Annotated in this window: 49 protein-coding genes (1 of these 49 running past the window's edge); 23 read left to right on the top strand and 26 right to left on the bottom strand. The window is 42.7% G+C overall.

What is annotated here, in order from left to right; all coding sequences use genetic code 11:
• On the bottom strand, positions 1-1,177 hold the 5' portion of the coding sequence (locus tag CXF81_RS05540) for a cation:proton antiporter (protein ID WP_101180378.1). Its footprint begins 797 nt before the window's first position; 1,177 of the gene's 1,974 nt are visible here — the first part of the coding sequence; it begins with the start codon at positions 1,175-1,177; its stop codon lies off the left edge, out of view.
• 225 nt (positions 1,178-1,402) lie between these two features.
• On the opposite strand from CXF81_RS05540, the gene CXF81_RS05535 reads away from it, so the two are divergent.
• Positions 1,403-2,338 carry a GGDEF domain-containing protein gene (locus CXF81_RS05535; protein ID WP_101180377.1) on the top strand — a complete coding sequence of 312 codons (936 nt, stop codon included), beginning with the start codon at positions 1,403-1,405 and terminating at the stop codon, positions 2,336-2,338.
• A gap of 70 nt (positions 2,339-2,408) precedes the next feature.
• Here CXF81_RS05535 and tilS read toward each other — a convergent pair whose 3' ends face one another.
• From tilS to rpsB, 17 genes are all read right to left on the bottom strand, one after another.
• A complete protein-coding gene (gene tilS / locus CXF81_RS05530; RefSeq protein WP_101180376.1) occupies positions 2,409-3,710 on the bottom strand; it encodes a tRNA lysidine(34) synthetase TilS in 1,302 nt (433 codons plus the stop codon).
• Positions 3,711-3,824: 114 nt separating this feature from the next.
• On the bottom strand, positions 3,825-4,781 hold the full coding sequence (gene accA / locus CXF81_RS05525; RefSeq protein WP_101180375.1) for an acetyl-CoA carboxylase carboxyl transferase subunit alpha: 957 nt from the start codon (positions 4,779-4,781) through the stop codon (positions 3,825-3,827).
• Between the two features lie 43 nt (positions 4,782-4,824).
• Positions 4,825-8,244, bottom strand: coding sequence for a DNA polymerase III subunit alpha (gene dnaE, locus CXF81_RS05520; RefSeq protein WP_232771791.1), 3,420 nt, complete (start codon positions 8,242-8,244; stop codon positions 4,825-4,827).
• Positions 8,245-8,289: 45 nt separating this feature from the next.
• Positions 8,290-8,901, bottom strand: a complete 612-nt coding sequence (gene rnhB / locus CXF81_RS05515) for a ribonuclease HII (protein WP_101180402.1) — start codon at positions 8,899-8,901, stop codon at positions 8,290-8,292.
• Between the two features lie 25 nt (positions 8,902-8,926).
• Positions 8,927-10,117, bottom strand: coding sequence for a lipid-A-disaccharide synthase (gene lpxB, locus CXF81_RS05510; protein ID WP_101180373.1), 1,191 nt, complete (start codon positions 10,115-10,117; stop codon positions 8,927-8,929).
• Positions 10,118-10,122: 5 nt separating this feature from the next.
• Positions 10,123-10,893, bottom strand: a complete 771-nt coding sequence (gene lpxA, locus CXF81_RS05505) for an acyl-ACP--UDP-N-acetylglucosamine O-acyltransferase (protein ID WP_101180372.1) — start codon at positions 10,891-10,893, stop codon at positions 10,123-10,125.
• 1 nt (position 10,894) lies between these two features.
• A complete protein-coding gene (gene fabZ / locus CXF81_RS05500; protein ID WP_006012890.1) occupies positions 10,895-11,341 on the bottom strand; it encodes a 3-hydroxyacyl-ACP dehydratase FabZ in 447 nt (148 codons plus the stop codon).
• A 196-nt stretch (positions 11,342-11,537) separates the two neighbouring features.
• On the bottom strand, positions 11,538-12,056 hold the full coding sequence (locus CXF81_RS05495; RefSeq protein ID WP_101180371.1) for an OmpH family outer membrane protein: 519 nt from the start codon (positions 12,054-12,056) through the stop codon (positions 11,538-11,540).
• Positions 12,057-12,153: 97 nt separating this feature from the next.
• Positions 12,154-14,640, bottom strand: coding sequence for an outer membrane protein assembly factor BamA (gene bamA / locus CXF81_RS05490; protein WP_101180370.1), 2,487 nt, complete (start codon positions 14,638-14,640; stop codon positions 12,154-12,156).
• A gap of 43 nt (positions 14,641-14,683) precedes the next feature.
• Positions 14,684-16,036, bottom strand: a complete 1,353-nt coding sequence (rseP, locus tag CXF81_RS05485; RefSeq protein WP_101180369.1) for a sigma E protease regulator RseP — start codon at positions 16,034-16,036, stop codon at positions 14,684-14,686.
• Positions 16,036-17,217 carry a 1-deoxy-D-xylulose-5-phosphate reductoisomerase gene (ispC, locus tag CXF81_RS05480; protein WP_101180368.1) on the bottom strand — a complete coding sequence of 394 codons (1,182 nt, stop codon included), beginning with the start codon at positions 17,215-17,217 and terminating at the stop codon, positions 16,036-16,038. Before ispC ends, rseP begins: the two co-directional genes overlap by 1 nt.
• 70 nt (positions 17,218-17,287) lie before the next feature.
• The gene (locus tag CXF81_RS05475) at positions 17,288-18,151 is read right to left on the bottom strand and encodes a phosphatidate cytidylyltransferase (RefSeq protein ID WP_101180367.1); all 864 of its coding nucleotides are present in this window, start codon (positions 18,149-18,151) and stop codon (positions 17,288-17,290) included.
• Positions 18,151-18,927 (bottom strand): polyprenyl diphosphate synthase, encoded by a 777-nt coding sequence (gene uppS, locus CXF81_RS05470; protein ID WP_101180366.1) that lies wholly within the window; start codon positions 18,925-18,927, stop codon positions 18,151-18,153. Before uppS ends, CXF81_RS05475 begins: the two co-directional genes overlap by 1 nt.
• A gap of 4 nt (positions 18,928-18,931) precedes the next feature.
• Positions 18,932-19,489 (bottom strand): ribosome recycling factor, encoded by a 558-nt coding sequence (frr, locus tag CXF81_RS05465; protein WP_006012881.1) that lies wholly within the window; start codon positions 19,487-19,489, stop codon positions 18,932-18,934.
• 15 nt (positions 19,490-19,504) lie between these two features.
• Entirely contained in the window at positions 19,505-20,242 is a 738-nt protein-coding gene (pyrH, locus tag CXF81_RS05460) for a UMP kinase (RefSeq protein ID WP_101180365.1), read from the bottom strand.
• 267 nt (positions 20,243-20,509) lie between these two features.
• Positions 20,510-21,382 (bottom strand): translation elongation factor Ts, encoded by an 873-nt coding sequence (gene tsf / locus CXF81_RS05455; protein WP_101180364.1) that lies wholly within the window; start codon positions 21,380-21,382, stop codon positions 20,510-20,512.
• 71 nt (positions 21,383-21,453) lie between these two features.
• On the bottom strand, positions 21,454-22,188 hold the full coding sequence (gene rpsB / locus CXF81_RS05450; protein ID WP_101180363.1) for a 30S ribosomal protein S2: 735 nt from the start codon (positions 22,186-22,188) through the stop codon (positions 21,454-21,456).
• A 280-nt stretch (positions 22,189-22,468) separates the two neighbouring features.
• On the opposite strand from rpsB, the gene CXF81_RS05445 reads away from it, so the two are divergent.
• The 4 genes from CXF81_RS05445 to dapD all read left to right on the top strand — a co-directional run bounded on the left by CXF81_RS05445 (position 22,469) and on the right by dapD (position 28,412).
• Positions 22,469-23,560, top strand: coding sequence for an alkene reductase (locus CXF81_RS05445; RefSeq protein ID WP_101180362.1), 1,092 nt, complete (start codon positions 22,469-22,471; stop codon positions 23,558-23,560).
• 528 nt (positions 23,561-24,088) lie between these two features.
• A complete protein-coding gene (map, locus tag CXF81_RS05440; protein WP_101180361.1) occupies positions 24,089-24,880 on the top strand; it encodes a type I methionyl aminopeptidase in 792 nt (263 codons plus the stop codon).
• A 77-nt stretch (positions 24,881-24,957) separates the two neighbouring features.
• A complete protein-coding gene (glnD, locus tag CXF81_RS05435; protein WP_101180360.1) occupies positions 24,958-27,591 on the top strand; it encodes a [protein-PII] uridylyltransferase in 2,634 nt (877 codons plus the stop codon).
• A complete protein-coding gene (dapD, locus tag CXF81_RS05430; RefSeq protein WP_101180359.1) occupies positions 27,588-28,412 on the top strand; it encodes a 2,3,4,5-tetrahydropyridine-2,6-dicarboxylate N-succinyltransferase in 825 nt (274 codons plus the stop codon). The genes glnD and dapD overlap by 4 nt, the downstream gene beginning before the upstream one ends.
• Before the next feature lie 139 nt (positions 28,413-28,551).
• Here the strand turns inward: dapD and CXF81_RS05425 are convergent, their stop codons facing one another.
• Positions 28,552-29,001, bottom strand: coding sequence for a flavodoxin domain-containing protein (locus CXF81_RS05425; protein WP_101180358.1), 450 nt, complete (start codon positions 28,999-29,001; stop codon positions 28,552-28,554).
• A gap of 365 nt (positions 29,002-29,366) precedes the next feature.
• On the opposite strand from CXF81_RS05425, the gene CXF81_RS05420 reads away from it, so the two are divergent.
• From CXF81_RS05420 to CXF81_RS05375, 10 genes are all read left to right on the top strand, one after another.
• Positions 29,367-29,996, top strand: coding sequence for a sigma-70 family RNA polymerase sigma factor (locus CXF81_RS05420; protein WP_101180357.1), 630 nt, complete (start codon positions 29,367-29,369; stop codon positions 29,994-29,996).
• Positions 29,993-30,370, top strand: a complete 378-nt coding sequence (locus CXF81_RS05415; RefSeq protein WP_101180356.1) for a DUF4880 domain-containing protein — start codon at positions 29,993-29,995, stop codon at positions 30,368-30,370. Before CXF81_RS05420 ends, CXF81_RS05415 begins: the two co-directional genes overlap by 4 nt.
• Before the next feature lie 262 nt (positions 30,371-30,632).
• Entirely contained in the window at positions 30,633-33,632 is a 3,000-nt protein-coding gene (locus CXF81_RS05410) for a TonB-dependent receptor domain-containing protein (protein WP_101180355.1), read from the top strand.
• Between the two features lie 81 nt (positions 33,633-33,713).
• Positions 33,714-35,195, top strand: a complete 1,482-nt coding sequence (locus tag CXF81_RS05405) for a DASS family sodium-coupled anion symporter (protein WP_101180354.1) — start codon at positions 33,714-33,716, stop codon at positions 35,193-35,195.
• 50 nt (positions 35,196-35,245) lie between these two features.
• The gene (locus CXF81_RS05400; RefSeq protein ID WP_101180353.1) at positions 35,246-36,103 is read left to right on the top strand and encodes a hypothetical protein; all 858 of its coding nucleotides are present in this window, start codon (positions 35,246-35,248) and stop codon (positions 36,101-36,103) included.
• Positions 36,104-36,419: 316 nt separating this feature from the next.
• The gene (locus CXF81_RS05395) at positions 36,420-39,416 is read left to right on the top strand and encodes a TonB-dependent receptor domain-containing protein (protein ID WP_101180352.1); all 2,997 of its coding nucleotides are present in this window, start codon (positions 36,420-36,422) and stop codon (positions 39,414-39,416) included.
• 88 nt (positions 39,417-39,504) lie between these two features.
• A complete protein-coding gene (locus tag CXF81_RS05390; RefSeq protein ID WP_101180351.1) occupies positions 39,505-40,986 on the top strand; it encodes a DASS family sodium-coupled anion symporter in 1,482 nt (493 codons plus the stop codon).
• The gene (locus CXF81_RS05385) at positions 40,983-41,837 is read left to right on the top strand and encodes a hypothetical protein (RefSeq protein WP_101180350.1); all 855 of its coding nucleotides are present in this window, start codon (positions 40,983-40,985) and stop codon (positions 41,835-41,837) included. The genes CXF81_RS05390 and CXF81_RS05385 overlap by 4 nt, the downstream gene beginning before the upstream one ends.
• A 7-nt stretch (positions 41,838-41,844) precedes the next feature.
• Positions 41,845-43,086 carry a M14 family metallopeptidase gene (locus tag CXF81_RS05380; RefSeq protein ID WP_101180349.1) on the top strand — a complete coding sequence of 414 codons (1,242 nt, stop codon included), beginning with the start codon at positions 41,845-41,847 and terminating at the stop codon, positions 43,084-43,086.
• Positions 43,087-43,116: 30 nt separating this feature from the next.
• The gene (locus CXF81_RS05375) at positions 43,117-44,610 is read left to right on the top strand and encodes a DASS family sodium-coupled anion symporter (protein WP_101180348.1); all 1,494 of its coding nucleotides are present in this window, start codon (positions 43,117-43,119) and stop codon (positions 44,608-44,610) included.
• Between the two features lie 22 nt (positions 44,611-44,632).
• Here CXF81_RS05375 and CXF81_RS05370 read toward each other — a convergent pair whose 3' ends face one another.
• Positions 44,633-44,926, bottom strand: coding sequence for a putative quinol monooxygenase (locus tag CXF81_RS05370; RefSeq protein WP_157825499.1), 294 nt, complete (start codon positions 44,924-44,926; stop codon positions 44,633-44,635).
• Positions 44,927-45,128: 202 nt separating this feature from the next.
• Positions 45,129-45,845 carry a tRNA pseudouridine(65) synthase TruC gene (truC, locus tag CXF81_RS05365; RefSeq protein WP_101180346.1) on the bottom strand — a complete coding sequence of 239 codons (717 nt, stop codon included), beginning with the start codon at positions 45,843-45,845 and terminating at the stop codon, positions 45,129-45,131.
• A gap of 258 nt (positions 45,846-46,103) precedes the next feature.
• On the opposite strand from truC, the gene CXF81_RS05360 reads away from it, so the two are divergent.
• Together CXF81_RS05360 and CXF81_RS05355 are read left to right on the top strand one after the other, a co-directional pair.
• Positions 46,104-47,150, top strand: coding sequence for a DUF3549 family protein (locus tag CXF81_RS05360; protein ID WP_101180401.1), 1,047 nt, complete (start codon positions 46,104-46,106; stop codon positions 47,148-47,150).
• A complete protein-coding gene (locus tag CXF81_RS05355; RefSeq protein WP_101180345.1) occupies positions 47,150-47,455 on the top strand; it encodes a DUF3301 domain-containing protein in 306 nt (101 codons plus the stop codon). The genes CXF81_RS05360 and CXF81_RS05355 overlap by 1 nt, the downstream gene beginning before the upstream one ends.
• 591 nt (positions 47,456-48,046) lie before the next feature.
• On the opposite strand, the gene CXF81_RS05345 is transcribed toward CXF81_RS05355, so the two are convergent.
• Together CXF81_RS05345 and CXF81_RS05340 are read right to left on the bottom strand one after the other, a co-directional pair.
• Positions 48,047-48,691, bottom strand: coding sequence for a GNAT family N-acetyltransferase (locus tag CXF81_RS05345; protein WP_101180343.1), 645 nt, complete (start codon positions 48,689-48,691; stop codon positions 48,047-48,049).
• Positions 48,692-48,790: 99 nt separating this feature from the next.
• Complete coding sequence (locus tag CXF81_RS05340) at positions 48,791-49,168, bottom strand: DUF3192 domain-containing protein (RefSeq protein ID WP_101180342.1); 378 nt, start codon at positions 49,166-49,168, stop codon at positions 48,791-48,793.
• A 190-nt stretch (positions 49,169-49,358) separates the two neighbouring features.
• On the opposite strand from CXF81_RS05340, the gene CXF81_RS05335 reads away from it, so the two are divergent.
• Positions 49,359-49,670 (top strand): hypothetical protein, encoded by a 312-nt coding sequence (locus tag CXF81_RS05335; RefSeq protein ID WP_101180341.1) that lies wholly within the window; start codon positions 49,359-49,361, stop codon positions 49,668-49,670.
• Here CXF81_RS05335 and syd read toward each other — a convergent pair.
• Positions 49,630-50,211, bottom strand: a complete 582-nt coding sequence (gene syd, locus CXF81_RS05330; RefSeq protein WP_101180340.1) for a SecY-interacting protein — start codon at positions 50,209-50,211, stop codon at positions 49,630-49,632. The genes CXF81_RS05335 and syd overlap by 41 nt on opposite strands.
• A gap of 272 nt (positions 50,212-50,483) precedes the next feature.
• Between syd and queF the strand changes: the two genes are divergently transcribed.
• The 5 genes from queF (at position 50,484) to CXF81_RS05305 (ending at position 56,149) form a co-directional block, all read left to right on the top strand.
• Positions 50,484-51,308 (top strand): NADPH-dependent 7-cyano-7-deazaguanine reductase QueF, encoded by an 825-nt coding sequence (queF, locus tag CXF81_RS05325; protein WP_101180339.1) that lies wholly within the window; start codon positions 50,484-50,486, stop codon positions 51,306-51,308.
• A 10-nt stretch (positions 51,309-51,318) separates the two neighbouring features.
• Positions 51,319-52,836 carry a GGDEF domain-containing protein gene (locus CXF81_RS05320; protein WP_101180338.1) on the top strand — a complete coding sequence of 506 codons (1,518 nt, stop codon included), beginning with the start codon at positions 51,319-51,321 and terminating at the stop codon, positions 52,834-52,836.
• Positions 52,833-54,194, top strand: a complete 1,362-nt coding sequence (gene ppnN, locus CXF81_RS05315; protein WP_101180337.1) for a nucleotide 5'-monophosphate nucleosidase PpnN — start codon at positions 52,833-52,835, stop codon at positions 54,192-54,194. The genes CXF81_RS05320 and ppnN overlap by 4 nt, the downstream gene beginning before the upstream one ends.
• 231 nt (positions 54,195-54,425) lie before the next feature.
• Positions 54,426-55,439, top strand: coding sequence for an isocitrate dehydrogenase (locus CXF81_RS05310; protein WP_101180336.1), 1,014 nt, complete (start codon positions 54,426-54,428; stop codon positions 55,437-55,439).
• A gap of 401 nt (positions 55,440-55,840) precedes the next feature.
• Positions 55,841-56,149: a helix-hairpin-helix domain-containing protein gene (locus CXF81_RS05305; RefSeq protein ID WP_101180335.1), complete on the top strand. Its 309-nt coding sequence runs from the start codon at positions 55,841-55,843 to the stop codon at positions 56,147-56,149.
• 101 nt (positions 56,150-56,250) lie between these two features.
• Here CXF81_RS05305 and galU read toward each other — a convergent pair whose 3' ends face one another.
• Together galU and CXF81_RS05295 are read right to left on the bottom strand one after the other, a co-directional pair.
• Complete coding sequence (gene galU / locus CXF81_RS05300) at positions 56,251-57,138, bottom strand: UTP--glucose-1-phosphate uridylyltransferase GalU (RefSeq protein WP_101180334.1); 888 nt, start codon at positions 57,136-57,138, stop codon at positions 56,251-56,253.
• A gap of 102 nt (positions 57,139-57,240) precedes the next feature.
• On the bottom strand, positions 57,241-57,671 hold a 431-nt coding region (locus CXF81_RS05295; protein ID WP_198556329.1), incomplete at its 5' end, for a UDP binding domain-containing protein.

Raw genomic sequence — 57,671 nt, 5'->3', positions numbered from 1 at the left:
TTGCTTCAATCTCTTTGTTCGGTGCTATCCATTGCGCAAATTTACCACTGACGTTAATAAGCCAAGGCGTCATCACCATGCTCAACAAGCCTATGCTTATTATCATTGACGATTGTTGTGAACTTATCACCTGATTCTGCACAGCCAACGCTGCGATAACGAAGCTAAACTCGCCCATTTGCGCGAGCTTCATGCCAGCAGCCCAAGCGTCCTGTCTATTTTGCCTAAAAATAATCGCACTGATGCCCACCACTAAGGTTTTTAAGACTACCATGACAATCAAGCCTAACATCACCCAATGAAACTCAAAGAACAACACACTGAGTTCCAGTTTCATGCCCACCGTGATGAAAAACAATCCCATTAAGATATCGCGAAATGGGCGAATGTCAGCCTCCAACTGATGCCGATATTGAGATTCGCTTAACATCATGCCGGCTAAGAAAGCACCTAGCGCCATAGATAAGCCAAAAGCGTAGGTAATCCAAGCCGCTAACAACGCAATCAGAATGGTGGTTAGCACAAATAGCTCGTCAGTTCTCGTACGCGCAACTTCATTAAAAATTCGTGGCAATAGCCAGCGTCCAACAGAAAGCAGCAACACCACGACGACAACACCTTTAAGCAGTGCCATAAGCAGCGCAATGCCGACACTCTGCTCAGAGCTCGCGGCTAATAGCGGGATTGCAATAAGAAATGGGACTACCGCTAGGTCTTGAAACAGTAATATGCTCACGGCCATTTGTGAGCGCGGTGTGTTAAGGCGGCCAGCATCCTCAATTTGTTTTATTACAATGGCGGTAGACGACAACGCAACCATACCGCCAATAATAATTGAAGTGCTTATCGATTGACCTAGTAATAAGGCGATACCGGCAAACATCGCTGTTGTTAATAGCATTTGCCCGGCGCCAACCCCAAACACCAAATTGCGCATGGCAATTAGCTTGGGCAGTGAAAACTCAAGCCCTAATGAAAACAGCAGAAATACAATACCGACTTCGGCTAAAAAATGCATTTGTTCTGGGTCAGAATAAAGAGACAGTACTTCAGGACCCGCCATCACACCCGCCAGCAGATAGGCAAGGATTGCAGGTAACCCAGCACGTTTAAAGCACCATACCAAGAAAACAGACAGTGCCATTAAGGCGATAATATTGATAAAAACTTGGTCCAAAACACTCTCCTAATTCGAAAAATAAAAAATAGGCACAAGTATTGCTTATCAATTAAAAGATAGCGGTACAAATAGATAGTACAAGTAAGTATTAACAGCATTAATTGCTATCTACAAGACTTTTAAATCAATCCAAGCGTCAAGAAAGCGTCAGTTTTGCTTATAACGTCCGCATAAATAAAATAAGTGATAAACAGATCACCAGAAATCTATTTGGAGTTAACAGTGGATATCCTTGAAGTAAATAAGGAAAATGAACCTAAGGATTTATCTATGCTTGAGCCTATTGTTGCTCAACCATTTGAATACGATCACACGAAAATGACCACTATGCTATCAAATAGTGAGTCGTCTTGTATCATGCGGCGCATGCTGCAAACCATTGAGTTAGAAGAGTTGGCAAAAACTTATTTTCAGTTGCTTAGTGTTAAACTTCCTTGTACCTCAATAAAAATAAGCTTTGCGGAGCAAAATCTGTTTTTCGGCAGTGTCGTAAAAAACGCTCGCAGTATGAAAATTTCACTCGACTACGGTCACCATTTCGGTGCTCCACAGCATGCTCAATTGGCCTATGTATTTTCTCAAGTTTTGCTGCCCCAGCAGCGCAAATTATTATCTGAAATACACGCAATCTACGCCATGGGATTAAAACATGCTCTGGAATTCTATCGAATTCGTCAGCTTGCAACCAAAGACATGCTGACAGGTTTGTGTAACCGTTCACATTTTAATGACTCACTGCATAAATTAATGAGTATCAGCCTGCGGACCAAGCAAAATTTCGGTTTACTTGTTCTCGACCTAGATAATTTCAAGCAAGTTAATGACCGTCATGGTCACCAGCAAGGTGATGAAGTACTCGTGGAGTTCTCTAATTTATTGACCCGTTCGTTACGCGAATCTGATCACGCTTTTAGATTTGGCGGCGATGAGTTTTGCTGTTTGCTCGTAGACAGTGACCAAGCCGCCAATGAGCGCGTTGCAAGACGGATTCAAAAGACCATTGCAGAACACCCTCTGTTTACACAATATAAGGTATCTACAAGTGTTGGCGCAACGACGTTTCATGATTTTGATACACAAGAGAGCTTGTTTAAACGCGCGGACATGGCCTTGTATCAAGCCAAACACTCTGGTAAAAACCTATTTAAAGCGGCCTAATTGATACGACGACGTTTATTTATCGAGATTATTGATGATGACAAGCAAGGGACAACATGTTGCCATGTTTTTACAGTTGCTGAATAAGTTTATCTATTGCGTCAGTGCGTTGGTATTCAGTTTGAAATTGCGCACTAAAAATAAGTTTAGGGCCTAATTGTACGGCAATAATTTGCTCATTGAGGCAAACAATAGGCATTGCCATGCGTCGCCACGGCTCAACTTCCCATTCTTTCATCCACGCTTTGATTGTTTTAGTCGGTCGGTTAGCAAAAAGACGCACCTTTCGATGCAAATCGCCGTAGGTGACCTTCAAACATTCAATCTGTGTGTCTAAGTCAATGTTGACAACGTGCGCAGCCATGGGGGCATCTGCAATGTCTGACAGCGCTACCCAGTACAAATACTGATTGAAGCTGCGGCATTGCCAATTTTTTACTTGAACATAACCTACCTGATCAGCTTTCGCCGTTCTTAATTTTTGAATTTCGTTTAATTGAGCTGCAGAAACAGTCAAACCAATCTGCTGGGTGCTCCAAAGTCTAATAACTTCGCTAAGCAATGCGTCGGGTAAGGCGCATAATCCGGATAGCGGCAATGCCGCTTGTTCATTTTCAATTTTATTCAGCGCTTCCCTCGCTAATGTTTCAATGAGTTCATTTTGAGACGCACATAGCAATGCACTTCTAATAATAGTTTTGTTAATTTGCGGCCACTTTTCTCTTAAAATCGGCATGACATTATTGCGTAAAAAGTTTCTATCAAAGGAGGTGTCTTGGTTGGACTCATCTTCAACCCACGTTAACTGATGTTGTTGAGCGTAAGTTAGGATGTCTTGCTTTGAGATACCTGCATTTATCCAAGGTCGCGCATATTCTACTGAACTCGTTTTTGTAAATCGTGGCGCCATGCCACTCAGCCCTTTTGGCCCTGATCCACGTTTTAGTTGCAGCAGGACCGTTTCGGCTTGGTCATCTTCATGTTGTGCCAATAAAATCAGCGAGTCTGGCGGCGCTAATTTATCTAATGCTGCATACCTCGCATTTCTGGCTAATGCTTCGAGACTTTGCCGAGGCGCTGGCTGAATGCTTACTTTCTGATATTGAAATAAGATTTTGCACTGCAGTGAAATTTCAAATTGCTCACAAAGCTGCTGACAAAATGCTAACCAATCATCGGCGTTAGGACTCAGTCCATGGTGAATATGAATAGCATTGACGTTGAAAGGAACGTTCGTTTGTGCTCGCAGGCTTAGGCACGCATGCAACATGACGACAGAGTCAACACCGCCACTCAATGCAATAGTCAGTGCCTTGCAGTGAGGTGGAACACAACTCTGAATGCTTGTTACGAGCTGTGGGTTCACAAACATAGCAATTCCATTAGTTCTAAGCCGGTGGCTAAGATTAATAAACGCCTAGCCAGCTATCGATGCTTTTTATAAGCGATTTCTATCCGCGCTTTCTATACGGTTCAGTTAATGTGACTAACAATAGCCAAACGACATTAGGCGTTCGTAACGCTCTTCCAGCAAAGTCTCTATTGGTAACGTTTGCAGTTGTGAAAGCTGTTGCTTTAATACCGCTTTCAGATTAGCCGCCATGCCGCTGTAATCTCTATGTGCTGCACCTAGTGGCTCTTCTACAATACTGTTAATGAGGCCTAGTGCTTTAATTTGCGGCGCAGTAACACCCATCGCTTCGGCTGCCGTAGACGCTTTTGCGGCACTCTTCCACAGTATTGACGCACAACCCTCCGGCGAAATAACCGAATAAGTACTGTATTGAAGCATATTCACTCTATCGCCAACACCAATAGCTAAGGCACCACCAGAACCACCTTCGCCAATTACCGTGCAAATAATAGGAACGGTAAGCTCAGCCATCACCTTTAAGTTCATTGCTATCGCTTCACTTTGATTGCGCTCTTCTGCGCCAACGCCGGGATAAGCGCCGGGCGTATCAATGAAGGTAAGAATAGGTAACTTGAATCTTTCTGCCATATTCATTAAACGCAGTGCCTTGCGATACCCTTCAGGTTTCGGCATACCAAAATTCCGTTTGATTTTTTCTTGCGTATCGCGCCCTTTTTGATGGCCAATAACCATCACAGGAATACCATCTAACTTTGCCAATCCGCCAATAATAGCTTTGTCGTCCGCATAAGCACGATCACCCGCTAATTCATCGAAGTCAGTCAGCATATTGTTAATATAGTCCTGAGTGTAAGGACGCATAGGGTGACGTGCAATTTGTGTGATTTGCCATGCCCCTAGATTTGAAAAAACCTTTTTCGTTTGTTCAGCGCATTTTTCTTTCAGCTTGCCAATCACTTCTTCTATACTCACGTCGAACTCGCCGCCTTGATTGACGATACGCAGTTCTCGGATTTTGGCTTCTAACTCAGCAATAGGCTGCTCGAAATCCAAAAAATGTCCACTCATGATTAATCCTAACACATTGTAAAATCTAGTTAATACTAGGTTTTTAGTTAAATTCTAAGTTAACTTGCTCTGCGCCTAATACATGGCGCAACTCAGCTAATAATTGTTCTTCTGGCTCTACACACCATTGCGCACCTGAAGCAATCGTTACTTCTGCATCTTCATGTTGTACATGAAGATGCAGCGGGCAGGTACCATTCTTATATACTTGCAATATGCCCTGTACTTTAGCGACTGTTGACAAGGTACACAACTTTTCTGGAATACTTATTTTTAATTGCTTAACGTATTTACTACGAGCTTGAACAATTGTTAACACATCTTTTGCGTTTATTGTATTGCCACCGTTAAAATCATCAAAGCTGACCTGTCCTTTTACCCACAATAAATTGTCAGAAACTAGCACAGATTCAAATTGTTCATACATTTCTGGGTAAAAACGCACATCCATTCTGGCAGACTTGTCATCTAATGTCACAATACCCCATCGGCGACCCTTTTTATTGGTCATGACACGAACCCCAATGACTAATCCAACGGTGCTGATGAAGTGGTCACGATTGGTCGGCGTTAAGTCCGCTAACCTGCCATCGGTGTATTGCTTAATCTCTTTCAAATACTGATTAATTGGGTGCCCAGTCAAATATAGTCCTAAGGTTTCTTTTTCGCCATCTAACCATACTTTTTCTGACCACTCCGGCACTTTCGCAAATGCATTGGTGATGTCTTCTGCTGACTCGATTTGCACACCGAATAAGTCAGCTTGACCAGCAAGCTCCGCCTTTGCATGCTGACTGGCAGCATTTAATGCATCTTTAATGGTAGCCATTAACGCGGCCCTATGCGGGCCCAAATTATCCATTGCACCGCTAAGTACTAACTTCTCAAGTACCCGTTTACTGACGCGTTTAACATCAACTTTAGCACAAAAATCGAACAAGTCTTTAAACTTACCTTGCTGTTCTCGTGCTTCGATAATCGCTTCAACAGCGCCTTCACCAACACCTTTAATAGCGCCAATACCATACACGATTTGGCCATCGGCATTGACCGTAAACTTATATTGTCCGGCATTAAGATCTGGCGGCAGAATATCCAGATTCATATGACCACACTCATCCACAAGGGTGACTATTTTGTCCGTGTTATCCATATCTGCAGACATAACCGCGGACATAAATTCAGCTGGGTAATGTGTTTTTAGCCAAAGCGTTTGATAAGACACCAGCGCATAAGCTGCGGAGTGTGATTTGTTAAAACCATAACCGGCAAACTTTTCAACTAAGTCGAATATTTTTATGGATAATTCGGCATCAATGTTGTTGTCTGCAGCGCCTTGCTCAAAAGACTCCCGCTGCTTAGCCATTTCTTCTGCGTTTTTCTTACCCATTGCTCGACGCAACAAGTCAGCGCCACCAAGTGAATACCCAGACATTACCTGAGCAATCTGCATTACTTGTTCTTGATAAAGAATAATGCCATAAGTTGGTTCAAGGATGTCTCGTAAACACTCATGTTGATACTCAGCATCAGGATATGAAATCGCTTCACGACCGTGCTTTCTATCAATGAAGTTATCAACCATGCCAGACTGCAATGGACCCGGTCTAAACAGCGCCACAAGTGCGATTATGTCTTCAAAACAGTCGGGTTTGAGGCGGTTGATTAAGTCTTTCATTCCCCGAGACTCGAGCTGAAACACTGCCGTTGTCTGAGCTTTTTGGAGTACTTTGAAGCATTTAGGGTCTTCAAGAGGAATTTGCGTAATATCGACATCTACCCCATGCACTTTTCTGATCATATCGGTTGCCCACTGAATAATAGTCAGTGTACGCAAACCCAAGAAATCGAATTTAACTAAGCCAGCTGTTTCAACATCATTTTTATCAAATTGGGTGACGGGGTTAGCACCCGTGTCGTCGCAGTATAGCGGCGAAAAATCAGTAATAGTGGTCGGTGATATAACAACACCTCCCGCATGTTTACCGGCGTTTCGAGTCACGCCCTCAAGGATACGCGCAGTATCAATGAGTTCTTTTACATCTTCATCTTGCTCATAAAGTTCAGGTAATCGAGGCTCAACGGCAAATGCTTTTTCCAATGTCATGCCAGGATCAGCGGGTATCATTTTTGAAATGCGGTCAACAAAGCCATAAGGATGACCGAGCACTCTGCCGACATCACGAATAACCGCTTTTGCTGCCATCGTGCCGAAGGTAATAATTTGGGATACCGCGTCACGACCATAAATTTCTGCGACGTGATCAATGACTTCGTCGCGACGGTCCATACAAAAGTCGATATCGAAATCCGGCATGGACACCCGTTCTGGATTCAAAAAGCGTTCAAAAAGCAGCTCAAACTCTAGCGGATCAAGGTCGGTAATATCTAAGGCATAGGCAACTAAAGAGCCCGCGCCTGACCCACGCCCCGGACCCACCGGAATATTATTGTCTTTGCTCCACTGAATAAATTCCATCACGATCAAGAAGTAACCAGGAAAGCCCATTTGGTTAATAACTTTGAGCTCTCTTTGAAGACGTTCATCGTACTCTGCGCGTTTTTCTTGGCGTTCAACTTCATCGGTAAATATTTTGCCTAAGCGGCGTTCTAATCCTTCTTCAGAGACTTTAACCAAGAAGTCCTCTGTGCTCATATCACCGGTTGGGAACTGCGGTAAAAAGTACTCACCTAAGGTCAGTTCGGCATTGCAGCGTTTAGCTATTTCAACGCTGTTATGTATTGCAGAAGGAATGTCTTTAAACAGCGCCGTCATTTCCTCTGCGCTGCGTAAGTATTGCTGCTCACTGTGCTTTTTAGGTCGACGCTTGTCATCTAGTGTATAACCTTCACTGATGCAAACACGCACTTCATGGGGTTCATAACCTTCCGGCTCAATAAAGCAAACTTCATTGGTCGCCACTACCGGCAAGTCATTCTGAGCGGCCCATTCAACGGCGCGATGAATGTAGTCTTCTTCTCCATCACGGCCCGTGCGCATCAACTCAATATAGAAATGGTCGTGAAAGTGCTGTCGAAAAAATGCACTTATATTATTGGCAATTTCCGGATTATTTTTAGTTAACGCAATGCCCAGATCACCCGCCAATGCGCCTGATAAAACAATCACACCTTCCGCGTATTCAGCTAGCCATTCTTGACGCACCACGACTTTATGCTGCACGTGGCCTTGTCGATAAGCTCGGGAAATGATTTCGGTGATGTTTTTGTAGCCTTGAATATTTTTAGCAATCAAGGTTAAGCGCGTTATTTCATCTGGAAAGTGCGAAGACAATAACCAAATATCACAACCGATAATAGGCTTTACACCGATACTAAAGGCAGCGGAATAGAACTTCACCAAACCGCACATATTCATCAGATCGGTGATCGCAATTGCTGGCATATTCATGGATTTTGTTTTTGCTAAAATCGGCTTTACTTTGTTTAAGCCGTCTTGCATTGAATAATCGCTATGCACTCGTAAGTGTACAAAATTGGCTGACACTTATTTTACCTCGTCCTGTAACTCGCCTTGCCACAAAGCTAAAACGCTCTGTACAGGCTTAAAACTTTGTCGATAACATGACAGTGGGCCATGCTCTTGTAATGCGGCTACGTGTGCTTTTGTAGGGTAGCCTTTATGCGCTGCAAATCCATATTGTGGATACTGTTTGTCCAACGCAATCATCTCATTGTCCCTTGCCACTTTGGCAATAATAGAAGCGGCCGAAATTTGTGCAAATAACGCATCACCTTTGACAACAGCATGACTACTATAGGTCCAAATTGGGCAGCGATTTCCATCCACTAGCACGTGTTCGGGTTGAATATTCAATCCTTCAACAGCGCGCTTCATAGCTAACATAGTGGCGTGAAGTATGTTGAGCTGGTCAATTTCCAATACGCTTGCACGTCCTAGGCTCCATGATAACGCGTTTTGCTTAATCAGTACTGATAATTCATTACGTTTTTTTTCAGATAATTTTTTTGAATCAGCTAATCCTAAAATTGGCTTTTGAGGGTCAAGTATGACGGCAGCTGTAACAACGTCACCCGCTAATGGACCACGACCGACTTCATCGACGCCGGCAACTAATGAGTAGCACTGAATTGACATCTTAATAGCATCTAACTGTGCTTGTTTACTCATCACTGCTTGTCCGTGCCAACAGAGCTTGAATCGCTCTTGCCGCTTGCTCATCAGCATTTAACTGCAACATTTTATGTAATTGCGTAAAGCGTGATATTAATGCATGCGGCTGGCTTTGCAACATGGGCCTTAACTTATCAGCCATATTTTGCGGAACCACATCTTCTTGCAATAATTCGGGTACCAGTTCTTCGTTGGCTAAAATATTCGGTAATGAAAAGAAATCCGGCTTATACAAACGCCGCATGATCAGGTGTGTCATTGCAGACATTTTATAGCCAACGACCATTGGTTTTTTGCACAGCATAGCTTCAAGTGTGGCCGTACCCGATGCCAACAACACCGCATCAGCAGCGATCATCACATCTCGAGCTGACATTTGCGTCACTCGCACGTGCACGACTGGCTTAAGCTCTTTTAGTAACAACTTGATTTGTCTTTCTCGAGCCTCATTTGCCGCTGGTATGAGCACTTTTAAGGCGGGCAAGCTAAGCGCAAGTAACTCAGCTGCTTTTATAAAGTCAGGCAGCAAAGTGTCAACTTCTCGCGCACGACTTCCGGGCAATAAAGCCAATACCTTATCGGTACTTTCCAATGCAAACAGTGTTCTTTTGCCTGATTGGTCCGGGACTAGTGGGATGCTATCAGCCATAGTGTGGCCGACATATTGATAAGGCACCTTGTACTGTCGATAAATGCTGGCTTCGAATGGAAAAATACCCAGTACTAAGTTAGTCGCTCTAGCTATTTTATGAATGCGTGATTCGCGCCACGCCCATATCGTTGGACTAATGTAATGAACCGTTTTTATACCGGCTTTTTTAAGTTTTGTTTCCACCGCAAGATTAAAGTCAGGGGCGTCCACACCAATGAATATATCTGGCGGTTTATTGAGAAAATGCTGAATAACGGTTTTGCGAATGTGCAGTAAACGAGGCAAGTGCTTTAGCACTTCTACTAAGCCCATTACGGATAATTCTTCCATATCAAATAAAGAATCTAGGCCCAGCGCAGTAAGATGTTTACCACCAATACCTTCGAAACTGGCATTTGGGTACATCTTTTTGAGGACGGCAACAAAACCAGCAGCGAGCACATCACCTGATGCTTCGCCGGCGACAATACCAATTCGCAGCGGTTTATCACTTGTTATTTTATCTATCAGTGACTCAACAGTAGTCATCCGATTTAGCGAACGATGCCACGTTTTGAGGATGCCACAAAATCAGCTAAAATTTTCACATCGGGCTCTGTCTCTGCCATTTCATTCAACAGCACCAGTGCCTCGTCGGTTGTATTGCCATTACGGTAAATGACTTTGTAGGCACGTTTAATCGCCATAATAGCAGATGGCGTAAAGCCTCGACGCTTCAACCCTTCACTATTAATACCCTGAGGAACATGTTTAGTGCCGCTGACCATTATGTAGGGAGGTATGTCCTTTAATACAACAGCACCACCGCCAGTAAATGAGTGCGCGCCAATGTGACAAAATTGATGTACCGCAGTCATACCACCAAGAATGACTTGACTTGCAATGTGAACATGACCCGCTATCGTACAGTTATTTGCAAATACATTGTCGTCACCTAACACGCAATCGTGCGCAACATGCGCGTTAACCATAAATAAATTACGACTACCAATTCGAGTCACACTCTCGTCTTGTATCGTGCCTCGATGAATAGTGCACGACTCACGAAACACATTGTCGTCACCAATTTCAAGATAAGTGGCTTCACCTGCGTATTTTTTGTCCTGACAATCTTCACCGATAGAACAAAACTGGAAAAACACATTATTTTTACCAATTTTTGAATGCCCTTTGACCACTATGTGTGAATTAAACACACAGTTATCGCCAATGTCCACATTATCGCCAATGATACAAAATGCACCTATTTGAACATTTTTACCAATGTTAGCTGATGCTGATATTATCGATGAAGGATGTATCATATTACATATCTCTCATTGCACACATAAAATCAGCGCTGCAAACTATCGCACCATCAACCGTAGCGACACCAGAAAATTTCCAAATACCGCGGCGTTCTTTAATAAGCTCAACCGCATAATCTAGGCGATCTCCAGGTCCGCATGGACGCTTAAATCGGGCTTTATCGATACCTGCATAAAGATACAATTGATCGCTACTGCCCATGGTTTTAAAACCAAGCACACCAGCAGCTTGGGCTAAACCTTCAAGGATCATTACGCCGGGAAAAATAGGTTGGCCCGGGAAGTGGCCGGTAAAACAAGGTTCATTAAAGGTAATGTTTTTATACCCTTTAATTGACTTGCCAAGTTCGTAATCAGTAACGCGATCGATTAATAGAAATGGATATCTATGGGGTAGTAATTCCATTATTTCTTTAATGTAAATAGTCTTTTGTGAGTCTGCCAAAATATTTCCTTTGCGGTCTAAAGCGAATCGATTTCGCTTAGCCAGTCACTCTATTATTTTTGTCCTGCAACATGGATGCATAAGATACACTTTTGAGGAGCAAAAACAAATCAGACCAACCGATTGGTTGGCCTGATATTCGCCAGAACTATAGATATCGCAATCATTTGCATCGACTGACGACCTCTATTTACTGTTACTGGGCTTTAGTTACTTGCTCTAATACTTGCTGTGAGATATCAAATTCAGGCTTTACGAAAGGCGTTGTGCTTCTGTTTAAAACCACATCATACTTACCTTCAGCTGCAATTTTTTCAACAGCTTGCATCACTAGACCAAGCAATTTTCTTTGCTCTTCTTGTTCACGAGTTTGCATGTCTTTCTGAAGTGGACCGGTTTTTTCTTGTAATGTTTTTTGCAGTGCAATAATTTGGTCTTCTAATTTCGTTTTATCAGCATCACTCATGGTTGCACTTTCACGCTGAAGCTTTTGAATTAAGAAATTGTATTCTTCGCTTTGTGTATTGACTTCTTGGATTTGATCCTTGAATTCACCAGTCACAATTTGTGCTATTTCTGCAAACTGTGGCAATGAGCGCACAATACCTTGTACATCAACAACACCGAACTTTTGCTCCGCAGCTTGCACAGCAGTTGTCAACAATGCAGAGCTAAGCATAGCGCCCGCGATTAGTGTTTTAGTAAATATTTTCAATGGAAACTCCTTTAATCTGTTCCGTTTTTTATTGGGCGTCTTGGCACCCAACTATTATAAGCTTGATTTGTGTATATGATACTACGTTAACAAGGCTTTAGAAAGTTGAGCCAATGTTAAACGTAAAGAATTTAGGATTATCACCATCTTCTGAACTAATTTCTTTAGAAAAGCTAAATACTAGCGGTCCCATCGGTGAAATCCATTGTACGGATATGCCGGCAGAACTTCTGAACTGACTCCAATCGCTGAAATCACCTACTGCTGAGGGTTGACCTGCACCGCTTCTGCCAACGAATTCAAGATCTTTGTATTCGTTGTAATCAAACTCAGTATCCCACACATTACCCACATCAAGGAAAATTGAAGTGCGTACTGAACTGTCGAATTCGGTATCAACAAAGGGGGTTGGTACAATTAACTCTAAACCACCTATGGCCATCGCGTTACCACCTAAGCTTCTTTGTGAAACAACGACACTGTCAGTATCCGGGCTACCGAAAACAGGCGTACCAAATGGGGTGGTGCCAATTTGTGAGGAAATACGCTGAACGCCACGCGGCCCCACCGTGTTGTCTTCAAAACCGCGCAATGTATCAGCACCACCGGCGGTAAAGTTTTCAGTAAATGGCAGTATTTGCTCACTGCCATTTTTATCGCCATAACCGTTACCATAACCTAAACGCATTCTAGCAAGGATTGACCAACGCTGATTTTGGCTCAGTGCATAATACCATTTGGTGTCTGCAATAAATTTGAAATAGTTAACATCTGAATTCGGCGTTGTGATACTAAATGATGCACGTTGCGACGAACCATCTGTCGGGAATAAACCGCGGTTGAGGGTTGAACGTGACCAAGTCGCTGATGCTAAGAAACTTTGATATTTAATCGCTGAATCAGGCTGATCTAAGGTTCTAAATTGGTCATAGAAGCGTGCCGTTTGTTCAAAAGATGTATTATCGCTTGATAGCTCAACATTGGCATAGGTTAATCCAAAACTAATTCGGTTTACCTCATTAATAGGATAACCCACGTTTGCGCCTATTTGATAACGTTCACTGTCGTATTGAACGACACCAAAGTTACCACCATCAAACTTACTATAACCGACACTACCGCCCAAACTAATACCGTCGATCGTGAAGTAAGGGTCAGTGTAATTTAACTGTATTGACTGTTGATAAGACACCGTAGACACGTTCAAACCAATGCGCTTACCGGTTCCTAAGAAATTGTCCTGTTGAATGCCTGCATTTAAGCTTAGTTTGGTGTTATCACCATAACCAATACCAGCTTGGAACGAGCCTGAGGCTTGTTCTTTTACTTTAAACTCAACATCAACTTTGTCGTCTTCGCCAGGCACCCTGATTGTCTCAAAATCAACCGTTTCCATATACGTCAACCGAGATAAAGATGCCTTTGAGCCTTCTAATAATTGCTCTGACAACCACGTACCTTCAAGCTGGCTAAGGTTTTGACGCAGTACTTCGTCTGACGTAATCACATTACCTTGGAAGTTTATGCGGCGAACGTAAATACGTTTACCAGGATCAACAGACAACGACAGCTTCACCGTTTTGTCTTCATCATTGATGTCTGGAATCGTGGTTACCGTCGGGTAAGCATAGCCAAAACGTCCTAAGTACTTACTAATAAATTCTTCGCTGTACGTCACCGTTGCTTGATTATACAACTCACCTGCAGAAAGCGGCAGGACTTGATTTAAAAAGTCTTCAAAGCCCAAGAGATCGCCAACCAATTCAACTTCAGAAATGGTGTATTGCTCGCCTTCATCTAAGTTCATACCAATATAAATGGCATCTTTTTCTGGGGTCATTGATACTTGCGTAGTACTAATGGCAAAGCGTAAGTAACCTCTGTCTTTATAGAAGCTGGTTAATTTTTCCAAATCACCCGACAATGTTTGTTGTTGATAACGTGTTTCAGACGTAAAATCCCACCAAGGGGTGTCAAATTTCAGTTCCATTATTTGAAACAATGTTTCGTCATCGAACAATTCGTTACCGACAATATTAACTTGTTTAATTTTAGCCGCCTCACCTTCTTCAAAAAGCAATTTCAAGTCAACACGATTTCTTGGTAGCGGGGTTACAATAGCAGTGACATCAGCATTGTATTTACCAATACTATAAAAGAAGTCTTTCAAGCCATTTTCGATGGAAGTTAACACCGTTCTATCTAATGGCTCACCGACACGGATATTTGAGTTTTGCAAACTTTCATCAAGCTGCTCATCTTTAATATCATCATTGCCTTCGAACACGATGTTGCTAATAGTTGGCCGCTCAGAGACGCGCACAATCAGTACGTCACCGTCGCGCAGTATTTCAACTTTTTCAAAGTGCGTGGAAGAATACAAAGAACGTATTAATTGACTAATACGGAAGGAATTTAACGGATCGCCGACCTGCACTGGAAGGTAAGTAAGAGCGGCACCTAGGGCGACACGCTGCAAACCTTCAACGCGAATATCTTCTACCACAAATTCAGATTTACTCTGTGCAAATGATAACGAGGTAAATGCCATCAAGGCAATAAGAACTAACTGTTTACACTTCATTTACTAATATTCTTCCAAAACACGTTTTTTTACAAAACTATTATTATGTGATGCGATTGATGTCGTTAAAAATGGCAACCGCCATTAGCGTGAATAACAAAACGCCACCTATCCTAAATCCAACTTCCTGCACTGCGTCTGGGACAGGCTTGCCTGTTATCCATTCGGCGATAAAGTACATTAAATGCCCGCCGTCCAACATGGGTAATGGTAACAAATTTATGATCCCAAGATTAACACTGATTAGGGCCAAAAACCCTAAAAATACAACAATTCCATAACTTGCACTCATTCCAGCGCCTTGGGCAATAGAAATAGGGCCACTCAGATTTTTAACCGCAACATCACCATTAATAAATTTGCCTAACATTTCGACAGTTAGAGTCATTAATCGCCACGTTTCTTGCGTTCCTTTGACTAAAGCATCAAAAGGTCCTGATTTGTCATGAAAATAATACGCTTCAGGATATGCTCCAACCTGAGAAGAAATACCCAGCCTACCATCAGTACCCGTCGCCGTTTTAATTTCACCTAAGGTAACTGAGAACACCATAGAACCGCCGTTTCGCAACACTTCAACTTCAATTGTCTCGTTTGCTCTTGGCTTTACATAGTCCACTATTTGTCCCCATTCATCCATGAAGGTTCCATTTAGTTTTAGTATTTCATCGTTTTCTTGCAAGCCTGCTTGCGATGAGGGACCGCCAGGTAACACTAGGCCAATGATTTTACTCGGCTTTGTTCTGAATGGTTCAAAGCCAATTGAGGTAAACATATTGTCTAATTCAGGATCAAACTGCCAATTGGGCATCTCCATTTTATAAGAAACAGCTTGCCCATTTGGTTTTTCAACGGACAATGGAATATGGTCGCCACCAATAAAGCGCATCAGTTCTATGTTGACCGCTTGCCAAGTTTTGGTGTTAGCACCATCCACTGCAGTAATTTTATCGCCCACTTCAATCCCGGTTGCGGCCATATACGACTCAGGATTTATCTCGCCTATATAAGGTTTTGCCTTGTCTTGCCCAATCATGGCGACAACCATTAAGATTAAAATCGCAAATAAAAAGTTAATACCGGGCCCTGCTGCTACTATTGCGAATCGTTTCCACACGGGTTGGATGTCAAACGATTCAGCTTTATCTTGCTCTGCAACATCATCTACCCTGCTGTCTAACATTCTTACATAGCCACCAAGTGGAATGGCAGCAATAACAAACTCCATGCCTGTCGATGTAATGCGTTTATATAACGGTTTACCAAAGCCAATAGAAAAACGCAGGACCTTAACCCCACACTTTCTGGCAATGATAAAGTGTCCCCATTCATGCACGGCTACTAAAATGCCCAATGCCATGATAAACGCACCAATGTTTCGAATAATTTCAAACACTAATTCAACTTCCTTACTATTTGTTGGGCTAAAACTCTTGCCTCTGTATCATGCTCTAAAACTTGCACAATACTCGTGAGTTCAATGGAATTGGTTTTCTGTAGTACTTGTTGATTCACTTTTGCAATGTCAGTAAACTTAATCTGTCCTTTTAAAAATGCATCAACCGCCACTTCATTGGCTGCGTTAATTGCAGTTGTTGCTGCTTGTCCCTGCTTGCAGGCTTCAATTGCTAAGTACAAGCTAGGGTATCGATTTTTATCTGGCTTTGAAAAACTAAAGTCTGTCAAACTTGAAAAGTCAACCGCTTCTACCCCAGACGTTATTCGGTCGGGAAAGCTCAAGCCATAAGCGATTGACGTGCGCATATCCGGATTGCCGAGTTGTGCAATGATTGAACCATCGACATATTGCACCATCGAATGGATGGTGCTTTGTGGGTGCAATACCACTTCGATGTCATCTTCGTGCAGACCAAAAAGCCATTTGGCTTCAATAAATTCCAGCCCCTTGTTCATCATCGTTGCGGAATCAACGGAAATTTTTCGTCCCATTGCCCACGTCGGATGGTCACAAGCTTGGTCTGGGGTAATCGAATCAAATGACGCATCCGCTAGGGTTCTAAACGGGCCACCAGAACCCGTTAGCAAAATTTTAGTTATACCTGATTTTTCTAAATTTCCGTATTCAAAATCGTGCGGTAAGCATTGAAAAATAGCATTGTGTTCACTGTCTATAGGTAATAGTTCCGCTTTATGCTCGCGCACTGCATTCATAAACAGCTCGCCAGACATCACTAACGATTCTTTGTTAGCCAACAATACGCGTTTGCCAGCGCGCACCGCAGCTAATGTAGGAAGTAATCCTGCCGCGCCAACAATAGCCGACATTACGGTGTCTACTTCTGGTGCTGAACATACATCGTCCAACGCTTGCGCACCAACTAACACCTCAGAGTGACAATTTTCTTTTTTTAATAATGTTGCGAATGCAGTGTAAGCTTCTGGATCGGACAACACGATATAACGCGGAGCGCATTTTACAGCAAGCTGCACAAGCGCATCTAAGCTAGTGTGGCCAGTTATCGCAAAAACACGAAACTTGTCAGGATGACGACAAATCACGTTAATCGTGTTTTGACCTATAGAGCCGGTTGCCCCTAGGACAGTAATGGTTCTCACAATATCTGCCAGACCTTTAGATTAAGGAGTGTGAAATAAATAACGGTGACGCCGATATTAACATAGTTGGCTATGCCATCCATATGACATAACAGAATGCAAAAATAGGGAATGCGGCGGTTAAACTATCGATTCGATCCATTATACCACCATGACCAGGAAGCAATCTGCCGCTATCTTTAATGCCCGCACAACGTTTAAACATACTCTCATTTAAATCACCTAATGCAGATACAGCTACCGTGATAATGCCGATAAGTAAATGTAAGCCCATCCGGCTAGCTTCAAACTGATAATGCAACGCAGCAAACGCAATGATAGCGAGTGATGCCATTACACCGCCAAACAAGCCCTCTATACTTTTGCCAGGAGAAACATTGGGGCGCAATTTATGCTTACCAAATTTAACTCCAACAAAGAATGCACCGATATCTGCAGCCCACACGATGCCGAGCACGTAAAAAATAAGCGAGGCACCATAAAACGGGTCAACTTCATATAAATTGTTGCGTAAACTAATGACTGCAACCCACGTTGGGATCAGAGTAAGCACCCCAAAAGCCGCTCTAATTGGCACATTCTGTGTCCAAACTGAACTGTATTTTGGATACGTTAGGATCATACCAAGTGACACCGCCCACCAAACAGCAGCAATACCCAGTATTGTTTTATAAATACTATTTAATTCGCCTTGATACCAAACTTCTTGACCGTCCACAGCAAAAATAAGCACCCCACATATAAGCACTATGAGAGACATGAAAGAGGCTTTTGATACCCGGCCAGTAATACCTGACATATTAGCCCATTCGTAGGCGCCTAAGGCGACTACGCCGGCAACCGCAATTTTAAATTCTTCAACCGGTAAAAATAAAATAGCTAAAATTGCCAAGGGTGCAAGAATGAGTGCTGTTATTATTCTTTGTTTTAACATTAACCTTGACCTTGGTTGTCTGAACTCACTTGCGCACCAATTTGTCCAAACCTTCTTTGTCTTTGACAGAAGTCCAAAATAGCATCATCAAACTTCTGTTCGTCGAAGTCTGGCCAAAGTGTCTCACAAAAATAGAATTCTGCATATGCGGATTGCCACAATAAAAAGTTGCTTATTCTATGGTCGCCACCCGTTCGGATCATTAAATCCAACGAGGGTAAATCAGACATACAAGTGTATTGATTGAAGCTATCTTCTGTGATGTCTTCTGCTTTAATACACCCTTGTTTTACATCATCAGCTATTTTTTGAACCGCTTTCACGATATCCCAACGGCCGCCATAATTAGCAGCAATATTGAGTGTTAGCGCGGTATTATTTTCAGTCAGGAGTTCGGCTTTGCGGATCTTCTCAACTAATTTTTTATCAAAAGCGGATAAATCACCGATTACTTTAAGACGAATATTATTTTTGTTAAGTTTCTTGACCTCACTCGCTAAAACAAGATTAAAAAGCTGAATCAAAATAGTAACTTCGTCTTTAGGACGTTTCCAATTTTCACTACTGAAAGCAAATAAGGTGAGTGCTTTTATGCCTTTTTTTCGAGCATATCTAACAGATGCACGAACAGCTTTGACTCCCGCCTTATGACCGAAGGTTCTTAACTTTCCTTGCTGTTGCGCCCAGCGACCGTTGCCATCCATTATAATGGCCACATGCTTTGGCAAAGTGCCGACGAATGACGCCGACTCTTTAGACGAACTTTCGGTACTCAAGGGTCTACACTTCCATCAATTCTTTTTCTTTGTCAGCGAGAATATTATCAATGTTCTTGATAAATTCGTTGGTCAACGTTTGGATGTTCTCTTCACCAGCACGACTTTGATCTTCACTGGCTTCTTTTTCTTTAAGTAATTCTTTAATATCGCTGTTTGCTTCTCGGCGAATATTACGCACAGCAACTCTGCCCTGCTCCGCTTCATGACGCACGACTTTGATTAAGTCTTTGCGGCGCTCTTCAGTCAGTGCTGGCATTGGAATGCGTATTGTCGTGCCTGCACTCATCGGATTCAAACCCAAGTTTGACTGCATAATCGCTTTTTCGACAGCTTGAATAATGCTTTTATCGAAAACCGACAACGCAAGCGTGCGATTGTCCTCTGCAACTACGTTAGCCACTTGTTTTAGCGGTGTGTTAGACCCGTAGTACGGCACCATAATGCTATCTAGCAAACTTGGATGAGCACGACCCGTTCTGATCTTGCTTAACTGGCTTTTTAACGCAACAATACTTTTTTCCATGCGCTGCTGAGCATCTATTTCAATTTCATCAATCACAACAAAATCCTTATTTTATACTTTTTCCGGATGACAGATAGTGGTGCCTTCGTCGTCACCTAATACGATCCGCTTCAAACAACCTGGTTTATTCATATTGAAAACTCTAATTGGTATGTTGTGGTCGCGAGCCAACGTAAAGGCTGATAGGTCCATTACTTTTAGTTCTTTTTCTAGTACTTCTTGGTAACTGATGCGTTTTAATAAAACGGCATCTGGATTTTTCACAGGGTCAGCACTGTAAACACCATCAACTTTGGTTGCTTTCAGCACGGCTTCGGCTTCAATTTCGATACCGCGTAAACATGCAGCAGAGTCTGTTGTGAAGAATGGGTTACCTGTACCAGCAGAGAATATCACAACTCTACCTGATTTTAGAAAACTAATAGCGTCTGCCCAGTTATAGGGGTCACAAACACCATTTAACGGGATAGCTGACATTAGGCGCGCATTCACGAAAGCTCGGTGTAGTGCATCGCGCATTGCCAAACCGTTCATGACGGTTGCTAGCATGCCCATGTGGTCGCCAACAACACGATGCATACCGGCCTTGGCCAACCCTTCGCCGCGGAATAAGTTACCACCACCGATAACTAGACCGACTTCTACGCCCAGCTCCACTATTTCTTTTATTTCAAGCGCCATGCGGTCCAACACTTTGGCGTCAATTCCAAAGTTTTCATCGCCCATTAGAGCTTCACCGCTCAATTTTAGCAAAATGCGTCTGTAAGCAGCTTTTGGTATGGTTGTCATTGTGTGTCCTTTGCAGTGGTTTTGTCTATTTTTTTATGCTCATTTAAAGAGAGCTAAAATATGACGGTAAGCCGATAGCCATTGTATTAATCATACAGCGCTAAAATATGACTGTCAGCCCGCAGCCTTGGTGTAAGTAAAAGTCGCCGCGAGCCCATCCATGCGGTGCTTGGTAGTAAACACGTTTACCATCTATAAAAAAGCACCTCTATTGAGGTGCTTCATATTTTATCCGAGAATCGGTGATTACAAAAGCAATAGAAGCACTTATTTCTTAGCTGCTTCCAATTGTGCAGCAACTTCTGCAGCAAAATCTTCAGATTTCTTCTCTATACCCTCACCCACTTCAAAGCGAATAAAGTTTACAACATCTGCGCCTTTAGATTTCAAAAGGTCACCAACACTTTGTGCTGGATCTTTAATGAATGGCTGACCAGTTAGGCTGACTTCGCCAGTGAATTTCTTCATGCGGCCAGAAACCATTTTCTCGGCGATATCAGCTGGCTTACCAGATTGAATAGCGATGTCGATTTGAATCTCTTTCTCTTTTGCAATAACAGCTTCTGGAACATCAGAAGGCTTAACGAATTGCGGGCTAGCAGCTGCAACGTGCATAGCAATATCTTTTGCTAGCTCTTCGTCGCCACCTTCCAAAATTACGATAACACCAATACGACCGCCATGGACGTATGCACCTAATGTTGAACCTTCAACATTTATAACGCGACGTGGGCTGATGTTTTCACCAATTTTGGTAACCAATGTGTCACGCACTGTAGCGACAGTTGAACCGTCGAGCTCAGCTGCAAGTAACGTGTCTATATCATTGATGCCTTGTGCCGCAGCAACGTCAATCAATTTATTACCAAAAGCGAGGAAACCTTCGTCGCGGGCAACGAAATCAGTTTCACAGTTGACTTCCATCATAGTCGCTTTGCCACTAGAGATGTTAGTTAATATAACGCCTTCTGCTGCAATACGACCTGCTTTCTTAGCCGCTTTTGCTTGACCAGATTTGCGCATATTTTCAATTGCTAGCTCGATATCACCATCAGTTTCAACTAATGCGTTCTTACAATCTAGCATGCCAGCGCCAGTGCGCTCGCGTATTTCTTTAACCAGTGCTGCTGTCACTGCCATTTTCTTGTCCTCAAAATATGGATATTTAGAAAAGGGGGCATTAGCCCCCTTTGATAATCTACTTGTATAGCTTACTCTGCGGCTTCTACGAAATCATCTTTTTCAGAAGTTGCAACAATTATGTCTTGATTACGACCTTCGTTGATCGCATCAGCAGCAGCACTAGTGTAAAGATTAACCGCGCGGATAGCATCGTCGTTACCAGGGATAACGTAATCAACGCCATCTGGATTAGAGTTAGTATCTACTACACCCACAACTGGAATACCAAGGTTGCGAGCTTCTGTTACTGCAATGTGCTCATGGTCGGCATCGATAACAAAGATGACGTCTGGAAGACCACCCATGTTCTTGATACCACCTAAACTACCTTCTAGTTTAGTCATTTCGCGCTGAAGCATTAACACTTCTTTCTTAGTTAGTTTCTCGAACGTACCGTCAGCAGACTGTACTTCTAAATCTTTAAGACGCTTGATTGATTGACGAACTGTTTTCCAGTTAGTCAACATACCACCCAACCAACGCTTGTTTACGTAGAATTGATCACATTTTTCAGCTGCTTCTCTGACCGCTATACTTGCTGCACGCTTGGTACCAACAAATAAAATTTTACCTTTCTTGTGAGAAACACCAGAAAGATAGCTTAGCGCTTCATTGAATAAAGGAACTGTCTTTTCTAAGTTGATGATATGAACTCGGTTACGAGCGCCAAAAATGTACTGAGCCATTTTTGGATTCCAATAACGAGTTTGGTGACCGAAGTGAACGCCGGCTTGTAGCATGTCACGCATTGATACGTTTGCCATTTTATATTTTCCTATTTAGGGGTTAGGCCTCCATATACCCCTGCTCTCGATCCAAAACGTTGTAATAACAACGTGTTAGACACCCCGAGATCAGTGTCGGTATATGTGTGTTTTTAGTTAAATTGTACTGTTTAATGTTGAGAAGTTTTGCAATATTCCCAAACAGCGCGCGCTTTATACCATTTTAGACCGCTGGGATCAACAAAAAACAGGGGTTTAATACACTTGAATTCATAATTTTCATCGTCATATATGATGCCTGTTCACAATGGAAAAATATATGTCCAACATTACAATGCATTCACCAGTATCACTTTTTGGTGAAGAATTAAAAAATAGATTCGTATTGGCACCGCTGACGCGAGGGCGCGCCACTGGGTCTCGGGTCCCTAATCAAATTATGGGCGATTATTACGAACAACGGGCAACGGCTGGCCTTGTCATTGCAGAAGCCACGATTATTTCAAAGCAAGGCATAGGCTGGATAGACTCGCCAGGCATTTACACCGATGAAATGATCGCTGGCTGGAAGTCGATAGTTGAAAGAGTGCATGCAAAAAACAGTAAAATGGTCCTCCAGCTATGGCATTGCGGGCGTTCTTCACACAGTGACTTCCACGACGGTGAGTTGCCATTAAGTGCATCAGCAATAAAAATACCAAACGATCAAATTCACACTCAAAACGGTAAAAAGGACTATGAAACGCCAAAAGCAATGACCAAAGAAGACATTGCCAATACCGTTAACGATTTTAAACAAGCCGCACTCAATGCAAAAGCAGCCGGCTTTGATGGCGTTGAAGTACATGCCGCCAATGGTTATTTAATAAACCAATTTTTAGATGGCGTGAGCAACCAAAGAGAAGACGAATATGGTGGCAGCATTGAAAACAGAATGCGCTTCTTGAGAGAAGTTATCACGGCGGTGCAAGAAGTTTATCCAAGCAATGCTATTGGCGTTCGTCTATCTCCAAATGGGGTTTTCAATGCAATGGGATGCGACGACTATAACGAACTATATATAACGGCCATCAAATATTTGAATCAACAGGGAATTGGATATTTGCACGTAATGGACGGCCTAGCTTTCGGTTTCCATGAACGCGGCGAACCAATGACACTGGCCGACGTTAGGCCGTTATTCGACAATATCATTGTTGGTAACTGCGGTTACGACTATGCAGCAGCTAACGACGCTATCGCCAACAACCGAGCAGATATGATTGCATTTGGGCGTCCTTATATAACCAACCCAGACTTGCCCGAGCGCTACAAAAACGACTGGCCACTGACATCTTACGCCGACGTAACCCACTGGTATGGCGGCGCTGCAGAAGGTTACAGTGACTATACAAATTACTCCCCAAGTTAAGTAAAAACGAAAGGGGCGATGGCAACCAAAACGTTAACCAAACGTTGGCCAACGCCCCAATTTCAATCAAACCAAGCCTTCAATTTAATCCGCGTTTGTATCCGTGCCACAGACTGCACGTAAACTGCAATATAAAAAAACGTAAAAAAAATATTTGATATTCAAAGTCAACGTAGTTAAGCGGATACTAAATTGGTATACTCACCGGCGAGTGGAAGAAATGATACTTATTATAGACGTTCAGCACATTAAGCCGCACACTCGATTAGGCAGCGCACTCGATTAAGCAGCGCACTCGATTAAGCAGCACACTCGATTAAGCAGCACACTCGATTAAGCAGCACACTCGATTAAGCAGCGCACTCGATTAAGCAGCACGCTATAAAGACAAAAAATGCAAACCACAAACACAATGCAGGGCATAAAGGAACTACAATAACGCTTACGCGATGATTAATAAGTGATAATGTTAGTGCGATTAGTAAACAGTAAATCAAATTTAGCTCAATAAATTCGAAGAGGTCGACCTTGGTTGGAACAATAAAAACACCACAAGAAATAGACAAGATGCGCATTGCAGGCAAACTAGCGTCAGAAGTGCTGAACATGATTGGAGAGCATGTAATAAAAGGGGTCACCACAGATGAGCTGGATAAACGTTGCCATGATTATATCGTTAATGTGCAAGACTCAATTCCAGCACCCTTAAATTACGGTAACCCTCCCTTTCCGAAATCAGTTTGCACGTCCGTTAATCACGTTATTTGCCATGGCATTCCAAGTGACAAAAAACTAAAAGATGGCGATATTGTCAATATCGACGTGACCATTATTAAAGACGGTTATCACGGTGACACCTCAAAAATGTTTGTTGTTGGCAAGCCTTCAATTCTGGCAGAACGCTTAATTAAAGTGACTCAGGAATGTCTATATAACGCCATCAAAATTGTGAAACCCGGCATGCGTCTTGGTGACATTGGTCACGCTTGTCAGCAACATGCTGAGGCACATAATTATTCAATTGTGAGAGAATATTGTGGTCATGGTATCGGTGCTGTTTTTCATGAAGACCCACAAATTGTTCACTATGGCAAACCAGGCACTGGTGACTTAATAGAAGCAGGTATGTGCTTCACTATCGAGCCAATGGTTAATGCCGGTAAACGCTACTCCAAAATTTTGCCCGACAACTGGACAGTGGTCACCAAAGACCGCAGTTTAAGTGCACAGTGGGAACACACGTTACTGGTCACTGAAAACGGCGTTGAGATTCTAACATTACGTGATGAAGAAGATATTGATAGGATAATCAATCACTAATTAGGAGCAAACAACAGTATTGGCCGTAGCGGCAGTTCTCAATCTAATTAGGGTCCTTTTATGGCCAAGGAGTTACTTTGTCGGTTCAAGACCAAATACAACAATTGCAAAGCATCAAAGACGTTACTGACATTGCGGCGTTTAAAAGCGCAGTAAAAAGTAACTATACATGGCTCACTAACTCGTTCAACAAAGAGTTAGTGGACAACCTTGTGGTTGCCCGTAGCGACTTTACAGATGCACTTTTGTGTCATGCATGGCAGTTATTAGAGCTCAACAAGGAACCTACACTTTCACTGTGTGCCGTTGGTGGATATGGACGCGGGCAATTACAGCCGTATTCTGATATCGATTTATTAATACTAAGCGACAAAAAAATAAACCCAAGCGTTGAAGAACGCCTGGGAACGTTCATCACCTTATTATGGGATGTGAAACTAGAAATAGGTCAGTCTGTACGCACCGTTAAAGAAACAATTCAATTAGCAAAATCAGACATTACCATTGCCACCAATCTTGTTGAAGCTAGGATCCTGTGTGGCTGTGAAGATACCTTTCAGCAATTAATTGATAAAGTGAATAGTCCAAAGGTGTGGTCGAGCAAAGAATTCTTTTTAGCAAAATTAGAAGAACAGCAACGCCGTCACCACAAATTCAACGACACCTCGTACAATCTTGAGCCCAATGTAAAAGAAAACCCGGGGTGCTTGCGTGACATTCAATCGCTTGGTTGGGTTGCAAAAAAGCACTTTCAAGAATATGACGGTTTAACGTTAATTGGACATGGTTATTTCACTGAAATAGAACACGCTGAATTAATTGAATGCCGCTCCGATTTGTGGAAAATTCGTTTCGCGCTGCACCTCATTTCAGGGCGCAGCGAAAATCGGCTGTTGTTTGACTATCAAACCGACGTAGCGCAACTATTAGGTTATGGCGATGGCAAAGCAGATGTAGAGCGAATGATGAAGGCTTTTTTCAGAATTGTGCGTCGCGTATCTGAATTAAACAGTATGTTGTTACTGCGCTTCAAAGATGACGTATTAGAACAAAAAGTCAAAACGGTCATTCCTCTTAATCATAAATTTGATTTAAAAGATGGCTTAGTTTCGCCCTCACAAGCTGAAACATTTCACTCCCCTGTTGATATACTCGATTTTCTTAGTCTCATTAGTCAACATGACAATGTGCAAGGCTTAGACGCAGATTGTATTCGCCAACTGCGTAATGCTCGTCGCCGTTTTCAACATCAGTACTACCATGATCGGCAGGACTGCCGTGATCGCTTTATTGCCTTAATGAAGCAACCTGAATTTTTCAACTTAGGTTGGGACATCATGTATAAATACGGCATATTGCAATCGTATTTACCTGAGTGGGATAAGATTGTTGGCATGATGCAATTCGATTTATTCCATGCTTATACTGTTGATGAACATACACATCGCTTGGTTAAATATGTCTACAGCTATTACCACAGTGTAGATAAATTTCCGCGTTGCCATCGAATAGTCAAAAATTTCGATAAGCCTGAACTGCTTTTCATCGCTGCTATTTTTCATGATATAGCAAAAGGAAGAGGAGGAGACCACTCAACGCTAGGTGCAGTTGATGTGCGTAATTTTTGTGAGTTACATAATATCTCCGAGGCCGATACAAATACGATTGCTTGGTTAGTGGAGCATCATCTACTGATGTCAGTAGTTGCGCAGCGTCGAGATATTTATGATGCCGACGTTATTAATCAGTTTGCAACAACCGTAAAGAGTCATGAAAACCTCAATTTACTGTATGCGTTAACGCTAGCGGATATTCGCGCCACCAACGATAACTTGTGGAATGACTGGAAAGCTTCGTTACTGCGTGAACTGTATTTGTTGACCCAGCAGGCCTTCGATAATGGTTTGGAATGTCAGGTGACTCTCGAACAACGGGTGGCACAACATAAAACTGATGCAATGGCTTTGCTCGCTGAAAAAGGCATTAGCGAAGCCCAAGCAATGTTATTTTGGCAGCAAATGGGTAAAGATTACTTTATCCGCTTTAAGCCAATTCAAATTGCATGGCATACCCAAACTATTGTCACAGCAGGTACCTTAGCACCAGAGGAAATATTGGTCAGTGCAAGTAACAGCACATCTAAAGCAGGTACTGAATTACTGATTTACTGCAGTGATCGTCCTGCTTTGTTTGCACAAATAGCTTCCGTACTAGACAGCCGTAATTGCTCGATCCATGATGCACAAATTACGGTCACTGAACAAGGCAATGTGTTTGACAGCATGATTATTCTTGATCAAGATTCTCAACGCATTGACTCTGAGCTTCATATCAACAAATTAGTTGATGCTGTTCGTTCGCAATTAATGAAGCCTGGTCGTTCGCATGCGAATAAACGAAAAATGTCACGCCAAATGAAACAGTTAGATGTTAAAACAAAAGTACGTTTCTATTCTTCTACTGAATACACCACATTAGTTGAGCTAGAGGCTTTAGATGCCCCAGGGCTTTTAGCCAAAATAGGCCACTTATTTGTGGACCTCAATTTGACATTAAAGCTAGCTAAAATTTCAACCATTGGTGAGCGTGCAGAAGACGTGTTTATTGTCTCCAACGAAGAAGGCAAAGCATTAACGCAAGACCAAGAAATCACCCTAAAAAGACAAATTACGTTAAAACTAGACCAACCAGAAGCGAACCTAGCAATATGAACAATTTACAAACCATTATAGAAAATGCATTTGACACTCGTGATACTTTCACGGCGCAAACAGCCAGCGCTGAAATTAGAACAGCAGTGACTGATGCAGTAGAGTTACTGAACTCTGGTAAGGCGAGAGTTGCTGAAAAAATAAACGGTGAATGGCAAGTCAATGAATGGCTAAAGAAAGCGGTCTTACTTTATTTCAAACTGCACGATAACAAACTTGTTGAAGGTGCTGAAACTAATTATTACGACAAAGTACCGCTGAAATTCACGGACTATACGGCTGCACGTTTTGCCGAGGAAGGCATGCGTGTTGTGCCACCAGCAGCAGTGCGCACAGGTTCATTTATTGGCCGCAATGTGGTTGTTATGCCCTCTTATGTGAATATTGGCGCATTCGTAGATGAAGGCACTATGGTCGACACATGGGTGACTGTTGGTTCGTGTGCACAAATTGGTAAAAACGTGCATCTTTCTGGTGGTGTGGGCATCGGTGGTGTTTTAGAACCATTGCAAGCTAACCCAACAATCATTGAAGACAATTGTTTTATTGGTGCACGCTCTGAAATCGTCGAAGGTGTCATTGTTGAAGAAGGCTGTGTTATTTCAATGGGTGTTTATATCAGCCAAAGCACCAGAATATACGATCGCGAAACTGGTGCAGTGACTTATGGTCGGGTTCCTGCTGGCTCGGTCGTTGTCTCGGGTAGCTTGCCGAGCCCATGCGGAACGCATAGCTTATATGCTGCCATTATCGTGAAGAAAGTAGATGCGAAAACGAAAGCCAAGGTTGGCATTAATGAGATCCTACGTGGCGCTGAATAGATAAAAAACACGAGCAAAAAAATGAGCCTAACAACGCTGTTATTAGGCTCATTTTTTACTTTGTGGGTTTTAAAAAGCAGTGTATTACGTCATTACAACGCTTTTTTTACCTAATGCAGACGCGTAGATATCCTATCGTTCACGCGGTTAACGCGTCAACAAGCCCTTCTAACCATGGCAGAACATCTTCTTCAGCCGCAAGTGTTTCAATCGCATCCACTTCTAACATGTCTGCCACTGGCTTACCTTGCAGTTCCAGTAGTAACTCTTGAAACTGACGGCCACCACCGCAAAAGCTTTCGCCATAACTACTGTCGCCTAATGCTGCAACCGCAAACGGTTTGCCGTTCATTAACGGAAATTCGTCGCGTAAATCACTGTGAAACAACTCTAAATTTGGAGGAACATCACCTTGGCCAGTAGTAGAACTTATCACTACAACCGACTCCGCTGCGCTGAAATCGGATGTTTCGGGATCTGTAAACACGTCACATTTAATCCCTTTGCTTTCAAACATCGTTTTTGCTTCTTCTGCCACATGTTGGGCATTACCATATACAGAACCTGCGAAAATACTCACGCTGCGCATACTACGTTGTCTCCTATTAACTGATGAATTCTTTCTAATACTGTACATAAAAATGTAAATCATTAAAGCTTACAAATATTATACACTGAACCTGCACTAATAGACTACTGACCACCTTAAAAAAGCGCTTATCGATGGTAAAGCCCTTGTGCAATCGATACTTGCTGACTGAGGAATACAATTATGGCTTCCTTGGAGAAATGCTGATCATGTTGCAACAGAGCAGCCTAAAGCAATCCGAAACAGGCGATTATGCCGTTACCAACCAGCCTAAAATGTAAAATATTTGTAAAAAAATAAAATCAGTGTTATTTGTAGCGACCGGAAGAGAAATTTTTCTTGCTTATTGCAAGAGGTAAATCAAATTGAGTGACTGCGAAACTAAAAATAGTAATGAATTGCTGGATGACGCTTTATCGATGTTCATGCATGGGTCTAAAGCAAGTTTACTCAGTTTTTTAAACAAACTCGTGACCAGCAGCGTAGCTGAAGAAATAGCCCAAGAAGCTTATTTAAAACTTTATCTATTAGTAAAAAACAAACCAAGTCACCACAATTATTTAGAGTTATTGCAAGGGCTACGTCCGATGTTAACTCTCATCGCAAAAAACTTAGCATTGAGTGCTATTCGCCATAAGAAAGTGGAAGACCGATACGCAGAATCGCAACAAACACTGCATAGCCAAGTCACTGCTGCAGAGTGTCAAGGTGAACGGAACGCAGAGGAGCAAGCAATTACTGACAGCGAAAACTTGCGCTTAATTATAGTCATAAATCGTCTGCCGCCGATTTGTAGGCAAGTGTTCATTCAACGAAAATTATACGGAAAATCACATCAACAAATTGCTAATATACTAAATATTTCTACGAAAACAGTGGAAAACCACCTCACCAAAGGGTTAATATTGTGTCGAAAGTATATGGTTGAGCAATTGCCAAGCAAACAGGATGAGCATGCAATGTCACCTAGACGAATGAGTAAGGCCGCGTTTTGAATATAGAAGAGTGGTCAGGCTATGAGGTATCTAATGAAGTCCTAGAACAAGCGGCTTCGTGGATTGCTGTGCTTGATAATAACCAGGGCTCTGGGGCAACTGAGGACATGCATACTGTCTTTTTTGATTGGCTGCAGAAGGATCCTTCTCATCAACAAGCCTATTTTGAATTGTCTGAAATTTGGGCTCGCACTGCCTGCACGAAATCTATGCACGACATGATTGATAAATCGGTGGTGTTGCCTTTCCCTACTCAAACAAACAATCCGTCTCAAGGTTTATTAGCCGAGGGTAGTTCATCTTGGGCTTATACATTAACCATCGGACTTATTTTTTGCGGTCTATTCATTCCTGCAATACAAGCCCTTTTCTAAACCCCAATTATTTATTTACATTGTAAACACTTGTCTGAATTCTAATCACTTGTCACAATTGTAAACCCTGATCCGAATTGCAATCACTTTTCTGAGTTATCAGCACTTATCTGAATTCCATTCACTTGCTAAATTCCATTCACTTTTCTACATTCTCATTCCTTTTATACATTTTATTTATTTTTATATTGGCCAGTAGGGGGTTTATAAATCTAAGGCGTTATTAAATTGATAATCAGAATATATAATAACGGGAACACCCATGAAAAAACCTTCTCAGCACAACAAACTAGGCACTTTTACACCTAAATTACTGTCTTTAACCATTGCTTCATTGCTGTCTATTTCCGCCTTTGCACAAGAAGCAGAAGTAAAAAAAGACGATAAAGATATAGAAAAAATACAAGTTATTGGTTCAAACATACGTGGCGGGCAAGTTGCCGAAGCACTTGCTGTATCGGTAATCGACGCAGAGGCTATTGGTGAACTCGGCATTGATTCGTTGGATGATTTATTACAACTCATCCCTGAGAACGGTCAAAACTTCTTTAATGAAGCCCAAAATATCGGTGGTGGCGTGAATGCTGCTCGCGGTGATATTGGTACTTACAACCTAAGAAATTTGGGCACAGGTAACACATTAGTATTGCTTAATGGCCGCAGAATGGTCAACTCAGCATCTTATCAAACCGAAGAAGTTGGCGGCAGTTTTGTGCCTGTCAACTCAGTTAATATTAACACCATACCGATCATAGGCTTAAGTCGAGTAGAAGTTTTACGTGACGGTGCATCCGCAATATACGGTGCTGATGCCGTCGCGGGTGTCGTAAACCATGTTGTAAAATCAAATTTTGTTGGCCTGACATTATCAGGACGCTGGGCACAATACGACGAAATACCGCGCGAAGAACAAACCCTATCACTTGAATGGGGTAAAGATTTTAATGATGGCCGCACTAACCTAAGCACCTTTTTTAACTACTATGCGCGTGATAGAGTCAATTCCCAAGATGACCCACGCTGGGCTAATTCAGACTTCAGTGACCGCGTACCTGAAGACTCACTTTGGTTTGGCGATACCGCATTTAGAAACGACACAGCAAACTCCTTATTTGGCCAATTTGACGTGGTCAGTAGTGCGACTACTTCAGGTCTCAGAGACATTTTCACGGATAGCTCAGGCGAGTTTGAAACCTTCCCAATTGGTGATGAACGTTGCCAATACAACCTAAATGCAACAACTTGCGGTGGTATCGATGGGCAAGGTACGTTTAGACTTAATTTAAATGCAGATCGTGATTTAAGTTCGGAGTTAGCACGCGCTAGCGTATTTGTCTTTGTTAACCATGAATTCGAAAATGGCACTGAAAGCTTCACCGAACTATCCTACTACCAATCAGAAACAAATTTACGACGCCATGCTACGTCATCATTCTCCACATCGGCATTGCGTGTGGGTGCGCAAAACTATTACAACCCATTCGGTCCTTGTGGCTCCCCTAACAGACTAGATGCTGCGCTAATCCCAAATGTTCCATGCGGTGGATTGGAACTCATTATCGATAACTACAGGTTTGCCGAACAGCCCCGCATTGTCAATAACGACGGCGACACGTATCGCTTCCTACAAGGCTTCAGAGGCTCATTTGGCGAATGGGATTGGGAAGCCGCATTATTGCATTCAAAAGCAACCACCGATGACATTACGTCAAATCGTGTGTCTAACCTTTTAATCACAGAGGCATTATTTGACCCCACTGCGGCTGCATATAATCCATTTAGTGGTGGTGTGGACTCCAATATTGAACGTGCTTTGGTCGACGTTTTTCGTAAAAGTGAAACTGAGTTAACAATGATTGATGCGAAATTCGCAAATGCTGACATTTATGAATTACCCGCAGGGCCCTTGGGTTTTGTGGTTGGTTTCGAATATCGTGAAGAATCCTTTGAAGATGATCGCGATGACCGTTTGGATGGCACCATCGCATTTACCGATTTTGAAGGTGATACCTACCCGTTTGTTTCAGACGTTGTGAATTCAAGCCCTACGCCAGATAGTCGCGGCGAAAGAGAGGTAGTCTCAGTATTTGCTGAACTACAAATTCCGATTTTTGAAAACTTTGATATGCAGGCTGCAATTCGCTACGAAGACTTTTCTGATGTTGGTGACACCACGGTTGGAAAAGTGGCCTTTGGCTATCGCCCTATCAACTCTTTGCTTTTAAGAGGTTCATGGTCCGAAGCCTACAGAGTACCTAACCTAGTCACCATTAATGAAAGTATTGTGGCACGTAACAACACGCGCACCGATTATGCGTGCTTATACGCGGCAGAAAATGGCGGTGATATTGACCAAACGACGCTAGATTGTCGAAATTCAATACAGCGTATTGCACAAGGTAGTAAAACGCTTAATCCTGAAGAATCCATCAATACATCGTTGGGTTTTGTTTTTACGCCGAATGAAGACATTACCGTTACCTTTGATTACTGGTCAATCAAAAAGGAAAATACGATTGGCTTATTTGGTGAAGAAAACCACACACTGTTAGACCTATTCCTTAGGCTTGAAAACGGCAACGCCAATTGTGCTTCAACACAATTTAACCCAGTAATATCGCGAGATGATGCTGGCGCAGGCGAAGCGGCTATATACCAAGCGGCCGGCATATGTCCCGCAGGTGATATTCGCTTTATTGACGACCAATATGCCAACCTAGATGAGCGTAATTTAGCCGGCTACGACATTGGTCTTTATTATGATGTAGACACTAACGTGGGTAAGTTCAAGTTCAGCTACAATGGCTCTTTTATTGAAGAGTTTGAACAGAAAGCCGGTGGCGATGCCGCTATTCTTGTGCAAGCTCAAGAAGCCGGTCAAATTCCACTCAGCTACCCTGTTGCTGGCTTTGCAGACTTAATTGGTCAAGACGGCAACCAAGAAAAGCGCCATTCGGCCAGAGTGTCATGGAGAAAAAATGCTTTTGGTGCTTCGTTAAGTGGTAATAAAATTGGTAGTTTCTATCAAAGTTCATTAACTCTAGAAGACGGCACTCGTTATGTCATACCATCGATGACAACCTATAACGCGACGTTTGATTACCGCTTCGATATGAATAACGTTGATACTCGTATTCGTCTTGGTATTCGTAACCTAAGCAATGAACGAGCGCCATTGTCGGACAACTATTTCGGCTTCTTTGCCGATGCGCATCGCGATTTTGGTCGCAGCTATTACTTAGATTTCCAATCTAAATTTTAGCATCATTATAGGCAGGCACTCTTTATATAGAGGCCTGCCCACATCCTCTTTATTCTCGCATTTGACACAAAAGGTAATCGAATGAGCACTAGCTTGCCTGAAACCACCGATCTACATCGCGGACGGTATCAAGACATTGGTCTACTATTAGGCCCCCTAATTTTCGTCATCATGATGTTGCTTGGTAATTCGCAAACAGCCATGGAACCGTCGGCATGGCGCGTTGCCGCCGTTGGGATTTGGATGGCTGTATGGTGGGCAACAGAGGCCGTACCGGTGCCTGTCACTGCATTTTTACCCATTGTTACCTTTCCTTTTTTAGGCATAAGCAGTTTAGCGGAAGCAACCTCGGCTTATGCAAATCCGATCATTTATTTATTTTTAGGGGCATTTATACTTGCATTAGCCGTTGAGCGTTGGAATTTACACAAACGTATTGCCCTTGCCATTCTCAGTTACACCGGCACCGATGGACGTCGTCTAATTGGCGGTTTTATGATTGTTGCCGCCCTATTGTCGATGTGGATGACAAACACCTCCACTACCATGATGCTGATGCCAATAGCGCTATCAGTTGCCAAAGTGATTGCCGATAACAATACACATTTGGATCCTAAACAAACCAAATCGTTTCAAACAGCCATGCTCTTAGGACTCGCTTACGCTGCAACTATTGGTGGCCTTGCAACGCTTGTCGGTACGCCACCAAATGCCCTTTTAGCGGCCTTTTTAAGTGACAACTATAATATTAAAATTACCTTCGCCAGTTGGATGCTAGTCGGTGTTCCAGTCATGCTTTGCATGCTGCCCCTTGCTTGGTATTCGCTTACTCGTTGGAGTTTCAACATTGATATTCCAGCAAACCCTGCGGTTAATCAACATCTGGCCAAATTACGCAATGAATTAGGTGCCATGACTCATGCCGAAAAACGTGTTGCCGTGCTATTTTCACTGGTGGTGTTATTTTGGATTGCTCGTCGCCCTATTTCCACGCTGCTAGGTATCGACTTCCTGACCGATACCGGTATTGTAATGAGCGCAGCTTTACTCTTATTTTTACTCCCTAGTGGCGATACCACACAACCACAACTGATGATTTGGCACGATGTTAATCGCTTACCGTGGGGCGTGCTGATCTTGTTTGGCGGCGGCTTAAGTTTAGCAGCAGCAGTTTCGTCTTCAGGACTGGCAGCATGGCTTGGTGGTAACTTAACGTATTTGGACACCTTCGGTATTTTTGCTTTGATTATTGCAGCCACCGGCTTGGTCATTTTCCTTACCGAATTGACTAGCAATGTCGCCACCGCCGCTACATTTTTGCCCGTCGTTGCAGCCGTTGCTATAGAACTGGGTGTGTCACCATTATTGTTGTGTGTGCCGATCACTCTAGCCGCAAGTTGTGCTTTTATGTTGCCCGTTGCGACGCCACCTAATGCCATCGTATTTGCTTCCGGGGTCGTCAGTATACCGCAGATGGTGCGTGCTGGTGTTATACTCAATATTGTGGGAATGCTGCTGTTAAGTGTCGTTGCGGTTTGGTTAGCGCCACTGGTTTTTTCATGACATGTTCTCGTGAAAGAAAAATGGAATACGACATTAAGAGGTTTCGATTTATGAAAAACACTGTAGTGAACTTTTTTGCATTAGCGGTGCTGTGCACGTTGTCATTAAATGGGCTGGCACAAAACCAGAAGACCACGCTAATTCAACCCAATGTTGTGCCTGCTGACGAGGTCAAAAAAGCCCTATTCATCGGTAATAGTTTTAGCTTTTATAACAATGGCGTACACAACCACCTTGGCAGCTTAATTAGAGCAAACGATGAATGGCAAGTAGGTGAAAATCGACTCCGTTTGTCTACATTGTCCGGCGGATATATGCATGAACACATAGATGACTTACGTTACTTACTAAGTAAACCAAAAGGCACTTGGGAAGCGATAATTTTGCAAGGACACAGCTATGAGCCAATTGATCCAAAAACCCGTGAGAGATTTGCAACATCGGTAAAACAAGCGGTCAGCCTAATTAAAGCCGAGCAACTACAACCTATCTTGCTGATGACTTGGGGTTACAAAGGGCAACCTGACATGGGCATTGACCTTGCCAATGCCTACACGTCGTTGGCCAACGAACTCGATGTATTAGTCGTTCCTGTGGGTGTCGCTTTTTGGGTTGCGGAACAACAGATCCCTCAAATTGACCTATTTGTGCCCGATGTATTGGGGCTGAAAAACAAAACCAGCGATAAGGCGGAACTCACCTATCGAAAAGATCTGAAACACCCAAGTAACGCAGGTACGTATTTAATGGCTTGTGTTCTATATTCAGCCTTGTACCAAAAATCCCCGGAAGGCAATATTTTCAACGCGGGGCTCGATCCAGCCATTGCCTTAAAACTGCAAAAATTGAGCTGGTTGGTGACCTCTGGATTTTATAAGCAGAATAAGGAAACAATACCAAAGCAATAGAAACAACCTTATTTTCATGACATTTCAGCTCGATATGCTTTCTATTCTATAAGCTTGGATCTTATTTCCTAAGAGTCAATGCCGATCAAGACCCCGTCTCTACGTTTATTGGCTGAAAGCGAATTTTGCACAGCCACCTGCTCCCTCATGTTACCCATATAGAGTAATCATTACGCTTCGTTTGCGCGCTCTAATCGCACCAGATGTAAAATTAATTTGCTCCAATTTATATTTTTTTATTTTCTTCAATAGGGGTTTTTCACCGTAAGCGCGTTAATAAAATGTTACGCACACAATAATAACAACGGGAATACCCATGAAGAAATATACTCCACACAACAAACTAGCCACTTTTACACCCAAATTGCTGTCGTTAACCATTGCGTCAGTATTGTCGATTTCCGCTTTTGCACAACAAGCCGAAATCGAAAATGATGATGAGATAGAAAAAATACAAGTTATTGGTTCAAATATACGCGGTGGACAGGTAGCTGAAGCCTTAGCCGTTTCCGTCATTGACTCGGAAATGATTGGCGAATTAGGCATCGATTCATTGGATGATTTACTACAACTCATCCCTGAGAATGGACAAAACTTCTTTAATGAAGCTGAAAATATTGGCGGCGGTGTGAATTCTGCTCGCGGTGATATTGGTACCTACAATCTCAGAAATTTAGGCACCGGTAACACATTAGTTTTACTAAATGGTCGCAGAATGGTTAATTCAGCGTCCTATCAAACTGAAGAAGTTGGCGGCAGTTTCGTGCCAGTCAACTCAGTTAACGTTAACACCATCCCTATCGCAGGCTTAAGTCGCGTAGAGGTACTCCGAGACGGCGCATCAGCTATTTACGGCGCCGACGCGGTAGCTGGGGTGGTAAACCATGTTGTAAAGTCAAACTTTGTCGGACTGACCGTATCTGGTCGTTGGTCAGAATACGACGAAATACCGCGTGATACACAAACGCTCACGGTTGAATGGGGTAAAGACTTCAATAATGGCCGCACCAACGTAAGTACATTTTTTAACTATTTCTCGCGTGACAGAGTCAATTCACAAGACGATCCAAGGTGGTCTAATTCAGACTTTAGGGATCGCGTGCCTGAAGACTCACCTTGGTTTGGTGACACCGCGTTTAGAAACAATTCAGCCAATTCATTATTCGGGCAATTTGATTTAGTCAGCAGCGCCTCTGGTGCTGGCGTCAGAGACATATTTACGGATAGCTCAGGTGAGTTTGAAACCTTCCCTATTGGTGACGAACGTTGCCAATACACGCTAAATGTAACCACCTGTGGTGGTATTGATGGCCAGGGTACCAATAGACTGAATTTAAATGCGGATCGTGATTTAAGTTCAGAACTACAACGCGCAAGTATGTTTTTGTTTGTGAATCATGAATTTGAAAATGGCATGGAAAGCTTTACAGAAGTGTCCTTCTACCAGTCAAAAACAAATTTACGCCGTCATGCAACCGCTTCGTTTAGTACCTCAAAACTGCGCGTTGGTGCTGAAAACTATTACAACCCATTCGGTCCTTGTGGCTCACCAAACAGACTAGATAACGCATTGATCCCAGACGTACCATGCAGTGGTTTAGAACTGACTATTGATAATTATCGTTTTGCTGAGTTACCACGGATCGTTAACAATGACGGTGATACCTATCGTTTCCTACAAGGCTTAAGAGGCTCATTTGGTGAATGGGATTGGGAAGCAGCATTTTTGCATTCAAAAGCCACCAAAGAAGATATTACCAAAAATCGGGTATCTAACATTTTAATGTCAGAGGCTTTATTTGACCCCACGCCTGCCGCGTATAATCCGTTTAGTGGTGGTTTAGATTCAAATATTGAGCGCGCGTTGATTGATGTTGTGCGCAAAAATGAAACTGAACTGACGATGCTTGATGCAAAGTTCGCAAACGCTGACCTTTATGAACTCCCGGCTGGTCCTCTCGGCTTTGTGATTGGTTTCGAATATCGTGAAGAATCTTTCATCGATGATCGTGATGACAGGCTGGATGGCACCATCGCATTTACCGACTACGAAGGTGATACCTACCCCTTTGTTTCTGACGTTGTTAACTCAAGCCCTACGCCAGACAATAGCGGCGAAAGAGAGGTTGTATCGGTGTTTGCTGAATTGCAAATTCCACTGTTTGAAAATTTTGATATGCAGGCAGCAATACGCTACGAAGACTTTTCTGATGTTGGTAGCACAACCGTTGGCAAGCTCGCCTTTGGTTATCGCCCTATCGAGTCTTTACTGTTGCGAGGTTCATGGTCTGAAGCCTTCAGAGCACCTAACTTAGTCACCATTAACGAAAGTATTGTGGCTCGAAACAACACGCGCACCGACTATGCATGCTTGTACGCGGCAGAAAACGGTGGCGACATTGAGCAAGAGACACTGGATTGTCGAAATTCAATACAACGTATTGCGCAAGGTAGCGATGTTCTTGACCCTGAAGAGTCGATTAACACCTCCTTAGGCTTTGTTTTTACACCAAATCAAGACTTCACCTTAACGTTTGATTACTGGTCAATAGAAAAAGAAAATACCATTGGATTATTTGGCGAAGAAAACCACACACTGTTAGACCTATTCTTTAGACTTGGAAATGGCAATAGTAATTGCGACTCAAGCCAATTTAACTCGGCAGTGACACGCACCGACGCAAGTAGTGATGAAGCGGCAATATATACAGCAGCAGGAATATGCCCTGCCGGTGACATTCGCTTTATTGACGATCAATATGCGAACTTAGATAACCGTAACCTAGCGGGATACGATATTGGTGTTTATTATGATATCGACACTACCGTGGGTAAATTCAAGCTCAGCTATAACGGCTCTTTCATTGAAGAGTTTGAACAGGAGGCTGGCGGTAATGCTGCCATTCTAGTGCAGGCGCAAGAGAGCGGTTTAATACCGGCTAGCTATCCTGTTGCTGGTTTTGCTGACTTGATTGGCCAAGACGGCAATCAGGAACAACGTCATTCTGCTAGAGTATCTTGGAGAAAAGATGCGTTTGGCGCTTCACTGAGTGGCAATAGAATTGGTAGTTTCTATCAGAGTTCATTAACACTTGAAGATGGCACTCGGTATATCATACCGTCTATGACAACCTTTAATGCGACGGTTGATTATCGCTTTGATGTTAACGATGTGGACACCAGAGTTCGCTTTGGCATTCGTAATTTAAGCAACGAACGGGCACCATTAGCTGACCGCTACTTTGGTTTCTTTTCTGATGCACATCGTGATTTCGGTCGCAGCTATTACTTAGATGTCAGAGCTAAGTTCTAGCACTACTGTCTGCCGGCAGGCGCTCTTTAGTTAGACGCCTGCCCTCTTCTTTAGTATTTTTCTATTCGACTCAAAAAAAGGTGAAGGAATGAGCACAAGCTTGCCTGAAACTACTGATTTACATCGCGCGCGTTATCAAGACATTGGTCTATTGTTGGGCCCCCTAATTTTTGTCATCATGATGTTGTTTGACAACTCACAAACCACTATGGAGCCCGCTGCTTGGCGTGTCGCCGCTATTGGCATGTGGATGGCAATATGGTGGGCAACAGAAGCTGTGCCGGTGCCTGTAACCGCATTTTTACCCATTGTCACCTTTCCTTTTTTAGGAATTAGCAGCTTAGCAGAAGCAACCTCTGCCTATGCAAACCCAATTATCTATCTATTTTTAGGCGCCTTTATATTAGCCCTCGCGGTGGAAAGATGGGATTTGCACAAAAGGATTGCACTGGCTATTCTCAGTTATACCGGCACCGATGGACGTCGTTTGATTGGCGGTTTTATGGTTGTGGCCGCACTACTGTCGATGTGGATGACAAACACCTCCACCACGATGATGCTGATGCCAATAGCACTATCAGTTGCCAAAGTGATTGCCGATAACAACACACATCTGGACCCGAAAAAAACCAAATCTTTTCAAGCAGCCATGCTATTAGGACTTGCTTATGCAGCAACCATAGGCGGCCTTGCCACACTTGTTGGTACGCCACCGAATGCCCTTTTAGCTGCTTTTCTAAGTGACAACTATGATATTAAAATTACCTTTGCCAGTTGGATGCTAGTCGGTGTTCCGGTGACGTTGTGCATGCTTCCACTCGCTTGGTATTCACTTACGCGCTGGAGTTTCAACATTGATATTCCGGCAAACCCAGCAGTTAATCAACATCTGGCCAAGTTACGCAATGAATTAGGTGCCATGACGCGCGCAGAAAAGCGTGTTGCGGTCGTATTCTCGCTTGTGGTGCTATTTTGGATTGCCCGCCGTCCTATTTCTGCGTTGTTAGGCATCGATTTCCTAACCGACACAGGGATTGTTATGACAGCAGCCATGCTGCTGTTCTTGCTTCCAAGTGGCGATAGAGCACAACCTCAAATTATGATTTGGCACGATGTTAATCGTTTGCCTTGGGGCGTCCTCATCTTATTTGGTGGCGGGTTAAGTTTAGCCGCAGCAGTATCATCAACTGGCCTTGCTACCTGGCTTGGCAGTAATCTGACCTACCTTGATACATTTGGTATTTTCGCCTTGGTTATTGCCGCATCTGGTTTAGTGATATTTTTAACCGAACTGACGAGTAACGTAGCCACAGCGGCTACATTTTTACCTGTTGTTGCTGCGGTAGCCTTGGAACTGGGCGTGTCACCACTGCTATTGTGTGTCCCCATCACCTTAGCAGCCAGTTGCGCATTTATGCTGCCGGTGGCAACGCCGCCTAATGCCATTGTATTTGCCTCAGGTGTGCTTAGCATTCCGCAAATGATAAGAGCAGGCTTAATTTTAAATATTATTGGTATGGTATTACTCAGCATAGTCGCAGTTTGGTTAGCGCCCTGGGTTTTCTCATGAGTACTCACTTAGGTGCGTCACGCTTAACTTTATGTCTTATTATTACCTTATGCAGCATGCTTGTGCTTGGCTCAGCACAGGCGAAAAAACCGAGTTTAATTCAACCGACCGTGATACCCACAAGTAAGGTAAATAAGGCATTGTTTGTTGGTAATAGCTTTAGCTTTTATAATAATGGCGTACACAATCAACTTGGCAGTCTGCTTCGAGCCAGCGGCGAGTGGAAAGTGGGTAACAATAGACTGCGATTATCTACTCTGTCTGGTGGGCATATTTATGAACATCTGGACAGTTTAGATTTCTTACTAGCAAAGCCGCAAGGAACTTGGCAAGCCGTTATTTTGCAAGGTCATAGCAATGAGCCAATTAATCCTAAAAAACAGCGACGCTTTACGAATACGATAAAACAAGCTGTAAAACGTATCCAATACAAAAACCTGCAACCCATACTGCTGATGACCTGGGGCTACAAAGGGAACGCCGATATGGGCATTGCGCTTGCAAATGCTTATACGTCTTTGGCGAATGAGCTCGATGTATTGGTCGTTCCAGTAGGTGTCGCTTTTTGGGTTGCTGAACAGCAGCTTCCCCAGATTGACCTATTTGTGCCCGATGTATTGGGGCTGAAAAACAAAACCAGCGATAAGCCTCAACTCACCTATCGAAAAGATCGGAAACATCCAAGTAACGCAGGTACGTATTTAATGGCTTGTGTTCTATACTCCACCTTGTATCAACAAACCCCAGAAGGGAATATTTTCACCGCTGGCCTTGATCCAGCCATTGCCTTAAAATTACAAAAATTGAGCTGGTTAGTGACATCCGGTTTTTATAAACAGAATAAGGAATAGGGTAACAATGGTAATAGTAACTTCATCAGCAACGTTTATTCATTTTGTCAGAAAATGCCGAGCGCCAAAATCAGTCGCTGCGGCAATTGCGCTAGCTGCACTTTCACTCTGTTTTAGTACCTCAACACGCGCTTGCGAATTCAAAAATGTGCACTTTAAAACCGACTTTGAAGCAGGCAAAATAGACCAATGTAAACAACTCTCTGAAAACCAATTTGAGTTGCTAAGCGAACCAGAAAATCGCCCTATTAACCCAAGCCCGTGGTATGCATTTAAAGTGGTCAACAAGAGCACTGAAAATCAGCAACTTAGTATTGTGATTAAAGGTGAAAAAGCAAAACCGCGATATCTACCTAAAATGAGCGTTGACGGTAAGCAATGGCAGGCGCTTCCATTTGACATAATAGACAACGCAATTCATATCAACATACAACTGCAACAACAAGACTTTTATATTGCAGGCCAAGAAGTCATTGATAATGCATTTTATGCTGAGTGGAGCCAAACGCTCGCGAAACAATCTGGTTTTAAGTTGCAGGCACTGGGTATGTCGACCGAAGGCCGGGGTATTGATGCACTTGTTCATTCTACACCTGAAAACAAAGAATGGCTTTTGATCGTTGGCCGTCAGCACCCACCTGAAATCACCGGCGCCTTGGCACTGCTCTCTTTTGCACAAGAATTGGCGACTCAACAGCAGCTTAATGCTGAATTTTTAAGCCGTTTTAATGTGATGATTATTCCTAATCTTAATCCGGATGGTGTGGCTAACGGAAACTGGCGTCACAACGCCAAAGGCACCGACCTAAATAGAGATTGGGGAAAGTTTACCCAGGTTGAAACTCAACAGGTACAAGCTTGGTTAAGTAAAACACTGGTTGAACAACAAAGGCTTGTGTTCGCATTAGATTTTCATTCAACCCAACAAGATATCTTTTACACCATGCCAAGTGACTATGCTGTTGCACCCGCCACTTTTTCCGAGGACTGGTTGAAGCAACTAAAAGACGCAACCGTGTCTTCATTTACCGTTCGCCCTTCACCCGGTTCTAGCCCCGGCAGAGGGGTATTTAAGCAATTCCTTGCAGATGAGTACAACATACATTCAATTACGTATGAAATGGGCGACAATACAAACCGCGAACTGATTAAGCATGTTGCTCAAACGGCAGCGCAAACCTTAATGAGAAAAATGCTATCTGTCGAGCCTGAGCAATTTATTTACAAACCGTCTCCTAGTGATCAGTAGGTGACCAAGCAATAAGGTAGAGTTTGCTCAATGAATAGCCAAAATCTCAAGTCGAATAATCCTGATGCCGGGCCGCAACAGGCAAGCTATCAAGTTGTTGGTTTATTTGTCGGTCCAGCTATATTTGTACTCATGCTGATATTGGGCGCAAATCAAACCAGCATGTCGGCGCAAGCATGGAATGTCGCGGCGGTTGCTTTGTGGATGGCGATTTGGTGGGCAACTGAAGCAATACTCGTTCCCGTAACCGCATTTATGCCTATTATCGCCTTTCCTTTTTTAGATGTTTCTAGTATTGCCGAGACCACGGCAGCTTATGCCAACCCCATCATTTATCTCTTTTTAGGCGCCTTTATTTTAGCGCTAGCGGTAGAACGCTGGAACTTGCACAAACGGATCGCCTTAGTGATATTAAGCTACGCAGGCACAGATGGAAAACGCCTGATTGCCGGTTTTATGTTGGTTGCCGCTCTCTTGTCCATGTGGATGACAAATACCTCGACCACTATGATGCTAATGCCAATCGCATTGTCGGTTGCAAAAGTGATTGCCGAAAACAACCAACATTTAAGCTCTCAGCAAACCCAGTCATTTCAAACCGCTATGCTATTAGGCTTGGCTTATGCGGCAACCATTGGTGGCATGGCGACGCTGGTAGGAACCCCGCCAAATGCCTTGCTTGCTGCATTTTTGAATGAACAATACGACATCAAAATCACCTTCGCTAGTTGGATGTTAGTCGGCGTGCCCCTAATGTTGTGCATGCTACCTTTAGCCTGGTATTCGTTAACGCATTGGAGCTTTAACGTGAATATTCCTGCGAACACATCGGTCGATAACCACTTATCCGATCTGCAAAAAGAATTAGGCGTGATGAGCACCGCAGAAAAACGGGTTGCCATGGTTTTTTCAATTGTGGTTTTATGCTGGATAGCCAGAAGACCGATTTCTGTTTTGTTTGATATTAATTTTTTAAGCGACACGGGTATTGTGATGACAGCAGCCCTGTTTTTGTTCATTTTACCTAGCGGCAATGAAAATCAAAAAAAGGTCATGATTTGGGATGATGTTAGTCGTTTACCGTGGGGCGTTCTGATCCTGTTTGGTGGCGGTTTAAGTCTAGCGGCGGCGGTTTCATCAAGTGGTCTCGCAAGTTGGTTAGGCGGGCATTTATCCAACTTAGATGCCTTTGGTATTTTCGCCCTAGTTATTGCCGCTACCGCACTCGTTATTTTCTTAACTGAACTTACCAGCAACCTGGCGACAACGGCCACATTTTTGCCTGTGGTAGCGGCTGTCGCACTGGAGTTAGGGGTTTCACCGTTACTACTTTGTATTCCCATTACCTTAGCAGCAAGCTGCGCATTCATGTTGCCTGTTGCTACCGCGCCAAACGCGATTGTTTTCGCCTCGGGTTTAATCAAAATACCACAAATGATAAAGGCCGGATTAATACTGAATATATGCGGGTTAATTATCCTAAGCGTAATATCAGTTTGGCTAGCGCCTTTGGTTTTCAGTTAACAATGCATTGGCAAATAAAATATCAGATATCTTGATGGTCAAAATAACGAATAGATGGTGGTGCCGATAGCATGTTACCTAGCGCCTCTAACCCACCTGTTTCAGCTCTCCACGCGAAGTATTTTTCATAATGCGCACGCGATCGCCACGTTTCATTTAAAATTAAGTTTAAAGGATCGTCTTGGTTCAGAACAACCTGAACACTAATACAGCCATCGTAACCGCGTGTGTCAGGCAAGATAGCTTTGAGAGTTTGCTTTAGCTCATCAATAGATCCAGGTTTTGATAATACTTCTAATAATACAGTGACACTCATGGTCTTTCCTTTTTTATTTGTGGCGCATATCGCTGATTTAATTTCCATCGCTTATGCATAAATAGGCTAAGGATGAAGGATAAAATACGAATTTAGCATAACTTTTCATGTTTCGCTAATGTCGCCAACATCAATAATTCAGGCCAGTTCTAAAGTACTCTTCCACCTTTAATAAGGTTAATAATCGCCCGCTTTATGTGCATTAAGACAACGGATAAAACAGATCCACCAGGGCTTGAAAATCATCTTCTAACGCCGTTTCACAAATCATTGGTTGCTGTGTTGAGGGGTGTGTAAAGCTCAATTTGGTGGCACACAAAGCCAACTTACTGAAATTTAAATGATCACGTGCAAACTGATTTTGTTTGCCATCACCGTGGTTCGTATCGCCAATTATGGGATGACTAATGTGCCCCATATGCCGACGTAATTGATGTTTACGGCCGGTTTTAGGGAATAACTTCACCAATGAAAAACGGGCCCCCGGATATCGTCCAACCGCAATAGGCAATGACAATTCGGCTAATTTAAGCATATCGGTTTGTGCTTCTTGAGGTGCTTTATCCTGCTTCGCTTTTTTATCAGCAATCGGATCTAATTGTTCTTTGAGCGCATAATCAATTGCTATTCTTTCAGGCGCAAAGCCACGTAATACCGCAATATATTCCTTTTGAATAGTGTGCAACTCAAATTGTTGAGCAAGCAAGCGGGCAACATCGGGTGACAATGCAAATAATATAACCCCAGACGTTGGCTTGTCTAAGCGATGCACCGGATAAACATATTGACCGATTTGATCTCGCAATATTTTCATCAGAAATTCAGTTTCATGCCTATCAATCATGCTTTTATGAACCAACATATTAGCCGGCTTGTGCACAACAACTAAATAGTCGTCTATATATAAAATGCTTAACACGTTTTTATTCCGCTTTTATTCTGCTGTTTATTCCGCTTTTATTTTGCTATTTATTCCGCTAGTTTTTGCACTCATTAGCGCGACCGCAGTTTAACTAAGAGTGAGCGTTAATAGAAGTAAACAATGAGGAGATAAATGCAAATGCGCCCTCAATAATAATTTTTATTTGTCATACGTTGGTACATTTTATCTATCTTGTTACACTAAGGCGCAAATCAAGGCGCAAATCACGCCGCAAATCGATAACCTATGGCGCATATGACCGCTCAAACAATTAATACCATCAGTGAATTTATGCTGCACGCTGGCACCGACTATCGTGTTTACGATATGGGCCGAGGCATAGAGTCTATGGACTCACAAACATTCATTTCCTTAGAGAACCATCAACTTCCCGCTCCTTGCCCTCGTGCAGGGCATGCTTGGTTTGGGATCGTTTTTTGGAATAAGAAAGTAAGCCATGAACAATACATTTGGTTTGTTAAGTTACCGATTGATGAACGTTCATTGATTATTCAAGCCGCACGCAACCAATTTCTTGAAGCCGTGGTCACCGCATTGGGCAGTGAATTGGAAAAGAATGCAGAGAAAGGTGGACAACTTCCGGATAACCCCTTTGTCTTCACGCCATCGCAACAGCAGTTAGCTGATATTAATGCGATTATTCGTCGTGATTTACGCTTGTCGACTCGAGAAGGCTTAAACAAGGCCATTGCGTATATAAAAAATCCGGCGATGGACACTTGGCAAGACTTAGCGCTGCAGGATATAGCGGATTTAGCAGTGCATATTAATCAGCTAGATATTGCCCAAGCAGTCAATCAAAATTTGGCCGCATTGCCAGTGCAAGTGCTCACGGCTTTTTGCAGCAGTTTAGAAAACACGCGCTTTGATGATGCCCTTACTGACCAATTAATTGAGTTATTTGCAACGGTTGAGTACGCCGAAACACAGCACATGATCCTGCGAGGACTAAAAGGCAGTCAATGCACCGACAAAGTTGCCATGTTTATCAGTGCGCTGTTGACTGAAGGTCAACCCGACACAGAATGTTTGGTAATTATTGCAGGTAGACACTTTCCATTATTAAATGATGAAGCTCTATTAATTACATTCTGTTCAAAACTGATAGCACACGACCCCAGCTTTCAGTTGTTCAGAGGTATTTATTCAGATCTAGTGCAAGTGCCAGCTAGCAGAATGGGATTACTGAAACTAATGCGTAAGCCTGATTTACCTACTCCTATTGCTAATGGAATAGCAAGTTTATACAAGCAAGTCTCAAAACGTAAGAGTACGCATTAATGACATTAGGTTCCTTAGTTATACTGCTTAGCATTGCGTTGTTTGCCTTTCAATTTTGGCGATTACGCGGCATAGGAGAATTCAGTATTCAATACGCCAATCAATACTGTGAAAAACAAGATCTTCAATTTTTATCATTGGCCCGACGTTCTACTCGGATTTCTGCGCACAGAGGAAAGCTGGATTGGAAAATTATATATCAATTGGAATTCAGCAGCAGCGGTTCTGACGCCTACATTGGCACCATGACTTGTTTTGGTAATGCAGTTATTGAGATGAATTTACCTGCTTACAAAATTAATTAGGTTTAACGGCGCATTTGCAATGTGGGCTTTCGTTGCGGTTCAAGTGCTTGATCGCTGAGCACTGGCGCACTAATTAAAGTCTAGAATGAAAAAGCAGAAACATCCGGTTTCTGCTTTTTATCTAAATTTCGAGCGTCCTTCTCAGCGTTCCTTTGCTAACGTATCATCCCGATAAATCCATTACATCCCTTTCCCTTATTTTCCCGCTATTGCTAAGCAGGCAACACTCCATGTGCAGGTCCCTTTTCCTTGACTCCGTTGTTGATGCAACTCCGTCCTGCAAAAAATCTTCGTCCTGAAGTTGTCCCTTATCTTCCCTATCCTGTTAAGCCTCATCCTGAAACCTTCCGTTACCGTTAACACTTTCTTCCTGAAGGCATTTCCTTTCGGTAAAGATATAATACCAAAGTCTAGTTTTTTTACATATATGAAATTTTTATAATTATTTATCGTTCGCTTATTTTTCACACAGGTGCATTTTTTTTACACTGTTTTTATTCGGATTTTTTAAATGGAGGAGTAAAATTTATGTAAACAAAACTACTTTTGCTCACACATTTGTACGATATCTCTTACAAAAATAATACTAATTTAGCCGTCAATTTTTTTTCTAAACATCACTTTGCCAGTAATTTGACCCACTTCTAACTCTTTTACGAGTTCAAAATTTGCGTCAACAAAGAATGATAAACACTTTGGCAAGGTGACAAAAACGCCAACACCTTCGGTTTTATTATCTTCTTGCAATAAGCCAATAATGCCACGCATCAGTATGTTCCCTAAGCCTATGTCTTGATGATCAGGGTGTACAGCGATGAATGACAACATGTGGTAGTCTTTTGCGGATATACTTTCACGTACTTTTTCTTCTTTGTAGATCATTTGTTTGGTGCCAAGAAAGCCTGCAGTGAGTAACATTTTTAAGCGCCAATGCCAGTATCTCCCAGACCCAAAGCTGGCATCAGGACTAATTAAACAAGCCACGGCCAATAGGCGCCCTTGCTCAAACAATCCGATCATTGGCTGTTTAGCATCCCAAAAAGCATTCAGCTCTTCTCTGATCGCTGAACGCAGTCGACCTTCGTAGCCCTCACGATCAATTTCAAAAATGTCATTAAAAAGAGGGTCGTCAAAATAAGCATTGTACAAAATTGACGCCGCAACTTTTAAATCATCGGCGCCTAGATAAACGGCCCTGACATCATTAATGTCAGGTTGATATGTAGCTTTACTCATAAGTGGTTCCTTGTTGCTATGCCTACACAATAAAACATTCTCACGAATACGCTAACATTTTTTTAACAATAACGGTTGATCTAGGGCAAAGTTACGTCACTAAAAATATTTTGACAGGGATAATTCACCCCAGCCAACCAATTCGTTGTTGATAAACACCAATGGCGTGCATTCGTTTTTAGTCGTAACGCCGTCATCATCAATTCGCTGCGTTCTATAATACAACACTTGCACTGCATCACCGTCGCTGCTGGCCATTTCATTAAAATCAGCAGGGCCTAATGTATCGACAACTGACATTTTCGATACACCCGGGCTCAAATCAGAAATAAACTGTCGGTTTTTCGCTTCATGTTTTTTCCAATTAACGCCGCTCGATACGTGATACCCATCTTCATTGCTTTTATCAACTGAAATAACGCAGCCACTGAGTAACATGGTGCTAGCGAAAAGAGAGGTAAGAAGTAGTGCTTTCATTTGTATTCCTTTTTATTAATTAATTGATTTTACGATTGTGTTAAACAAATTTCAGGCCAATACTGAAATAGTCAACATTATCAATATGTTAAATTAAAAAAGCTGAACTCAGCCTGAATAAGCACTTTTAATTTCCTCAAAACGTGGTCAGAATGACTAATAAGCGAGTTGATTATTTAAATGAGATGGCATGAATAACGAATTACAACAAGTTGTGAATACGTGCATAGCGCTGAGTGAAGCAGGCAAAAAGCCCAGTGTCGGTATGTTAAGGGCTAAATTATTATCGCCCTTACCGATACCCGCGATTATTAAAGGCTTGAGTTATTGGAAAGAAAATAAAGCGACCTTAAAAATACAAACCGTTGCAGAACCCACAATACCGCTTAATAATGCAAGTGACAGCTTGGTTGTACGCGTCACTCAATTAGAAAATGAAGTCGTCGCGCTGCGCACCGCGCTTAAAACGTTACAACAACATTTCGAGGGCGAAGGCTCTTAATAAAGGTATCAAGGTCGCTAGCGAGCACTTCTTCGGGTACCTTACCGACTTGCTCTAACATGACATTCCCACTTGCAACATCAATGCTAATGATAAAGTCATCTTGGTCGGTGGTTGCAAAAAATAAGGTTTCAGGTTGCTTTAAACGGCGCTTCATCAACACATGTGAAATGAGGTTTTTTTGCAGCCTTTCAAAATCGTCTTGATTCCAAGCTTGCAAAATATCAAGATCACCACGCTCTGTTGTCGCCGGTAAGTCATGGCTGTAATAGCGGCAAAACAAGGTCTCTAACTGCGGATGAATGTCAATTTCTAAGGCCTTCGCCAAATCACCCAAATGCGAACTAACCGGCTGTAACTGAGGACGCCAAGCCATTTGTTCACCCGTTGTCACATCAGTCAATTGGATCTCACTAAATAACAAACAAGGTGAAAGCCAGTCGGCATCAAACTCAGTTACTAATTGTCTTTTGTCATCTCCCGCAAGGTCGATATAAGCGTTGATGAACGAATCTAGATTTTCAACCAGTGGGTTTAACATGACATTTTGCGCCTTTAGAGATAAATTACAGTAACAATTGAATCCACAATTGAGGTGTTAATTGAGTTAAATTTTAGGCATCAACATTAAATTTCACGCTTTTAAATGACTTGATGTGCCGACCTGAGGCTAAACATGATAAATTAGCCACTTAGTGATGTATAGCTTTGATGAAAAAACTTCGCGCTTTTTACTTTTCAGTGGCTCCGCCGCGGGTTTTAATTTACAGATTACAGACAGCAATTAATTTTAGGTGCCCAAAGGAGACATCATTGGATCATTTATCGCTTGGCAAAAAAGTTGAATACGCCAAAGAGTACGACAACAGTTTATTACAACGTGTACCGCGTTCATTAAGTCGTGACAGCATCAAATTACCAACACAACTGCCTTTTCACGGCACTGACATTTGGAATGGCTATGAATTGTCATGGCTAAATGCCAAAGGCAAACCGCAAGTGGCTATTTTACGTTGTGAAGTCCCTATTACCTCACCTAACTTGATTGAATCAAAGTCATTTAAGCTGTACTTAAATAGTTTGAATCAGAGTCAATTTGCGAATATAGATGATGTTGCTCAGATTTTGCACGCAGACCTGAGCGAATGTGCAGGTGCAAATGTAAGCGTACAAGTGATCCCGTCTGCCCAGTTTGAGCATGTCACTTTCGGCCATTTACCCGGTATGTGTATTGACGATTTAGACATAGAAATTACTGACTTTGATATTACACCCGAACTCCTTGCCTTAAAAACAGACACTCAAACTGAGGGAACTTGCTCTGAGACCTTAGTGAGTCATTTATTAAAATCAAATTGTTTGATTACTAATCAACCCGATTGGGGTAGTATTTTAATAAAGTACACTGGTTGTCAGATATCGCATGAAGGTTTACTTCGTTATTTAATTTCGTTTAGGCAACATAACGAGTTTCATGAACAATGTGTAGAACGTATTTTTTATGATATTTTACAGCAATGCAAGCCACAACAACTCACTGTTTATGCCAGATATACGCGCCGAGGTGGACTGGATATCAACCCATTTCGTTCGAATTTCGAAGCGCCTTATCAGGACGCACGATTAGCACGACAATAAGGTAATTAACATGACCGAAGTTTCGACTAAACGACAATTGATGATTGCGCATCACTACTTAGACAAGCTCTCAATATTTATTGTCAATATGGCAAACTTCTATCAAGGTGCTAACCCAAGGTTTGACCAAGAACTTGTTATGCTTAAAAAGCAGTTATCTGGCAAGCCTGACTACGACGCTGCAACCGAAATTATTGGCAAACTAAATGCTGACCTGGGTAAAGACACAAAGCTTTTCAAACGGCGTAATCTTGAGTCTGTCTCGCACTTGCAAAAGGCATTAAAAAAGCTGATCAAGACTCAGCGCCTGCCTGAGGACATTAAAAGTGACGCCAACGAATTCTTAATCTCATTGTCACTCAATAACGACGCCGTTATTGCCCCACTTACACAGTTCGAAAAAGCACTGGATCTCTATCACAAGGCGCTGCAGCAAATTGTTGAAGCTGACGATAGTGATTCCCAAACGCCCGAACAAATCATACTACACAATACGATTACGCAAGAATTAAAAGAGCTCATTGCGCCTTTTTATATCGGTAATAAAAGTGATAAACACTTACAAGAAATTTATCAAAAACTGACTATCGGGCTCAACCACAAAGAGCTACTCGACTGTTGTTTAGTCATGATCCGCTTTGTGATCCGGGACGTGATTAAAGAAGCAAATGCAACCAGTCGCCTGATCAATAATTTACATAAATCACTGACCCAAATTAACGACAATATAGTGACAACCATTGCCGATTCTGAAAAACGTTTTGAAGAGCGCGACTATTATAATACCGAGATAAAGCAACAGATGACGGTGATGGAGTCGGTCGTTTCAGAGAGCCAGCAGCTGAACGAACTGAAAGAACAAGCGAAACAGCACCTTGATAAGATGCAAGCGTCTCTTGACGCCTCTGCCGAGGCAGATAAAAGGGAGCAAACAGCGACCATCGTGATCATGAAGAAAATGCAAGAACGGGCGGTTGCGCTTGAATCTGAGGCGGTTGCGTATAAACAAATGTTATTTACTCAGCGCGCGGCAACCTTATCTGACCAACTCACCAAATTACCGAATAGAATGGCGTATGAGGAAAAAGCGCAATTTGAAGTTGCGCAAGCTAAAATAGCCGGTACCCCGTTATGTATTGGAATAGTGGATATTGACCATTTTAAAAAAGTCAATGATGCCTATGGCCATTCCGTAGGCGACAAAACGCTTCAGGTTATCGCAAAACATATTAGGCAATACTTGCCTAAAGAGGACTTTGTAGCGCGTTGGGGCGGCGAGGAATTTATTCTCTTGATGCCCAATACCAACTTAGAAGACGCATTTAGGAAAGTAGAAGTGATGCGCACAAAGATATCGGCATTACCGTTTAAATTTAAAGGCGAGAGAGTTAACGTGACCTTATCTTGCGGTTTAAGCCAAATCACACAAGAAATTACGCTCGAAGAAGCCTTCGAAAAAGCAGATTCGTTCCTTTTCAAAGCAAAAGACGCAGGACGAAATCAAACCATATTTAAGGATATTGAATGACCACAGTGCAACTCGACCCGGTCGGTTGGATGAGCCAATTATCACAGCTAGAAGTTAGCCTTTTACAACAATCAACAAAAAGCGATTTATACGGAACATTTAGAAACTGCTGTTTAGCCGTACTCAATAGTGGGGTTGAAGAAGACAACTATCACAAATTATTTGGCCCTTATGGCGACTTTGACGTGCATTTATTGCGCCGTGAGCGTGGCGTTAAAATTGAATTAATTAACCCTCCTGAAGTGGCTTTTGTGGATAGTGTATTAATTAAAGGCGTGCATGAACATTTATTCGCTGTGCTTCGCGATATGCTCTATATGGGCACTAAAGACGGTAACAATGTAGAAGGCTTAATAGACGCACCAAGCGCCTTAACCACACATATTGTTTTCGATATGCTTCGCCATGCCGATGCAATATCACAAGACAACGACGTTAATATGATTGTTTGCTGGGGTGGCCATTCGATCCGTGAAGAAGAATACAAATACACCAAATCCGTGGGCTATCAATTAGGTTTACGTGGTTTTAATATATGCACAGGCTGCGGGCCCGGCGCAATGAAAGGCCCAATGAAAGGGGCCACGATAGGCCATGCCAAACAGCGCAATAAAAATGGTCGCTATTTAGGTATTTCAGAACCCAGTATTATTGCAGCAGAACCCCCCAATGCTATTGTGAATGAACTCATTATCATGCCCGACATTGAAAAACGCTTAGAGGCATTTGTGCGTATTTCACATGGTATTGTGATTTTCCCTGGCGGTGCAGGTACAGCAGAAGAGTTACTTTACCTGCTGGGTTTGTTGATGGACGAGGAAAACAAAGACCAAATAATTCCATTAATATTAACCGGCCCCGAAAACAGCAAAGGTTATTTTGAAGCCATTGATCAGTTTATTGGCGACACGCTAGGCGCCGAAGCTCAGGCAAAATACACCATTGTGGTGGGTGACGATTCCAAAGTGGGCTCGTTAATGGCGCAACAAAAAGCCGTGGTAGAGGATCATCGACGTGACACTGGTAACTCACTGAATTTCAATTGGACACTGAAAATATCAGAAGACTTTCAAACCCCATTTGTGCCTAACCATAAAAACATGAGCTCACTGAATTTGAAGTTAGACCAGCCTAAATCGTCTCTAGCGGCCACCTTGCGTAAGTGTTTTTCAGGTATTGTTGCGGGCAACGTGAAAGTTGAAGGGATCAAAGAAATTAAGCAACATGGTCCGTTTGAACTTACCGGTGATGTTGAGTTGATGCAAAAAATGGATGTGTTACTCAAGTCCTTTGTTGATCAAGGCAGAATGAAACTGCCGGGTAGTCATTACGAACCCTGTTATAAGATCAAGCTGTAAAAATTGGTAAGACCAACGTGTAGGATCCGCGTGTAAAATTCAAATGGCGTGCGTAACGGCTTAAAAGGCGATATACACGCCATGAATGTTGACGATAGAGACTGTACCTAGCGTGGTCATTCAGGTAACATGCGCGCGACTTAAACTAGTAACTTGTAGCAACAATTTCTTCTCAACAGTTTGCAAAAATCAGGTTATATAAACTCTAACGACACTACTGGAGTGCACCGTATGAACCCCACACAACAAAACATTACCGTAATACGCGGCGATGGGATCGGCCCTGACATCATTGATGCCGCCACTAAAATTCTCGATAAAGTCGGTTGTAACTTCAACTACGAATACGCAGACGCCGGCTTAATGGCATTGGAAAATCACGGTGAACTGTTACCGCAAGAAACCTTAGACCTGATAGCAAAAAACAAAGTCGCATTAAAAGGCCCATTAACAACGCCTGTCGGTGAAGGTTTTACCTCAATTAATGTCAGCTTACGCAAGCAATTCAAACTGTATGCTAACTTGCGCCCGGTACTGTCTTTTAAAGGCACTAAAGCGCGCTATGAAGACATCGACATTATTACCGTACGTGAAAACACACAAGGCATGTATTCAGGCTTAGGACAGGTTGTGTCTGCCGATGGTAATGAAGCTGAAGCCGTCAGTGTCATTACGCGTGACGGTGCAGAAAAAATTCTTGTTTTTGCTTACGAACTAGCCCGCAGAGAAGGCCGTAAGAAGATCACTGCCGTGCACAAAGCAAATATCTTGAAGTCGACATCAGGTTTGTTCCTAAAAGTGGCCAGAGAGGTTGCTGCGCGTTATCCTGACATTCATTCAGAAGAGATGATTGTAGATAACTGCTGTATGCAGTTAGTCATGAACCCGCATCAGTTTGATGTGATTGTGACGACCAACTTGTTCGGTGATATTTTATCAGACCTATGTGCCGGTTTGGTTGGCGGTTTGGGCATGGCCCCGGGCGCTAACATTGGCGAAGACTGTGCTATTTTTGAAGCGGTACATGGCTCAGCTCCTGACATTGCGGGCATGAACTTAGCCAATCCGACTTCGGTTATTTTAGCATCAATTCAAATGCTAGAGTACTTGGACATGGCGGATAAAGCTGAGCGTATTCGCGCTGCAATTAAAGATGTGATTGAGAGCGGTGACCGCACTACTCGCGACCTGGGTGGTGAGCATGGTACGCTTGAGTTTACTGACGCGGTATTAGAGCGTTTGTAATACAGCTAAAGAAGGCGTGTTTACTATAGGTAGTTGAAGCACGTATTTATTAGAGTAGGTATTTATTAGTTTAGGTATTTATTAGAGTAGGTATTTATTAGAGTAGGTATTTGTTAAGAGGAGAGCTTTTGCTCTCCTTTTTTGTGCCCATAGATCCCTCGTTTGAATTGGCAAACATGACATTTTTATAATGTAAAGTAGCAAATCGCTGTCTATTCCCACCGGCAATGCGAATTATCCTGATATAAACTAGCCCCCTAGTCAGTTTCACCTTTTGCAAAATACTTTTAAGCTTTGCTCGTGCGTTTATTCTCCAATTTTGCTGTTACTACTGCATTGGCAATAAGTGCTCAAAATACAATATTAAAAGCATATTATTCAATAACGTAAAAGGAATTAACATGAAGAAGGTTAACTATTTAGCACTAAGCGGACTATTGCTATCGTCTTGCGCCTTTATGCCGGCACAAGCAGCAACTGACACAATGGCTAAAAAAGAAATGAGTCAGGCGATTGTCACGAAATTAGACATCAACAAAGCAAATGCGGAGCAATTAACCGCACTTCCCGGCGTTGGTATGAAAAAAGCAGGAGAAATTGTAAAGTATCGCGAACTGAACGGTAATTTCAAAAGCGTTGATGAATTGGTTAATGTGAAAGGGATTGGCGTGAAGATGGTGGCTAAGATTATTGATATGGTAAAGGTGTAGATGGGGTTGCATTAGGTATAAAAACCCCCGAAGGTTATGTCTAACTTTCGGGGGTTCAATTCAAATTGCTCGGTTTTTTGTTGTAATAAGACAAACCTAAACTACAGCGTTTTCAAATACTCAGTAAATTCTTCACCTAACTCAGGGTGGCGCATTGCATATTCAACGTTAGCTTTCATGTAACCAAGCTTACTACCGCAATCATGGCTTTTACCTTTCATGTAGTATGCATCAACTTGTTCGTGTTCCATGAGCGCATCAATAGCGTCGGTCAATTGAATTTCGTCACCCGCACCAGGAGTTGTTTTAGCCAGTAAATCCCATGTTTTTGCAGATAACACATAACGACCCACCACAGCTAAGTCAGAAGGGGCGTCTTCCAACTCTGGTTTTTCTACCATTCTGTGCATCTTGCAAGACTCACCGGGGGCAAGTTCCTTGCCTTCTAAATCAACGATACCGAATTTAGAGACATCTTTTTGTGCCACTTTTTCAACCATTACCTGGCTAACACGGCTAGTGTTAAACTTAGCGACCATATCAGCAAGGTTGTCTTTCTTTAAGTTACTAGCCACATCATCAATAATCACGTCCGGCAGTACAACCGCGAACGGCTCATCACCAATCATTGGATACGCACACATAATAGCGTGACCCAAGCCGCTTGCGACACCCTGACGCACATGCATTATGGTCACGCCTTTGGGGCAAATAGCTTTAACTGCATCAAGCAACTGGCGTTTAACACGCTTCTCTAACGTTGCTTCTAATTCGAACGATGTGTCAAAATGGTTTTCAATGCTGTTTTTACTCGCATGAGTCACCAACACGATTTGCTTTATACCTGCCTGAACACACTCATTCACTACATATTGAATGAGTGGTTTATCAACTACAGGTAGCATTTCCTTTGGGATTGCTTTGGTGGCCGGTAACATTCTCGTTCCCAAACCAGCTACGGGTATCACTGCCTTTCTAACTTGACTCATAGTTCCGTTAATCCTTATTGTCTTTTTATATCATGCTACCTGGTGTAATAAAATTTCAGCGCTTTATCTCAATGTACTAAATCAACCGCCTAAACAAACCGATTACGGTGCTTTAACCGATAAGCCTCTGCCAATGGCATAGTAATGCAATCCGTATTCCGAAATTAAGCTTGGCTCGAATAAGTTTCGACCATCAAAAATAACTTGGTCTGCAACATGTTCTTTGATTAATGCAAAGTCAGGCGCTCTAAAAGCCTGCCACTCAGTACAAATAACTAAGCAACTTGACCCTGCTAAAGTGGCTTCTTTTGTGCCCATCAATTTAAGGTCGCCGCGTGAGCCATAAATACGTTGAGTTTCTTCCATCGCTTCTGGATCATAGGCCTGCACGATAGCACCGTACTTCCATAGCTTTTCCATCAACACGCGTGATGATGCGTCGCGCATGTCATCCGTGTTAGGTTTGAATGACAGGCCCCATAAAGCAATGGTTTTTCCTTTCACATCACCTTTGTAATGGTCCATGATGTAGT

Origin of the sequence: Glaciecola sp. 33A (genome assembly GCF_002836745.1) — a bacterium.
GTDB lineage: Bacteria > Pseudomonadota > Gammaproteobacteria > Enterobacterales > Alteromonadaceae > Glaciecola.
The sequence above is the reverse complement of the archived record's forward strand: the minus strand, read 5'-3'. Positions and strand labels throughout refer to the sequence as shown.

Bases quoted from the DNA above. Each gene is read 5' to 3' on its own strand.
- tilS (WP_101180376.1), bottom strand. From the start codon at position 3,710: ATGTTTGTGAACCCACAGCTCGTAACAAGCATTCAGAGTTGTGTTCCA.
- accA (WP_101180375.1), bottom strand. From the start codon at position 4,781: ATGAGTGGACATTTTTTGGATTTCGAGCAGCCTATTGCTGAGTTAGAA.
- dnaE (WP_232771791.1), bottom strand. From the start codon at position 8,244: ATGCAAGACGGCTTAAACAAAGTAAAGCCGATTTTAGCAAAAACAAAA.
- rnhB (WP_101180402.1), bottom strand. From the start codon at position 8,901: ATGTCAATTCAGTGCTACTCATTAGTTGCCGGCGTCGATGAAGTCGGT.
- lpxB (WP_101180373.1), bottom strand. From the start codon at position 10,117: ATGACTACTGTTGAGTCACTGATAGATAAAATAACAAGTGATAAACCG.
- lpxA (WP_101180372.1), bottom strand. From the start codon at position 10,893: ATGATACATCCTTCATCGATAATATCAGCATCAGCTAACATTGGTAAA.
- bamA (WP_101180370.1), bottom strand. From the start codon at position 14,640: ATGAAGTGTAAACAGTTAGTTCTTATTGCCTTGATGGCATTTACCTCG.
- CXF81_RS05475 (WP_101180367.1), bottom strand. From the start codon at position 18,151: ATGTTAAAACAAAGAATAATAACAGCACTCATTCTTGCACCCTTGGCA.
- pyrH (WP_101180365.1), bottom strand. From the start codon at position 20,242: ATGACAACCATACCAAAAGCTGCTTACAGACGCATTTTGCTAAAATTG.
- tsf (WP_101180364.1), bottom strand. From the start codon at position 21,382: ATGGCAGTGACAGCAGCACTGGTTAAAGAAATACGCGAGCGCACTGGC.
- rpsB (WP_101180363.1), bottom strand. From the start codon at position 22,188: ATGGCAAACGTATCAATGCGTGACATGCTACAAGCCGGCGTTCACTTC.
- CXF81_RS05445 (WP_101180362.1), top strand. From the start codon at position 22,469: ATGTCCAACATTACAATGCATTCACCAGTATCACTTTTTGGTGAAGAA.
- dapD (WP_101180359.1), top strand. From the start codon at position 27,588: ATGAACAATTTACAAACCATTATAGAAAATGCATTTGACACTCGTGAT.
- CXF81_RS05425 (WP_101180358.1), bottom strand. From the start codon at position 29,001: ATGCGCAGCGTGAGTATTTTCGCAGGTTCTGTATATGGTAATGCCCAA.
- CXF81_RS05410 (WP_101180355.1), top strand. From the start codon at position 30,633: ATGAAAAAACCTTCTCAGCACAACAAACTAGGCACTTTTACACCTAAA.
- CXF81_RS05405 (WP_101180354.1), top strand. From the start codon at position 33,714: ATGAGCACTAGCTTGCCTGAAACCACCGATCTACATCGCGGACGGTAT.
- CXF81_RS05400 (WP_101180353.1), top strand. From the start codon at position 35,246: ATGAAAAACACTGTAGTGAACTTTTTTGCATTAGCGGTGCTGTGCACG.
- CXF81_RS05395 (WP_101180352.1), top strand. From the start codon at position 36,420: ATGAAGAAATATACTCCACACAACAAACTAGCCACTTTTACACCCAAA.
- CXF81_RS05390 (WP_101180351.1), top strand. From the start codon at position 39,505: ATGAGCACAAGCTTGCCTGAAACTACTGATTTACATCGCGCGCGTTAT.
- CXF81_RS05385 (WP_101180350.1), top strand. From the start codon at position 40,983: ATGAGTACTCACTTAGGTGCGTCACGCTTAACTTTATGTCTTATTATT.
- CXF81_RS05380 (WP_101180349.1), top strand. From the start codon at position 41,845: ATGGTAATAGTAACTTCATCAGCAACGTTTATTCATTTTGTCAGAAAA.
- CXF81_RS05375 (WP_101180348.1), top strand. From the start codon at position 43,117: ATGAATAGCCAAAATCTCAAGTCGAATAATCCTGATGCCGGGCCGCAA.
- CXF81_RS05370 (WP_157825499.1), bottom strand. From the start codon at position 44,926: ATGAGTGTCACTGTATTATTAGAAGTATTATCAAAACCTGGATCTATT.
- CXF81_RS05360 (WP_101180401.1), top strand. From the start codon at position 46,104: ATGACCGCTCAAACAATTAATACCATCAGTGAATTTATGCTGCACGCT.
- CXF81_RS05355 (WP_101180345.1), top strand. From the start codon at position 47,150: ATGACATTAGGTTCCTTAGTTATACTGCTTAGCATTGCGTTGTTTGCC.
- CXF81_RS05345 (WP_101180343.1), bottom strand. From the start codon at position 48,691: ATGAGTAAAGCTACATATCAACCTGACATTAATGATGTCAGGGCCGTT.
- CXF81_RS05340 (WP_101180342.1), bottom strand. From the start codon at position 49,168: ATGAAAGCACTACTTCTTACCTCTCTTTTCGCTAGCACCATGTTACTC.
- CXF81_RS05335 (WP_101180341.1), top strand. From the start codon at position 49,359: ATGAATAACGAATTACAACAAGTTGTGAATACGTGCATAGCGCTGAGT.
- syd (WP_101180340.1), bottom strand. From the start codon at position 50,211: ATGTTAAACCCACTGGTTGAAAATCTAGATTCGTTCATCAACGCTTAT.
- CXF81_RS05320 (WP_101180338.1), top strand. From the start codon at position 51,319: ATGACCGAAGTTTCGACTAAACGACAATTGATGATTGCGCATCACTAC.
- ppnN (WP_101180337.1), top strand. From the start codon at position 52,833: ATGACCACAGTGCAACTCGACCCGGTCGGTTGGATGAGCCAATTATCA.
- CXF81_RS05310 (WP_101180336.1), top strand. From the start codon at position 54,426: ATGAACCCCACACAACAAAACATTACCGTAATACGCGGCGATGGGATC.
- CXF81_RS05305 (WP_101180335.1), top strand. From the start codon at position 55,841: ATGAAGAAGGTTAACTATTTAGCACTAAGCGGACTATTGCTATCGTCT.
- galU (WP_101180334.1), bottom strand. From the start codon at position 57,138: ATGAGTCAAGTTAGAAAGGCAGTGATACCCGTAGCTGGTTTGGGAACG.